This is a genomic window from Azospirillum oryzae, assembly GCF_008364795.1.
GTDB lineage: Bacteria > Pseudomonadota > Alphaproteobacteria > Azospirillales > Azospirillaceae > Azospirillum > Azospirillum oryzae.
This window is the reverse complement of record NZ_VTTM01000013.1, coordinates 113,720-171,390: the sequence shown is the minus strand read 5'-3', so window position 1 is coordinate 171,390 and position 57,671 is coordinate 113,720. Positions and strand designations below refer to the sequence as shown.

Annotated in this window: 48 protein-coding genes and 5 pseudogenes (2 of these 53 running past the window's edge); 31 read left to right on the top strand and 22 right to left on the bottom strand. The window is 61.0% G+C overall.

What is annotated here, in order from left to right:
* The 13 genes from FZ938_RS26195 to FZ938_RS26135 form a co-directional block, all read left to right on the top strand.
* A protein-coding gene (locus tag FZ938_RS26195; protein WP_109154426.1) for a 3'-5' exonuclease crosses the window boundary here: on the top strand, positions 1-215 show its 3' portion. It extends 631 nt beyond the left edge of the window; only the last 215 of its 846 coding nucleotides appear in the window; its start codon lies beyond the left edge, outside the window; the stop codon is at positions 213-215.
* 355 nt (positions 216-570) lie between these two features.
* On the top strand, positions 571-1,713 hold the full coding sequence (locus FZ938_RS26190; protein WP_109154427.1) for a deazapurine DNA modification protein DpdA family protein: 1,143 nt from the start codon (positions 571-573) through the stop codon (positions 1,711-1,713).
* 172 nt (positions 1,714-1,885) lie between these two features.
* Positions 1,886-2,359 (top strand): DUF411 domain-containing protein, encoded by a 474-nt coding sequence (locus FZ938_RS26185; protein ID WP_109154428.1) that lies wholly within the window; start codon positions 1,886-1,888, stop codon positions 2,357-2,359.
* Positions 2,360-2,382: 23 nt separating this feature from the next.
* Complete coding sequence (locus FZ938_RS26180) at positions 2,383-3,012, top strand: hypothetical protein (RefSeq protein WP_109154429.1); 630 nt, start codon at positions 2,383-2,385, stop codon at positions 3,010-3,012.
* Between the two features lie 410 nt (positions 3,013-3,422).
* Positions 3,423-5,534: a ParB/RepB/Spo0J family partition protein gene (locus tag FZ938_RS26175; protein ID WP_158282486.1), complete on the top strand. Its 2,112-nt coding sequence runs from the start codon at positions 3,423-3,425 to the stop codon at positions 5,532-5,534.
* Between the two features lie 67 nt (positions 5,535-5,601).
* Complete coding sequence (locus tag FZ938_RS26170; RefSeq protein WP_109154431.1) at positions 5,602-6,054, top strand: hypothetical protein; 453 nt, start codon at positions 5,602-5,604, stop codon at positions 6,052-6,054.
* Between the two features lie 109 nt (positions 6,055-6,163).
* Entirely contained in the window at positions 6,164-6,649 is a 486-nt protein-coding gene (locus FZ938_RS26165; protein ID WP_136705929.1) for an NrdR family transcriptional regulator, read from the top strand.
* Positions 6,650-6,821: 172 nt separating this feature from the next.
* Entirely contained in the window at positions 6,822-7,001 is a 180-nt protein-coding gene (locus FZ938_RS26160) for a hypothetical protein (protein WP_109154433.1), read from the top strand.
* A gap of 27 nt (positions 7,002-7,028) precedes the next feature.
* Entirely contained in the window at positions 7,029-8,432 is a 1,404-nt protein-coding gene (locus FZ938_RS26155; RefSeq protein ID WP_109154434.1) for a DEAD/DEAH box helicase family protein, read from the top strand.
* A 68-nt stretch (positions 8,433-8,500) separates the two neighbouring features.
* Positions 8,501-8,971 (top strand): hypothetical protein, encoded by a 471-nt coding sequence (locus FZ938_RS26150; RefSeq protein ID WP_146203841.1) that lies wholly within the window; start codon positions 8,501-8,503, stop codon positions 8,969-8,971.
* Positions 8,972-9,129: 158 nt separating this feature from the next.
* Positions 9,130-9,405 carry a hypothetical protein gene (locus FZ938_RS26145; protein WP_109154436.1) on the top strand — a complete coding sequence of 92 codons (276 nt, stop codon included), beginning with the start codon at positions 9,130-9,132 and terminating at the stop codon, positions 9,403-9,405.
* Between the two features lie 41 nt (positions 9,406-9,446).
* Positions 9,447-10,088: an HNH endonuclease family protein gene (locus tag FZ938_RS26140; protein WP_109154437.1), complete on the top strand. Its 642-nt coding sequence runs from the start codon at positions 9,447-9,449 to the stop codon at positions 10,086-10,088.
* Between the two features lie 173 nt (positions 10,089-10,261).
* The gene (locus tag FZ938_RS26135; protein ID WP_109154438.1) at positions 10,262-10,771 is read left to right on the top strand and encodes a hypothetical protein; all 510 of its coding nucleotides are present in this window, start codon (positions 10,262-10,264) and stop codon (positions 10,769-10,771) included.
* Positions 10,772-10,972: 201 nt separating this feature from the next.
* Here FZ938_RS26135 and FZ938_RS26130 read toward each other — a convergent pair whose 3' ends face one another.
* Positions 10,973-11,446 carry a helix-turn-helix domain-containing protein gene (locus FZ938_RS26130; protein WP_109154439.1) on the bottom strand — a complete coding sequence of 158 codons (474 nt, stop codon included), beginning with the start codon at positions 11,444-11,446 and terminating at the stop codon, positions 10,973-10,975.
* A gap of 573 nt (positions 11,447-12,019) precedes the next feature.
* Between FZ938_RS26130 and FZ938_RS26125 the strand changes: the two genes are divergently transcribed.
* Positions 12,020-12,388: a DUF4167 domain-containing protein gene (locus FZ938_RS26125; protein WP_246458211.1), complete on the top strand. Its 369-nt coding sequence runs from the start codon at positions 12,020-12,022 to the stop codon at positions 12,386-12,388.
* 883 nt (positions 12,389-13,271) lie between these two features.
* Here the strand turns inward: FZ938_RS26125 and FZ938_RS31595 are convergent.
* From FZ938_RS31595 to FZ938_RS26095, 6 genes are all read right to left on the bottom strand, one after another.
* Complete coding sequence (locus tag FZ938_RS31595; protein WP_109154441.1) at positions 13,272-13,580, bottom strand: DUF1643 domain-containing protein; 309 nt, start codon at positions 13,578-13,580, stop codon at positions 13,272-13,274.
* Between the two features lie 110 nt (positions 13,581-13,690).
* The gene (locus tag FZ938_RS26115) at positions 13,691-14,989 is read right to left on the bottom strand and encodes an ATP-binding protein (RefSeq protein WP_136705928.1); all 1,299 of its coding nucleotides are present in this window, start codon (positions 14,987-14,989) and stop codon (positions 13,691-13,693) included.
* Between the two features lie 326 nt (positions 14,990-15,315).
* Complete coding sequence (locus tag FZ938_RS26110; RefSeq protein WP_109153177.1) at positions 15,316-16,200, bottom strand: ParB/RepB/Spo0J family partition protein; 885 nt, start codon at positions 16,198-16,200, stop codon at positions 15,316-15,318.
* On the bottom strand, positions 16,193-17,275 hold the full coding sequence (locus FZ938_RS26105; RefSeq protein WP_109153176.1) for an AAA family ATPase: 1,083 nt from the start codon (positions 17,273-17,275) through the stop codon (positions 16,193-16,195). The genes FZ938_RS26110 and FZ938_RS26105 overlap by 8 nt, the downstream gene beginning before the upstream one ends.
* Before the next feature lie 737 nt (positions 17,276-18,012).
* A complete protein-coding gene (locus tag FZ938_RS26100; RefSeq protein ID WP_109153175.1) occupies positions 18,013-18,861 on the bottom strand; it encodes a hypothetical protein in 849 nt (282 codons plus the stop codon).
* Positions 18,862-18,866: 5 nt separating this feature from the next.
* Positions 18,867-19,091 carry a hypothetical protein gene (locus FZ938_RS26095; protein ID WP_109153174.1) on the bottom strand — a complete coding sequence of 75 codons (225 nt, stop codon included), beginning with the start codon at positions 19,089-19,091 and terminating at the stop codon, positions 18,867-18,869.
* Positions 19,092-19,737: 646 nt separating this feature from the next.
* Between FZ938_RS26095 and tnpA (FZ938_RS26090) the strand changes: the two genes are divergently transcribed.
* The 3 genes from tnpA (FZ938_RS26090) (at position 19,738) to tnpC (ending at position 22,215) form a co-directional block, all read left to right on the top strand.
* Positions 19,738-20,148 carry an IS66-like element accessory protein TnpA gene (tnpA, locus tag FZ938_RS26090; protein ID WP_109153172.1) on the top strand — a complete coding sequence of 137 codons (411 nt, stop codon included), beginning with the start codon at positions 19,738-19,740 and terminating at the stop codon, positions 20,146-20,148.
* Positions 20,145-20,492, top strand: a complete 348-nt coding sequence (gene tnpB, locus FZ938_RS26085; protein ID WP_109153171.1) for an IS66 family insertion sequence element accessory protein TnpB — start codon at positions 20,145-20,147, stop codon at positions 20,490-20,492. The genes tnpA (FZ938_RS26090) and tnpB overlap by 4 nt, the downstream gene beginning before the upstream one ends.
* Positions 20,493-20,571: 79 nt before the next feature.
* Positions 20,572-22,215: an IS66 family transposase gene (gene tnpC / locus FZ938_RS26080; protein WP_109153170.1), complete on the top strand. Its 1,644-nt coding sequence runs from the start codon at positions 20,572-20,574 to the stop codon at positions 22,213-22,215.
* Between the two features lie 219 nt (positions 22,216-22,434).
* On the opposite strand, the gene FZ938_RS26075 is transcribed toward tnpC, so the two are convergent.
* Together FZ938_RS26075 and FZ938_RS31590 are read right to left on the bottom strand one after the other, a co-directional pair.
* Positions 22,435-22,692: a ribbon-helix-helix domain-containing protein gene (locus FZ938_RS26075; RefSeq protein ID WP_109153169.1), complete on the bottom strand. Its 258-nt coding sequence runs from the start codon at positions 22,690-22,692 to the stop codon at positions 22,435-22,437.
* Positions 22,693-22,746: 54 nt separating this feature from the next.
* Positions 22,747-23,322 carry a FlhC family transcriptional regulator gene (locus tag FZ938_RS31590; protein ID WP_109153168.1) on the bottom strand — a complete coding sequence of 192 codons (576 nt, stop codon included), beginning with the start codon at positions 23,320-23,322 and terminating at the stop codon, positions 22,747-22,749.
* A 406-nt stretch (positions 23,323-23,728) separates the two neighbouring features.
* On the opposite strand from FZ938_RS31590, the gene FZ938_RS26065 reads away from it, so the two are divergent.
* Genes FZ938_RS26065 through FZ938_RS26050 form a run of 4 tightly spaced genes read left to right on the top strand, consistent with a single transcriptional unit; the run spans position 23,729 to position 28,179 of the window.
* Positions 23,729-24,379 carry a response regulator gene (locus tag FZ938_RS26065; RefSeq protein ID WP_109153167.1) on the top strand — a complete coding sequence of 217 codons (651 nt, stop codon included), beginning with the start codon at positions 23,729-23,731 and terminating at the stop codon, positions 24,377-24,379.
* A gap of 54 nt (positions 24,380-24,433) precedes the next feature.
* Positions 24,434-24,964 carry a putative pterin-binding protein gene (locus tag FZ938_RS26060; RefSeq protein WP_109153166.1) on the top strand — a complete coding sequence of 177 codons (531 nt, stop codon included), beginning with the start codon at positions 24,434-24,436 and terminating at the stop codon, positions 24,962-24,964.
* 29 nt (positions 24,965-24,993) lie between these two features.
* Positions 24,994-27,177, top strand: coding sequence for an ATP-binding protein (locus tag FZ938_RS26055; RefSeq protein WP_174757564.1), 2,184 nt, complete (start codon positions 24,994-24,996; stop codon positions 27,175-27,177).
* Between the two features lie 51 nt (positions 27,178-27,228).
* Complete coding sequence (locus FZ938_RS26050) at positions 27,229-28,179, top strand: glycosyltransferase family 2 protein (RefSeq protein WP_109153164.1); 951 nt, start codon at positions 27,229-27,231, stop codon at positions 28,177-28,179.
* 138 nt (positions 28,180-28,317) lie between these two features.
* Here FZ938_RS26050 and FZ938_RS26045 read toward each other — a convergent pair whose 3' ends face one another.
* Positions 28,318-29,436 (bottom strand): Hpt domain-containing response regulator, encoded by a 1,119-nt coding sequence (locus FZ938_RS26045; protein ID WP_136705919.1) that lies wholly within the window; start codon positions 29,434-29,436, stop codon positions 28,318-28,320.
* Between the two features lie 278 nt (positions 29,437-29,714).
* Positions 29,715-30,785: a hypothetical protein gene (locus tag FZ938_RS26040; protein WP_109153162.1), complete on the bottom strand. Its 1,071-nt coding sequence runs from the start codon at positions 30,783-30,785 to the stop codon at positions 29,715-29,717.
* A gap of 574 nt (positions 30,786-31,359) precedes the next feature.
* Between FZ938_RS26040 and FZ938_RS26035 the strand changes: the two genes are divergently transcribed.
* Positions 31,360-32,298: a recombinase family protein gene (locus FZ938_RS26035; RefSeq protein ID WP_149201231.1), complete on the top strand. Its 939-nt coding sequence runs from the start codon at positions 31,360-31,362 to the stop codon at positions 32,296-32,298.
* A gap of 512 nt (positions 32,299-32,810) precedes the next feature.
* On the opposite strand, the gene FZ938_RS30865 is transcribed toward FZ938_RS26035, so the two are convergent.
* The 4 genes from FZ938_RS30865 to FZ938_RS26020 form a co-directional block, all read right to left on the bottom strand.
* Positions 32,811-33,686, bottom strand: a complete 876-nt coding sequence (locus FZ938_RS30865) for a hypothetical protein (RefSeq protein ID WP_211101168.1) — start codon at positions 33,684-33,686, stop codon at positions 32,811-32,813.
* A 320-nt stretch (positions 33,687-34,006) separates the two neighbouring features.
* Positions 34,007-35,503, bottom strand: coding sequence for a TniQ family protein (locus FZ938_RS26030; protein ID WP_149201230.1), 1,497 nt, complete (start codon positions 35,501-35,503; stop codon positions 34,007-34,009).
* Between the two features lie 5 nt (positions 35,504-35,508).
* On the bottom strand, positions 35,509-36,384 hold the full coding sequence (locus FZ938_RS26025) for a TniB family NTP-binding protein (protein ID WP_149201229.1): 876 nt from the start codon (positions 36,382-36,384) through the stop codon (positions 35,509-35,511).
* The gene (locus tag FZ938_RS26020) at positions 36,377-38,059 is read right to left on the bottom strand and encodes a Mu transposase C-terminal domain-containing protein (RefSeq protein WP_149201228.1); all 1,683 of its coding nucleotides are present in this window, start codon (positions 38,057-38,059) and stop codon (positions 36,377-36,379) included. The genes FZ938_RS26025 and FZ938_RS26020 overlap by 8 nt, the downstream gene beginning before the upstream one ends.
* A gap of 562 nt (positions 38,060-38,621) precedes the next feature.
* On the opposite strand from FZ938_RS26020, the pseudogene FZ938_RS26015 reads away from it, so the two are divergent.
* From FZ938_RS26015 to FZ938_RS26005, 3 genes and pseudogenes are all read left to right on the top strand, one after another.
* A pseudogene (locus tag FZ938_RS26015) lies at positions 38,622-39,191 on the top strand (ISL3 family transposase); the annotation flags it as partial.
* A gap of 606 nt (positions 39,192-39,797) precedes the next feature.
* Positions 39,798-41,465: a group II intron reverse transcriptase/maturase gene (ltrA, locus tag FZ938_RS26010; protein WP_149201221.1), complete on the top strand. Its 1,668-nt coding sequence runs from the start codon at positions 39,798-39,800 to the stop codon at positions 41,463-41,465.
* Between the two features lie 39 nt (positions 41,466-41,504).
* Positions 41,505-42,455 (top strand): annotated as a pseudogene (locus FZ938_RS26005) (transposase); the annotation flags it as partial.
* Between the two features lie 67 nt (positions 42,456-42,522).
* On the opposite strand, the pseudogene FZ938_RS31210 reads toward FZ938_RS26005, so the two are convergent.
* The 6 genes and pseudogenes from FZ938_RS31210 to FZ938_RS25975 form a co-directional block, all read right to left on the bottom strand.
* Positions 42,523-42,801: pseudogene (locus FZ938_RS31210) on the bottom strand (IS6 family transposase); the annotation flags it as partial.
* A 100-nt stretch (positions 42,802-42,901) separates the two neighbouring features.
* The gene (locus FZ938_RS25995) at positions 42,902-44,323 is read right to left on the bottom strand and encodes an IS4 family transposase (protein WP_149201227.1); all 1,422 of its coding nucleotides are present in this window, start codon (positions 44,321-44,323) and stop codon (positions 42,902-42,904) included.
* A gap of 127 nt (positions 44,324-44,450) precedes the next feature.
* The gene (gene pcaF, locus FZ938_RS25990; RefSeq protein ID WP_149201226.1) at positions 44,451-45,659 is read right to left on the bottom strand and encodes a 3-oxoadipyl-CoA thiolase; all 1,209 of its coding nucleotides are present in this window, start codon (positions 45,657-45,659) and stop codon (positions 44,451-44,453) included.
* A 13-nt stretch (positions 45,660-45,672) separates the two neighbouring features.
* Positions 45,673-46,311: a 3-oxoacid CoA-transferase subunit B gene (locus FZ938_RS25985; RefSeq protein ID WP_149201225.1), complete on the bottom strand. Its 639-nt coding sequence runs from the start codon at positions 46,309-46,311 to the stop codon at positions 45,673-45,675.
* Positions 46,312-46,324: 13 nt separating this feature from the next.
* The gene (locus FZ938_RS25980; RefSeq protein WP_425529381.1) at positions 46,325-47,008 is read right to left on the bottom strand and encodes a 3-oxoacid CoA-transferase subunit A; all 684 of its coding nucleotides are present in this window, start codon (positions 47,006-47,008) and stop codon (positions 46,325-46,327) included.
* 342 nt (positions 47,009-47,350) lie between these two features.
* Complete coding sequence (locus FZ938_RS25975; RefSeq protein ID WP_149201224.1) at positions 47,351-49,501, bottom strand: methyl-accepting chemotaxis protein; 2,151 nt, start codon at positions 49,499-49,501, stop codon at positions 47,351-47,353.
* 591 nt (positions 49,502-50,092) lie between these two features.
* Between FZ938_RS25975 and FZ938_RS25970 the strand changes: the two genes are divergently transcribed.
* From FZ938_RS25970 to FZ938_RS25950, 5 genes and pseudogenes are all read left to right on the top strand, one after another.
* On the top strand, positions 50,093-51,007 hold the full coding sequence (locus FZ938_RS25970; RefSeq protein ID WP_149201223.1) for a LysR family transcriptional regulator: 915 nt from the start codon (positions 50,093-50,095) through the stop codon (positions 51,005-51,007).
* A gap of 794 nt (positions 51,008-51,801) precedes the next feature.
* Entirely contained in the window at positions 51,802-52,035 is a 234-nt protein-coding gene (locus FZ938_RS25965; protein ID WP_149201222.1) for a hypothetical protein, read from the top strand.
* 109 nt (positions 52,036-52,144) lie between these two features.
* A pseudogene (locus FZ938_RS25960) lies at positions 52,145-52,843 on the top strand (ISL3 family transposase); the annotation flags it as partial.
* A 606-nt stretch (positions 52,844-53,449) separates the two neighbouring features.
* On the top strand, positions 53,450-55,117 hold the full coding sequence (gene ltrA, locus FZ938_RS25955; RefSeq protein ID WP_149201221.1) for a group II intron reverse transcriptase/maturase: 1,668 nt from the start codon (positions 53,450-53,452) through the stop codon (positions 55,115-55,117).
* 39 nt (positions 55,118-55,156) lie between these two features.
* Positions 55,157-56,107 (top strand): annotated as a pseudogene (locus FZ938_RS25950) (transposase); the annotation flags it as partial.
* Here the strand turns inward: FZ938_RS25950 and tnpA (FZ938_RS25945) are convergent.
* Entirely contained in the window at positions 56,083-56,580 is a 498-nt protein-coding gene (gene tnpA / locus FZ938_RS25945; protein WP_149201220.1) for an IS66-like element accessory protein TnpA, read from the bottom strand. The pseudogene FZ938_RS25950 and the gene tnpA (FZ938_RS25945) overlap by 25 nt on opposite strands.
* 569 nt (positions 56,581-57,149) lie before the next feature.
* Between tnpA (FZ938_RS25945) and FZ938_RS25940 the strand changes: the two genes are divergently transcribed.
* Positions 57,150-57,671, top strand: the 5' portion of a protein-coding gene (locus FZ938_RS25940; RefSeq protein WP_149201219.1) for an intradiol ring-cleavage dioxygenase. The gene runs 393 nt beyond the window's last position; the window shows 522 of its 915 coding nt (coding positions 1-522); its start codon is at positions 57,150-57,152; the stop codon falls past the right edge of the window.

The window sequence follows — 57,671 nt, the reverse complement described above, 5'->3', positions numbered from 1 at the left end:
ACCCGGCGGGCCACAACGCGAGCATCGACAGCTTGGTGGACTGCCTTTCGCGAGAGAGAAGCACGCGGCCACACCTTGGCGAATTTCTGGACCGCTGGCAGGCCTCGAAGCGACCCTATCCGATGCATGTCCCGGTGCCACGTCAGGCCTTCGTTGACCGGCCTCACCTCGAAAGCAGCGACGTTCTCACCACCACTTCTACTGAAGTGATCTGATTAGAGCTTGCTTGTGCTATCCGAACGCGGCGCGTTCGCCATCTGCCTCATATCTCGGGAGTACGGTGAAAGTGCCGGCTTGGTCGAGCTGTGGCAGCGGTTCCCGTTACTGTCAGAACCGAAGAGGCACGGCGGGCGGTTTGCCTGAACGCGTTGAGCATACCGGTCGCCGATGCAAAGCTGGTGTCAATGTACTATTCGGACTTTGGAATAGTGCCGGCCACTGTCAGAGTTGAACAATAATCTGCCCCGTAAATTTCAATGAACGGGTGGCTAACGAGCCACGTTTTTATTGTGAGCGCGCGCTCTGTACGATATTCTTAGTGCGTTCCCCCAATGCACTGAGTCACCAATCATGGTCGAGATGATCTTAGGCTTGCCTCATCTTCGCAAAGGGCCGCTCCTTTCCCGCGCTCGTGAACTTGGCGTTCCGGTGCTTGTCAGCGCTAACGCATTTGCGGTGTACCGAAAGGACGATCTGGGCATTCCATACTTCGACGGCTTCGACGGAAGCACCTTCGCCAATGCAAGCGGGATGAACCTTCAGCTTGACAGTGGCGGTTACTCGGCCATGAAGCAATACTCGGGCTGGCCTTGGGGGCCGCAGGAGTACATCACCTTCGCCAGCTCCCTGCCGGTAGTGCGCTTCTATAGCATGGACTATTGCGTCGAGCCGGAAGTGGCCGGCTCGACTACTGAGGTTCATGACCGGATCTCCCGCACAGTGCGCCTCAACGTGCTCTGCCGAAACCTAGCCATCGAGGCGGGCTCCATCGCCCGCTTTGCTCCTGTGGTGCAGGGCTGGCACGCCGCGGACTACGGGCGCTGCATCGAGCGCATGCCGTGGCTCTCGGAGCACTCGGTCGTCGGAATCGGCTCCTTTTGCCGACGGCAGCCGCACGGCCCGAATGGCGTTCTCCAAATCCTCTCGCATCTGGATCGTTGGTTACCGGCCAACTGTCGGGTTCACCTCTTCGGATTGCACGGAGAGGCCATGGAGCTGTGCCGTGAGCACCCGAGGGTCATCTCGGTCGATAGCCAAGCTTGGGGTAAGACGGCGCGTTGGGAGGCCTTCCATCGCCGGCGTGGCACTCATGGCGGGCGCAAGACCGATAAGGCTCAGATCGCTCTTCCGTTGCCCGGCCTGGAGCCGCAAGCACCTATAGCGGATCCCGATTTCAAGAAAACGGACGCATACTGCGCCGAGGTGATGACCGGTTGGATGAACCGCCAGACCCGACGGCTGAAGAAGGGCGGGTTCGTGTTCCAGGAGGCCCTTCCACTCCTTGCTTCCGTCGCCGCGGCGCCAAAGAACGATTTCGAGGCCTGCATCGAGCGGGCGAAGGAGGAAATCCGTCAGCTCATCGAGGACGGAGAAATGGAACACGACCAGATCACCGAAAACCTGATTCTGGGGTGGGCAACCGACCTCCTGGACGATACGGACGCTGCAGACCAGGGCCTGGATGCGGCCTGCGCCCTCCCCTTGGCTGCCTGACCGTGCCCGCAAAAAAGCCGCGGCCGCACCCCCGTTCGGGCATTTCGCCGGCTGTCCAAGTCCGACGACACAGCGGAAAGGCGACGATAATCAGCGTCTCTCTAAGGCGAGAGCGTCACCCTTGCCGGTTTAATCTCCCGGCAACGGAAACGGCCCATTCAACAGGTGCACCATGATCCATGTCGAACGCCGCAGCTTCCTTCGTGGAGCCCTCGCTCTCGCCGCTACCGGCGTCGTCGTACCAGTCGCCATACAGCCGCTCGCCGCCGCCAGCGTCCCTGAGCTGCGGGTCTATCGGGACGCGTCCTGCGGATGCTGCGGCGCCTGGGTGAAGCGGATGGAGGCCGAGGGGTTCCATCCGACTGTCGTCATGGTCGACGATCTCGCGCGCAAGAAGGCTGAACTTGGCCTGCCTGACTCCCTCTGGTCGTGCCATTCCGCCACGATTGACGGTTATGTGCTTGAGGGGCACGTCCCGCCCAGTTCCGTGAAGCGCTTGCTGACCGAGCGACCCGATGCCCGAGGCATCGCGGTGCCCAACATGCCCATGGGGGCGCCGGGTATGGAAATGGGCGGGAGGAAGGAAACCTATGCGGTCGTGATCTTTGCCGATGGCGCCGATCCTGCCGTGTGGGAATGGCATTGATCCGTACGGGAGGCGCTGTTCTCATGAGGCTGATCCAGCTCGTTGCCGTTCCCTTCGCCCTCCTGGGGGTGGCGGCGTGCGCTCGGTATCCGTTGGGCATGTCGGAGTCCGAGTTCAAGGCGTTGTCGGCCGAACAGCAGCTTGAGGCGCGCAGCAAACAGGCGGAACTGGATACGGCCGAGGAGCGCCGCCGTGCAGAGGAGCTTGCCGCCCGGCGCCAGGAGCGGGCGGCTTACATGGCGCGGCTCAATGCTGGCGGAGTGTTCGCGGGGCCGATGCTGGGGCCTTGGGGTGGTGCGGTCCCCTACCCCGTTCCGGTGCCGGTTCCCAGCAACCCGATCGCAAGCGCCTACTCGCGCATCCTAATCGTGGGCGGCGTGGTGAACGTGCCGGTCGGGGACGGTCTTGTCAGGACGAGGCGCGACTGGCGACCGGCGCTCCCAGTACCCGTTGTTCTGGCCGAGGGTGAAACCGCACTCATTGAGATTGAGCGCGCCGACCGGAAACCCGGTTCGAACACGCTGCGCGTCGCACGTCTGAGCGGGACAATAGTCGTCGGATACGATCAGGAGATCTATCCTCTGGCGGGAACCTATCCGTTCGAAATCAGCGGAGTGATCCGTGGCGCGGTGATCTCAATTGCACCGGGGTGATCCCATCCAGGGGGGCGCAGTGTTGAAGTCGCAAAACGGGAAGAGGACGGCGCGGGAGGCTTCGCCGTCCTCACTCCTTTTGCGGCGCGCTTACCCGGAGCAGACGAGGGCGTTCATTGCCCATTGTTTTGGCTGTGTGCTGGCCGCCAGAAACGGTATTTAATTTCAATACCCGGCACCGCATGAGCCGACACTCACTGAATATTTTTTGGGGAACGCCATTTTCTAAAAGAGACGGTGAGGATCTCTGTCGTCTGCTTCTGACGTCGGGGCGTTGACAAATATTCGACCTAGACGATAGAAAAAAGATTTGAGTATCGCATTTTTGCGCTTGCTCTTATGCGCTCTGTACGATGTATTTGTCCCTGTGCATCGCGTTTCCCCAACGCACTACAGCAGGAACACATACCATGATAAAGTCGATTGCCCTTTCAAATCTCCGCCGGTCGGACCGTAACGTTCGGAAGACCTATCCGTTTGCTGATGTCCAGTCTATGGCGGCTGATATCAAGGCGCGGGGTTTGCTCCAGAACCTGATCGTCATTCCGACCGAGGCCGACGACGACACCTTTGAAGTCGTTGGCGGCGGGCGGCGTCTGGCCGCTCTGGAACTCCTGCGGACCAAAGGCGAGATCGACGGGACTTACGCCGTCGATTGCGCGGTTCGGGAGGCTGACGAGGCCGAAGAGGTGTCGCTTGCGGAGAATGTCCAGCGAGTGAATATGACGCCTGTGGACGAGTACCGTGCGTTTGCCGCGCTTTTGGAGCAGGGCAAGACAGCTGAGAACATTGCCATCCGCTTCGGACTCCCGGTGCGTGCGGTCCAACAGCGTCTGAAACTGGGGCGGCTTAGCCCACGTTTGCTGGACCTGTTCCGTGACGGCAAGATCGACAAGGACGTGTGCGAGGCGTTCACGTTGTCGGACGATCATGCCATCCAGGAGCGTGTTTACGACGCGCTCAAGCAGTCTCATTCGCTGCACCCGTACCATATCCGGAAAGAGTTGGCGCAAGAGCGGGTGCCGGTGACATCCAAGCTCGGGACCTTTGTTCGCGCGGACTACGTGGCGAAGGGCCTGCCCGTCACCGAGGACCTGTTCAAGGAGGATGGGACTTATCTGGACGACCGCACCGCCGCCTTGGAGATTGCCACCGAAAAACTGCGGCGGGAGTGCGACCGGCTGGTCGCCGAAGGCTGGGCATGGGCGAAGCCGATGCTGGAATACGATCATGCGGTGTTCGCGTCGATGCGGAGCACTCGACCGGACCAGGAACGTCAACTCACGGCCGATCAGGAAGACGAGCGCTTGGCTCTGGTCGTTGCGCACAACGAGATCCTCTCCCGCTATCACCCGGAACTCACGGTCGGCAGGCCCGGCGGCGCTGCATCCGTGGAGGATGATGCAGAGTTGGAGGACGACGAAGATGAGGGGGACTACGAGGACGGTTTCGATGAGGGCGACGAGGACGCTCCCGAGATTCCGCAGGAAGACCTCGACCGCATGGCCGAACTCAAGCGCCTGATTGCCAGGATCGATGCGTCGAAGGGGCGGTTCTACAGCGCCGAACTGAGAGCCAAGGCTGGGGTCTTCGTGCTGATCGGCAGCGACGGCGACTTCGATCTGCGCGAGGGCTACATCGCTCCGGACGCGGCTGGTGAAGGCGAGGCCGCGAAAGCGGCGTCCGCTGGCACGCTCATGCAGACCTGTTCCGATAGATGCGCGAGCAAGCCTGCGCGAGGGCCGTATACGGCGGCTCTGGTCACAGACCTGGAGGCTCACCGAACTCAAGCCTTCCAGCTGGCTCTTGCGCAGGAACCGCAGTACGCGAAGAGCTATCTGATCTATACGCTATGGGTGAAGCTCTCCATGCGCTGCAACATGGCGGCGGCATCGAACCTGTCGGGGCATTTTGAGCGGCTCTCGGGGAGCGTGGTGAAGATGGGCGAGACGCCCGCTGGTGCTGCCCTCGCCAAAATGCTTAACGCCTTCAAGAGCATGATCGAACCGGAGGACGGCTACAGCGGGCGTGAAGCGTTGCCGCTGTTTCAGACGATCCACAGCCTGTCCGATGCGGACAAGGATGCGGTCCTGGCCGTGCTGTTCGCGCAGACGATCAGCGTCAGCTTGTCCGAGCATGGCGGAAAGCGGGATGACGTGGTTGAGCATATCGGCACCGAGATCGGATGCGATCCGGCTCGCACATGGAGGCCAACCGCGCCGGAGTTCTGGTCGCGCGTGTCGAAGGGGTTCGTGCTGGACGAAGTGGCCGTGGTCGGCAAGGGGGTGCAGACACTCGCCCCCGCCAAGAAGGCCCAGATGGTCAGCACGCTCGACCGTTGGTTTGGATCGCCCGACGCCATCATGCTCTCGGAACTTGGTCCTGTCGCCGCCGCCGCCGATGCTCCGATCCCGCAGGATATGGTGGCTGGCATCCAGCAGTGGCTGCCGCCCGGAATGGCGTTCGCTGCCGCGGAGGAAGAAGGCAGCTTGGTGACCGGCGCGAACGAGGAAGCCGCCTGATCTGAGTGGCGCGCGTGACCACGCGTCGCGCGCCCTCCCCCGCCAGCCCGAAAGCGAGAATGCCGACATGGACACCCAGATCACGATCTCCGACAAGGAAGCGGCCAGCCTTCTGGTCCTGCTGCAATTCCTCAAGACCAGCTCGGCAGTGCCCGACGAAAGCGAGTTCGACCATCCGGAGGGCTCCCTCGACGATACCGAGATCGAACGCCTATGCCAGCGTCTGGCAGGGTACCGGCAAGCCATCGCCGCAGATGTTCAGCACGTCGGTGTTCCATTGTCCGACACCGACTCCGGCATGGAGAAGATTGAAGCAGAAGGTAATCCGGTGCCCTATATCGTCCGGGTTCGCGCCAGCATCGGCGCGGATTATTGCGTGCACGCGTGCAGTGCTGCGGAGGCCGAGCGAAAGGCTGAACGGATTGCCCGCATGGACGACTGGTCTACTCGCATCTCCGACAACGACAGCAGCATGGACAGCTTTGCCGTGATTGACAGCCAGCGGGAGGGTGAGGGCTGACTTCGCGATGTGCGCGCGAAAGGCGACGGAAACCGACGTCTTTCGAGTGGGACGGGTCGGCGGATGAATCGCTACACTTCCAGCCCGTGACTTCACACGGGAGCCGACCATGGCCGCTGGCAGCAACACAACCATCGCCAAGATAAGCGGACGAGCAAAGCCTAGCGCGATGGCTTGCCCACGCTGCGGCAGCACGCTCAACGGTGTCACCGAGACCCGCACCCAGTCCGACAACAGCATCCGCCGCAAGCGTACCTGTGCCAGTTGCCGGGGAACCTGGATGACGGCCGAACGTGCGCTGAGCCCCGGTCCGGGGGACGAGCGCACTCAGCTTGGGTTGCGGACCTTCACAGGCCATGACCCTTGCCCAGCTCCCGATCCGCATACTGGTCCTGTGGCTCCATTGGCGCTGTTTCTGCCTTGGCTGGAAGACCATGAACGCGAGCTTCTGCTTCTCTCCCGCCAGCTCCGGCCTGAGGACCGCCGCGTCCTCAGGGAGCTGACCCGTTCGCTCGGGGCCGGGACAGCTGCCGAGGCACTGCCGGATGGGGGCGGCACCCAAATCGACCAATGTGTGGAAGACGTGGGTGTGTAAGAAGTGACTGCCGCCACTTCGTGATTGTTAGAGTCGGACGCCGCAGATAATTGTCGGGGTGCGACAATAAAGAAAGATTAGTATTTTGCCCTGGTGAGTCATCATCTCTTGAATGATGCGCTCTGTACGATTAACGTGGTCGTCAAGAGACCTAAGTCGCACAGGGTGGGCCATGATCCCTATCGTCATTCAGACCGACCGCTTCCCGGTGGGGAACATCGAGGTCTATGGGCGCAAAAGCAACGCCGATCTGATCTGCACAATGGGCGGTGATGCGACCATGAACGCGATCAACTGCATCACCCAGGCCCACGCTACCGGTAAGCGTGGCCGCCACCTTGCTGCGGCCTGATCGCCGCGATGCGCGTCTGAGGCAAACATGAGCCGTCGTCAACTTCGTCCCTACCAGGTCGAGGATCGCGAGAAGATCCTGCGTGTCCTCCGGCAGCGCCGCCACCCGCTTTACGTCTTGCCGACGGGCGGTGGCAAGACCACCACATTTGTGGAGGTCGCGGAGATCGTGTCGGGGGCTGGCTGGCCGACCTTGATCCTGACCCACCGGTGGGAACTTCTGAGCCAGGCGTCTCAGACGCTGCATCGCCTGCGGCTGCCGCACGGGCTGATCTATCCCGGCCGCATGCTGGCGCAGGAGGATGTCTATGTCGCTTCCATCGACACGCTGGCGTCGCGTCTGGACAACTATGCGCCGTTCCTGACGAAGATTAGGCTCGTTATCGTCGATGAAGCGCATCACGCCGTCTGCGGAAAGTACATGCGGGTCTTCGATGCCTTGGATCGAGCCCTGCGTCTCGGTGTGACAGCGACGCCGTTTCGGGCAGACGGCACCGGGCTTGGACTCGTGTTCGATACGGCGGTCGAGGGGCCGAGCATGTCCTGGCTTACCGAGCAGGCATACCTCGTCCCTGTCGACATCTATGCCCCGCCCCTTCACCTGGATCTCCGCAGCGTCCGGATCAGCTGTGGCGACTATTCGACGTCGGAATTGGAACGCATTCTGAACAACCCGGACGTCACCGAGCCTGCTGTGCAACAGTACGCTCGCCTCGCCTCCGGTCGCCCCACGATCTTCTTCTGCGTCAGCCGCGCCCATTGCGTCCACGTTGCGGAGCAACTCACGAAGGCTGGGTACGCGGCGGCGCCGGTGGACGGAAAGATGCCGGAGGAAGTGCGCATCGCCCGGCTTAAGGGGCTTGCCGACGGAACGTTGCAGGCGCTGACCAGCTGCGAGCTCGTTTCCGAGGGCACCGATGTACCAAATGTCGAAGTTGGGGTCATGCTCCGCCCAACCAAGAGCACTGGACTCTTCCAGCAGCAGGGCGGCCGGTTCACGCGGCCATCCGTTGGAAAGGTCAGGGGCATTCTAATCGACATGGTGGGCAACACCCTGGAGCACGGCATGCTCGACGAGGAGCGGGCATGGTCTCTTGACGGCGGCCACGAGCACCGTGACGTCACACCCGTTCACCGCTGTCGCAGCTGCTTTCGGGTTACGCGTGTCGACGATCGTCGACAGCACTGTCAGGAGTGCGGGGAGGCCTTGCCAGCGCGCAAACTGGCGGCCCTCTCCGTGCCCGGTGACGGCAAGGTGAATCGGCGCAGGGTGATCGCGTCGATGTCGGACGATCAGCTCAAGACCGGCGGCTATCGCACGTTGATGCGGCTCGCCAGCTCCGTCGATGACCTCGAACGGATCGCCCGAGCCAAGAACTACCACCGCGGCTGGGTGCGCCACCAAGCGAAGGAGAAGGGGCTCGCGGCCTAGAGCCGTCGGGAAAGACGGTCAAAACCGACGTCTTTCGCCGACGCGCCGCCGGCGCCCAGTCCGTCATAATGGATGCCATGACCATGAGAAATTCGAAAGTGCCCTTCCCCAGCCTCGCCGAGATCGAACAGAATGTGATCCATTGCCCCGCCGAATGGGTTCGCGATCACACCCCGGTGACCGTCGCCACCATCGATGGTCCCGCCCATCCGCGCGTCGTGTTTGGACACGGCCCGATGGGTGTGTGCCTGCATGAGATCGCAGGTGAAACGTGGTGGCTTGTGTTCTGGCGCGACAACGGACGTCTGCTGTCCTGCTGGGAGGATATCCACCAGGCGCAGACCTTTGCCGATACGCTGATGCGGGTTCCCTACATCGACGAGATGCTGGCCGGCATCGACAGCCCGTCCGGCAATCTGCACCCCTGGCTGATCGGCCTGAAGACTGCGGTGATCCAGTTGTCGCTCAACGGCGCGGCCGCCCTCGATCCAACCACCAATCGGCCGGCGCAGCACTTCGAGAACCGTCACTGCACATAACGCCCTCTGGAGACACCTCATGCCGCCCGCCAACGACAACAAGCCGAACACCCGGACCAAGATGCTCTTCGGCGTTCTGTTCGGGTTCTGGCTGGGGGTTATCGTCTCGTACGTTCCGCGCCTCATTTGACCGACCCGATGAAGGAAGCCATCACACCATGAGCACGCTGTCCAGAGACGCCCAAGTCGTCGCTTACCGCCTATTCGGAATGGGCGCCGTGACGACCATAACCTTCGAGCCCCCGCACTTCATCAGCTCACGTGCCCTAGCGGCTTTCGATGAACTGGCCAGAGCCGGGATGATTCAGCCGTTCGACCCTAAGAAGCTCCCGGATGGCAGCAAAGGTTGGCAGGCGACGCCTCGGATCGGACGGCCGTGGAGCGAAATCCCGGAGCCTACCGAAGCCGAGCTCTTCCCAATCCTCTCCGCGTGATTACCGCCCCGCCTCTCGTCCCATCGACACGGACACGCTCGATGCCCCGCTTCGCCATCCTCATCGCCGCCGCAATGGTGGCCTCCGCCGCTGCCCAGCCGGTAGCGGCCCAGCAACTGCCGCCGGCGGCCGCCGAAATGCGCAAGGGCTATGACCGCAAGGCTTGGGGCGATTGGGAGCCTGTAGAAGGGTGCCTGACAACGCGGCACGCGGTGCTGGCTGCCACCTCGCTCGTTCAGCCGAGGCTCCGAAACTGCAAGGTCGTAGCGGGGCTCTGGCGGGATGCCTGGACCGGGGCTGAAATTACCGATCCCAAGAACACGGACATCGATCACGTCGTGCCAGTTCAGGAAGCGCACGACTCCGGAGGGTATCGGTGGGAGACCGCGGTCCGACATCGGTTCTTCAACGACATGGAGAACCTGGTTGTGACCGGTCGCGAGATAAATCAGCGAAAGGGCGCCTATGGTCCCGAGGCTTGGCTGCCTGAAGGGGAGGCCGAACGGTGCTTCTTTGTCCGGCGCTGGATCTACATCAAGCACAAGTGGCAGCTCACCGCCGATGAGCGGGAACTCCAGGCACTGCAGACAGTCCTCCATACGTGCCCGGTCGAACAGCCGGTCTCCCGAGGGGGCAGCCCAAACCCGACGGCTCCTATCACAGGATCAGAACTCTATCGCTGATCTTAGGGCATCCGGCCCGAGTGAGCGATTCAGCAGCGCGCGCCCAGACGGCCCCCGCCGGCCGCACCGCAGGATCGATGGGCGTCGCACAAGGACATCGAATGACCAGCATAATGCCGCCCGATCGCACCCGCACTGGGACTTCAGGCCCGTCCGTGGTAACGGTCGGAAACATGACCTCGACTTCGGACACGACGATGCCCAGAGCAGTTAATGCGGCGATTATGACCAGTGAAGCCTTCGTTTGGTGGCTGCACACGATGCAGTGGACCCACTCCAAGGCGGCGCAAGAACTGGGTCTCAGCATGAGCCGCATCGACGAGATGCTGCGAGGCGCAAAGCGTGGCACGAACACGCCCACGACCATCCCCGCCTACATGTCCTTGGCTTGTGCAGCGCTTGCGGAGGGACTGCCGCCGTTCGCGTGGGACGAGGAGAAAGGCGTGATGCCGCCCGAGGATTTTGAGCGGTGGCGGGCGGAAATGGGACAGGAGTTGGAATTGGGCAAGCCCGTTCCCTTCCGGCAAATCGCGGCCATGCTTGGATTGAGCAGCGTTGAAACGCCTGCGTACTGGGCGCGTGGCGTGCGCCGGGATGGGAAGCCCGCGCCAATCTATCGTGACCGTGCCCTGGCTCTTAATGCGCTCCTGCATGGCGTCATGCCATGGACCGCGGAGCGCTAAGCCTAGGAAGAGTGCCTTGATGCCGCTCGCACTTGGCCAGAGATGCTGTGCGTCGCCGACCCGCACCGGGAAGCTGCCCGTGCGCCGGTGCCGGTCGGGCGCCCTAGCAAAATCTTGAAATTCCCTTGAGCCCGGCGGTGATCGCCTGAAGGTCATCCGCGGCGGGCTCTTGGTCGTCGCTGCGTAGTTACGACATTGAGTTTAACCGGGATCGGAAGAGCTCAACCTCGTTAGGGCCTTCGCCAAGTCGATCAGGCTCCTGCGCACGGACAGGTCGCTGATGGTGTAGTAGGCACGGACCAGCTCCAGAGTTTCGCGCTTGACCATCGGATCCGGCTCGTAGGCGCTGCCGGAGTGCTCGCCGATCACTGCTGCGCCGTCTTCGTCGACCGGGGCCGCCGCAACATGAGACGGCATGTCATCGAAGAAGAAGGACAGGGGCACATCAAGCACGCGCGTTAGATAGAATAGGCGTGACGCGCTGATGCGGTTCGCCCCGCGCTCGTATTTTTGTACCTGCTGAAAGGTGAGACCAATGGCCTCCCCGAGTTTTTGCTGACTCATACCAAGAAGGGTTCGACGTAACCGGATGCGAGCCCCAACATGCGCGTCAATCGGGTTGGCTCCCTGCTTCTTGCGGCCGCGGGTCTGCTTCGGCTTGGTATTGTTGCTCATCGTAGGTGAACTCCTTATGCAGCGGCTGCAGTGGGCATTTGGAAAGGTGACACTGGGGCTGTGGTAAGGCATGCCGGATTCAGCAGAACGGCGCCGGGCGATGGACTACCTGGGATCATCGCCCACCCGGCCGGGAAGGCTACCTTCTGGCCGAAGTAATCTAGTCGGTTATGCGCCTCCAAAGCGGCCTTGAAGCCGCGCGCGGCGACACTGCCGAACTCACAGATGGGGCCGAGAGGGCTCAGCTTCACAGTGCTGTGCATACTCATTGCTTCTGACGGGGGAGGTCGCCAATGGCTTCACTCCACTGGTCGTCGAGGCCAAAATAAGAGATATCTGTTAACGGGTCAATGAGCGATATCGCTTTAGCGCGGCGATGGATAGAGCGCTTCGGAGCGGCCCAAAGCCCTTTCCAAGAAGTATGTTGAGGAAATGGGCCTCGGTTTCGCCATCGGCGCTTTGTGCCTGCATCGTCCCCAATGCTCAGCATTGAAGAGGATCGGGAAGGTGATGTCGGGCATGCGCTAGAGAAGGTGCTGGTCAGTCGCGGGGTCAAAGTCCACGAGGCTAGGAATGACGGCGAATAGCGGCTGGATGGCTCTTTGGCAGTTGATTGCCCAGGTCAGCGGAAGCGGTGGTATGCTGTCGGCACCTTCAAAACGCTCAAGCGCACCTGATCAGAAAGACGCAAACAGAATGTCAGTCTCAAAGCCCATGGGAAAGCAGTTTTCGAGGCCTGCATTCGGCAAGGCACGGTCACAGAGCAGCCTCTCTCAGGGCGGCGTGCGGCCGGCGAGCCGAGTGAATGGAACGGCACAGCAGAAACAAGCTCAATGGCTTGCCCGTGCAGCTGACGCGGAGCGTAGTGGCGATGCGGTCGAAGCAGAGTTGTGTCGGCAATACGCCGAGCATTTCTTTCGCGTGTCACGAGGACAGGAATGAGGGGCTCTGCGGAGAACGGGGGCAGCATAGCCCGGGTGTAGAGTGCAAAGCACGGCAGACGGCACTCGCCAAATGGACGACATGCTGTTCGACCGCGACGCAGTTGATTGTGCCAGGTGATCCAAGAGCATTGCGTTGCGTACTTCGAGCCGACAGGGGGGCCACCTGCTTTTGTCCGCCCTGCCCTTCAGTGCCGACAGTGTTCTCAAGGGCGTCGCCAAGCGGTGAGCCTGCGAGCGGACAGCCCTCATAGCTGAATAAGTCACGTTCGATTGCTACCGAAGCAGGATCAACGGCCTTGAAAATCGGTGCTGCCCGCCGGGAGCCATGGCCGAGCCGGCAGTACCCGCGCTCCAGGTCCTTTTGAGTGCTGAACCCGAAGCCAATGAGTTGCACCCGACAGTTCATAGGTCTTCATAGATCGTCGAAGCGGTGTTTTACCCGACGTCGGGTAAAAACCTGAGGTCTGGGAGGCGCGGTTTGCTCCCGGCACCGCCCTCTGCCTTAAGCCGCGCAGCATCGCACGCGCATAGGTGCGACCGGACAGGTTCAAAGTCGCACTGGCTCGTCGAAGCTGTGTTTTACCCGACGTCGGGTAAAAGCCGACCAGAAAGGGCGGTGCGGACGCTTGGCAGGCATGAGACATCTCGACTTTTCTCGGTTTCAAGGACGCGGCTGGATGTCGTCTGTCACTTAGCGGTTACCGCGGGCTTGCGGGTCAATCGGAACCTCGTTCGCGGTCGTACCAAGACCGGAAAGCTGCGGTGGCCTCTTCCCTTCCCTTCCCTTTCCTTCTGGCGAGGAAGAGGAGACGGCCCCAAAAACTCCCCGTGTTCCCTCGTGCCGCAATCACAAGGCCGTCGCTCAGGGAGATGGTGCCTAATTAGCAATTTTTGTCAGGTCGGATGGGGTCGGCCGCCTGGCGTATTACGCCTGCGCGCGCGGACTGGATAGCGGACAGCTTCGTCATGCAGAGCGCGCCAAAGCTCACCGCCCTGCCCCATTTCTCAGTATGCGTCACTGTTCGGTCGCGGGTGTCCTCGTTCGCCGTGGACGGTTCTGGGTCGATCATCTGCAAGAACGGCTTGGAGCCGCCCCAGACACGCCAAAGCGTGTAGCAGTGGCTGCAGTCGCGTCCGTCAGTTCCCGAACAAGTGTAGGGCCAGCCCGGATATCGGGATGTGTCTGCCATGGCTGAAGTTGAACGATAAAGTCATGCGGTCACCTGCAGCGTGGTCAATGGTACAAAACCATGGCGGCATTTTGGGGCCGCCGCAGTAACGCTCGCAGGGACTGCCGCTCTTAAACCAGCGTCATGTCCAGCCATCGGGTGCCGCTGTCACCCTTGTTCTTGATGGCTATGATGGAGCTTTTGTGCGTCTGAATGCCCTCTAAGCGTCGGGGTTCGACTTTCAGCTTTTTGGCGGCGCGATCCAGAAAGATCGGGTCGACGCCGAGGACGAACTTTGTTCCCATCTGTGCGAGGATCTCGTCGGGAAAGTCCGTCAGGTTCTGTGATGAGAGGATCAGGCCGAGCCCGAACTTACGTGCCTCTCGAGCCCATACGCTGATGATATGATCAGCCTCAGGCGACACAAATTTGTGGCTTTCGTCGAGAAGAACGAACATGACGGTCTCTGGTTTCTGACCCTCTCCTCGGGCCGCTGCAAAGATGTCATCCAGAATGAAATCGACCGCCATCCTCTGGCCGTCGGACGAAAGCGCTGACAGATCGTAGCGCCAGATCGCTGCTGCTGGATCGAACTCGTATGTATCGGCTCGAAACAGTCCGGAGCGCTCCAGATTGCAGATCCGCTCGTAACAGCTTTGGAGGACCTCCTTGTTCCCGTAGCGGAACAGTGCGCTGACCTCCTGGCCATCGGACATACCTTCAAGGAACCGCTCGAACAGCTCACGGCATCTGTCCTTGAGCTTGTCGATGTCCACGCTGGTCTCCTCGCCACGGATCTCCTTCTTGATTGCGCGATCCATCGAGCGCAGCTTGCGGCTGAGATCGTCGAGCGCGGCAACGGTTTCTGAACTGGTGCCCAGAAACACCTGGGTCATCTTGCGCTCCATGAACCACTTGAGCGTCTTCACGGTGGGGTGTCGCTTGGGCATCTCAGGATTACGCCGGTCATCATAGCGCAGGTTCCACGTTTCAGGCCGGTCAGCGTGGAAGCCGAGGTAGGCGTAGAGGTCGAGTAGGATGTTGTGGAGGGTGTGCTCCTGCTTCGAGCCGAGCGGCCGGCTGGTCCGGCTGATTGTCTTTAGGAAGGTTTCGATGGCCCGAGTGACGCCACCGTAGTCCGGGTCCTCGCGGACGGTGAGAGGGTTCAGTCCTAGGTCGGACGTGGCGCTGAACCGGAATGAATCCTCGCCCGAAACGCCCATGTCACCGTGGGGATCGAGGACCACGAACCTGATCCGCGAGTTGACCAAAGACATGCCGGCCATAAGCCGGCGCAGGCGGGTGGTCTTTCCCGACCCTGATGGGCCGATCACCGTGAAGTGGGAGTTCATGACCTTTTCGGAGTCCCAGAACACTGGAATCTCTTCCGGGCCTTCAGCCGGCTTATAGGTGCCGAATTTGATCCGCACTACGCCCACTCCCGCTACGTCCGTTCGCTGTACGGGGCGGATAATAGAGATTTCGCGTTGGGTCGCGCGGCTCCGAAAGACGCTGAAATCCGGCGTCTTTCTACGGACCAGCCGGCGTCAACTGTTCGCATACGACGGTGCGTGGGTTGGGGCAGGGGGAGCGTGCCCAGCTGTGAGCCGTGCACCCTGTAGCTCAGACTTTACCCGACGTCGGGTAAAAGGAGAGGAGCGGGCGCACCGCCCTTGTCCACCCGTTTTTACCCGACGTCGGGTAAATGGTCGCCTCTACGAGCTATGGACAGATCCCGCGCGCCCAACGAGCGCAGTCACTCCCCGATGATTCCGGTGATCACATCTCGCAACCGCCGAAGATCGTCCACATCATCAGTGGACAGGTCCTCGGATCGAATTTCCTGCTTGGACAAGCTGGTCGCCATGGTGCGCCACTGCTTTCGGGCTCTCTCAATGGGCGCAGCCCTAGGCGCCGTCGCGGCTTCGGGAGCAGGGTTGTCGTCGCCCCGGGAAGCGGCCTTTGCTTTGCGAAGCTCTGCAACGCTCGCGCCGTTCTTGACCATGTCCCAAAGGCGCATCGTCACGGCCTCGTCGTCGATACCAAGAAGCTCCGACAACGCCGACTTCGAAACCTCCTTTTGAATGGCCTCGTACTCGACCAGGACGGCCGCGGGGAGCTTGACGATGTTCAGCAGGCGGGTGACCTCAGACTGGCTTTTACCTATAAAGCGCGCGAGGTCCTCTTGGGTTAGCTTCTCTCCCTTAGCCAATGCGCGCTCTTGCAGTCGCACGAGACCGCGACCGCTCTCGACGGGCGTGAGGTCGACACGTTGAAGGTTCTCGACAAGAGCGGTAACCTCCACATCCTCCCGGTCCGACACGATGATCGCGAGGATGTTATCTCGCCCGAGCAGTTGGTGGGCTCGGAACCGGCGTTCGCCGGCCACCAGCATGTAGCCACCTTCAGCACGCCGGCGGATCAAAACTGGCTGCTTCAGACCATGCCCGTCGATGCTGGCTGCTAGGCCAGCGAGCTCGGCTTCATCGAAGGTCTTCCGCGGCTGGTTCGGATTTGGGTGTATGTCCGCGAGCGGGACCTTGTTGATCTCCGGAAAATCGGGATTTGTAACCCGGTCAAGGTCGATCGATGCCGCTGCGAGACCGAATGCCGGGTTGGTGTTAGCGAACTTCTTAGCCATTCGTCGTCTCCAGGGCAGGGGCCTTAGCGAGCAGGGCGTGTGCGATGGAGCGGTAAGTCTCGATACCGTCGGCTTTCGGCACGATGGCAAACAAGGGCTTGCCGGTCTGAACCGCCTTGGCGAAGTCTTTGCGCTTCGGGATCGGGTCCCACACCTTGATGTGCGCGCCGAACGCAGCCTGCAGATCGCCCAGGGTTTGCACGTCGATAGTTGAGCGGCGCTCGAAAATGGCTGGCAGGATCCCTAGGATCTCTATCTTCGGGTTGCCGCGCCGTTTCACGTCTTGGATGGTCTTGATGAGGTGAGGGACACCGAGCACTGCCATCGGTTCGCAGATCGTCGGGATCAGGACCTGATCGGCGGAAATAAGCGCGCTCTCCGTGAGCCCCCCCAGATGCGGTGGGCAGTCGATGATGATAACGTCATACGACGGCTTCAAAGGGGCAAGGCGTTCGCCGAGAACCTTATCGCCTTGCGTCTGGCCGAATTTCAGCTGGCCCTCGGCCTGCGCCAAGGTGATCGAGCAGCCGATAAGGTCGAAGGCGCCATCGCAAACCTTCACCGGGAAGTGCACTGGATCAGCGCCTTCGTTGAGCAAGAAGTGGGTGAGGGAGCGCTGTTCGGCCTCCAACTGCATCGGGTTAACCGCGAGGCTCTGGGTCGAGCTCGCTTGCGGGTCGGCGTCAATCAGCAGAACGCGCTTCCCCATTTCGGCCAAAAGGAAGGCGAGGTTGCAGGAGCTGGTAGATTTGGTTACGCCGCCCTTTTGGTTGGCAAGCGCAAGAACCACGCATGCAGTCTGGTGAGCCGGCGGATTGGACGTGACACCAAATAGCTTGTCGCTGCTGGCCAGGAGGGCTTCGCGCAAACCGGGCACGAGCTTTCCCTCAGCTGCATTCGAGTTGGCTCGAACGAAGTTGGCGACGGCCGCTGGGATCTTCTCGCCCCCCGACTCCCAACGACTGATGCGGGCCCGGTCATAGCTTCGGCCGATGCCGTCGTTCAGCCAGTCCGCAAATTCGGCCTGAGATGCGCCGCGTTGCTCACGCACCGCCTTCAGCGTCAATCCTTCCATCACGCGGCCTCATTCTTCTCATAGGGTGGTGGTCTGGTCGGAGCATCGCAGGTGGCGGGATGTGCGTCAACAGCGTGCCGCTTATGCGTCACGCGTACAAGCGAAGTGCGGCAAAACGGTCACGATCACGTTTACCCTGCGGGATTCGTTTTACCCGACGTCGGGTAAACACCAAGGGCAGCGGACATTGGCGTCCAGCCGCATCCGTGGAAGCTCAAACAGGCATCGAGCAATGAGCGATGCCACTACAGGTGCTCTGGCGGGTCACATAACGCGTTAGTAGGTTTGCGCTGCGCGTTTGTATTCTTGAAAAGTGCTCTGGCGGTTCACAGGAATGCAGTTCAGTGCGGGCACGGGAGGTACAGCGCGAAACCGGACCCTGCCGTAGGGGCCAAGGAAGAAGGGGAAGGGAAGGGCGTGACCCGGTCAGCGCACGGCGCCAGTGGGGCGATTAAGGTCCTCGCGAAGAAGCCGGCGTAACCTCCCGCCCGGCGCGGCGCGCTCAATCTGGCCTAAAGGACAAAGCCGTGCAGATTGCCCGGCTGCGCATCCACCGTCAGGTAGAAATTACGACGTTTATCGACCCCGGCCACACATTTGCTAAGCTGCGCCGCTACGACCTCGCGCGGAGCCGGTTTTGAAGGCCAGGAGAGAGCCCACGGCGCAGCTGCTCTTGCGCGCGTCCGCGGCGAATGAGTCAGTTGTCCGCTTCAACCTCACTCCATGAGGCAAGACGATCAGAACGGCTTTACTGTAGCAGTCGATACGATCCGCCATGCCGGATCAGCGGCTATCAGGTGAGATGAGATCGCATTGATGTGGAGCTGACCATAGAGCACCAGGATACTGCGGTCGCGCGCGTCCTCAATCTCGCGAGCGACGCGCTGTTCACGCAACGTCGTGATCGCCGGCGGGAGCACCGCGTGTGCGTATCGACCTGATGTCGTGGTGGAGAGCAGGATCTGGAAGGCGGCGCGCACGCGGTTCTGAACCCAGCCGGGGAGGGTGTCGAATACTTCCCGCGCTTCTGCCAAGGTGAATGGCGCGTCAGGTTGGCGGTCGTGGGCGGACGGTGGGGTAGGGGGGAGTTCCGCGAGCAGCTCAGATAGCGTCACATCCACGTTGCGCACACCCGGCCCAGGCCGGCCAACAATGGCATCGTTGTCTTGGAGAACCAGTCCTTCGCCGAGTGCCGGCGCGAGCGTTTCGTACGGATGTGCCTCAGTATCCTCTAGGAGGTTTGGCGCACCTCCCAAACTGTTTAGGACATCGGAGAAAGCACCGTTGCCGCGGCCGACGTCGTCGCGGACGCCTTCGTAGAAAACGAGCCAACCTTCGCCCCGGCGGCGAGCGACTAGATCGGCTACGTCGCGGTAGAACTCCGGCGAAGCGATGTGGATCATGCCCTGCATCTCAACCTGGCGTGTGCCGTCCGTCAGCATTATGCGGGACAACTCCAGCGGCAGCGCGGAGGCAATCAAGGGGAGGGCAGTGAAGGTGGCAACGCCCACTCCGGCCACTGCTACAGGCACCGCGAGGATAACGGCACCGGTGATGCAAAGGACCTTGCGAAGGCGGCTTTTCATGGCAGTTACTCGCTGCTCCGGGCCGGTTCGGAGCCGAAGTAAGCTCCGGCTGCCTGCTGATCGATGATGTGACTGCCGCCCTTGCCGGCGACAGCGGCCGGGTGATGGCGAAGAGCAAGGAGGAGGGTGGCGAGGCTAATTCGGTCGGTGAACCACAGGTGCAGGGCCGTCAAGGCATATTGGATTGTCAGGCGGGGCGGGCGGAAATCGTGATCGGAGATGGTCTGCATGCAGCCTTACTCACCAGCCGAGTTGCGCTCGCGAAAGTACCAATAGGTGCCCATGACCAGGGTCACATAAGCGATAATTACGGTAGGAGACCACATGATTGCCACTTCAAGAGACCGGAACAGAGGTGTGTCGATGTAATCGGCAAGAAAGGCGAATTCGCTAGCATTAGCCTTTAGAAATTCATGATATCTCTCACGGTTCATATGGTAATAGATTGCACTAATTGGATGGTAGATAACTACCAGAGCCGCGACCAGTGTACCCTTATTCCGTAGCACCCACGCGATCATCTTGCGTCCTCCAGTTCTGGCGCAGCATCCTAGCAGCGGGGTTTGGTCGCCGCGCCGGAGAAAGACGGCGCTTTTCGAAGCCTTTCAGGCATACCGCCATGTTCTGGCGTCGGGGATGGACGCTTGTAGCTGGGCAGCGGCGTATAGTGGCCCCCGCGAAATGGGCAGTTACGCTCCATGAAGGCTGCTGGCAGGCTGCGGGGCGTGAATGCCTCGCAGTGCACCATTGTGACCTGAAGCGCGATCCGGCGGACTGGGGTACGCCTCCGGTGAGTGCCGCCTTGGCAAAATAGGGTCCGACGTCTGAGTTTTGCGTAGCGCGTCATCGCGCGGACGCAAACGAGTTGCAAACGTCATGGCTTATCAGCGGGTCGAGGTTCTGACGGGGACGGAGCGGCGGCGAAATTACACGCTGGCGGAGAAGGTCCGAATGGTCGAGGAGGCATTCCGCCCCGGCGTGGTGGTGACGGAAGCGGCCCGCCGGCTGGGCGTGCACGAAAGTCTGCTGTACCGCTGGCGAGGGCTGATGAAGGCGAGCGGGACCGCCGTGGCCGAACCGTCCAGCTTCGTCGCAGTGACCATCACGCCGGAGCCGACCGTAACCGAACCGCTGGTCGGAGAGCCCCCTGGAGCGTTGCCGCCACCGGCAAGGCCTGCGATAAGCCCGGCAGTCCTCGAGGTCATCCTGCCCAGCGGGGCACGCCTGCGTCTGGAAGGACCGGTCGATCCGGCTCTGGCGGCGGCCGTCGTCGGTGCCCTGGCATGATCCCGATGCCGAGTGGCGTGCGGGTATGGCTGGCCACCGGGCACACCGACATGCGCAAGGGCTGGGCGAGCTTGGCGTTGCTGGTCCAGGAACGCTTCGCCCAAGACCCGCACAGCGGCCATCTCTTCATCTTCCGCGGGCGCCGCGGCGATCTGGTGAAGATCATCTGGTATGACGGCCAGGGCAGTTGCCTGTTCATGAAGAGGCTGGAGCGGGGCCGGTTCATCTGGCCCACGCCGGCGGACGGCGCAGTGTCGATCTCGGTTGGGCAGATGGGCTATCTGCTCGAAGGCATCGACTGGCGCAACCCGCAGAAGACCTGGCGGCCCGAGGCCGCAGGGTGACTGCGACACGGTGAATCGACGGGCCGGTTCAGGGGGGATTGCGGCGGCTCGACGGTGCGATCCCGGGTAAACTGGCGCCATGACCGCCGCTTCGCCCCCTGCCGCCTTGACCGACGACATCGCCAGCCTGCGCGCCGCCTTGGCGCAGGCCGAAGCGCGGGCGGACGCCGCGGAAGCCGAAGCGGCGCGGGCCAGGGCGATGGCTTCGAACACCGAGGCGCTGATCGCCAGCCTGAAGCTGGAAATCGAGAAGCTCCGGCGCGAGCTCTACGGCACGCGCTCCGAGCGCAAGGCGCGCCTGCTGGACCAGCTGGAGTTCCAGCTCGAAGAGCTGGAAGCGACGGCCAGCGAGGACGAGTTGGCGGCCGAGCAGGCCGCGGCCAAGACCACCGCGGTGGCGGCCTTCACCCGCAAGCGGCCCTCGCGCCAGCCCTTTCCCGACCACCTGCCGCGCGAGCGCGTCGTTGTGCCGGCCCCGGCGAGCTGCCCGTGCTGCGGCTCGGACAAGCTGTGCAAGCTGGGCGAGACGATCACCGAGACGCTGGAGGTGATCCCGCGCCAATGGAAAGTGATCCAGACGGTGCGCGAGCGGTTCTCCTGCCGGGCCTGCGAGACGATCAGCCAGCCGCCGGCGCCGTTCCATGCCACTCCGCGGGGCTGGGCCGGTCCCAACCTGCTGGCGACCCTTCTGTTCGAGAAGTTCGGCCAGCATCAGCCGCTGAACCGGCAGGCCGAGCGCTTCGCGCGGGAGGGCGTGCCGCTCAGCCTGTCCACCCTGGCCGACCAGGTGGGCACCGCCGCGGCGGTGCTGAAGCCGCTGCACGACCTGATCGCGGCGCATGTGATGGCGGCCGGGCGGCTGCATAGCGATGACACGCCGGTGCCCGTGTTGGCCAAGGGCAAGACCGACACCGGGCGGCTGTGGGTGTATGTGCGCGACGACCGGCCGTTCGCCGGCCAAGCCCCACCGGCGGCGCTGTTCCACTATTCGCGCGACCGCAGGGGCGAACACCCCGAACGGCATCTGGCCGGCTTCTCCGGCTGGCTGCAAGCCGATGCGTTCGCCGGCTACAACCGGCTGTACGAACCCGACCGCCAGCCGGGGCCGATCCATGCCGCGCTATGTTGGGCGCATGCACGGCGCGGCTTCTTCAAGTTGGCCGACATCGCCGCGAACACCAAGCGCGGCAAGGATGCTCCGCCGATCTCACCACTGGCGCTGGAGGCCGTAAGGCGCATCGACGCAATCTTCGAACTCGAGCGCGCCCTGAACGGCAAGCCGACGGCCGAGCGGCTGGCGGCACGCCAGGAGCGTGGCGTCGCCCTGGTAGCCGCGCTGGAAGCTTGGATGCGGACGGAGCGCGCCCGGCTCTCCCGCCATGCCCCCGTGGCCAAGGCGATGGACTACATGCTGACACGCTGGGACGGCTTCACCCGCTTCCTCGGCGATGGCCGGCTGTGTCTCACGAACAACGCCGCCGAACGCGGCCTGCGCGGGATCGCCCTCGGGAGGAAAGCGTGGCTGTTCTGCGGCTCCGATCGCGGCGGGCAGCGAGCGGCGATCATGTACGGCCTGATCATCACGGCGAAGCTCAACGACGTCGATCCCCAGGCGTGGCTCGCCGACGTACTGGCCCGCATCAACGACATCCCGCAAACCCGCCTGCATGAACTACTGCCCTGGAACTGGAAAGCAATCCGCGAGCAGACGAAAGCTGCCTGACCGCGGCACTCACCGGATGCGTACGGACTGGGGATCGCGCGGGTGTACTTATCCGCGCGCGGCAGCATGCGGCAGAGGCTTGCGCCAAGCACTTGGATCACTCTGCCCAGCGACAGCAGGTGCCCTTTAGCATGAGCGACGTCACCGGAGCGGCCCCAACCTCATCCATCGCTTTGGATCGCAAGCAAAGCGATGGGCGTCCGGACCTCGGGCAGGGGTTCAGTTCGCGCGGAGAAGAATCGCTCCGGCTTCTTGCGCTTCGACAGCTGACCGGTAATAGGCGATTGCGAACATGCGCAGCGCCGTAGTCAGGCTGTCAGCCCCACGGCGGCGGTTGAGCTGCTCGACAAGGGTGGCCAGGTCAGTGTTCTGCCGGGCCGCGACATCCCGTAGCGCCTCCCAGAACTCTTCTTCAAGCTCGACGGTGATCCGCCGCCCGTCGAGGGCAAATACAACGGCGCTCGTATTCGTCTTCATAGCAGCCTGCCGCCATCCTTCTTGGAACGTAGTAGCGCCGGTCGACGGCGCACACTAGCTGACGCGGACGGCCCTATCCACGGCGGTGTTATCCCGCCAGGTATGGTCATGTACGGAGGAGCGGCCTTTTGCCAGGGATGCACCACAGTGAGGACACGACGATGCCGCTGCCACTTCTTTGTGGACCACGTGGTCGCGCCCACACTCGCAAGACACGAACGAAATGGCCCGGGAGCGTAGCTCCCGAGCAAGGACCCAAGCTGCAGCGATGGTAGTCGGCTCAGTGGTATGCGGGTCTCGTGATGCGAGGTGCAAATCATGAGAAACGATGAGCGCATTCACGTCGACACGGCGGTAGGCGGTGCTTTGCGTCAAACGGACGTAATGGCTCAGGAAGTTAGAAGCCTGACGTGCTGTGGCTGTTGTCCCTAAGAGATCGGCGACATCGGGGAGCGCCGACGCCGGTGGCGGCACATCGTGATGCTGACGATAAAGTTCTCGGATAGCCTCATCGGAAAGGCCGGTGTGCAGCCGAATGATCGGCAAGGGAAACCACCGCAGAATCATGCGGGCAGCCAGATCCGTATCCAAGGGCGCAGCGGCAGGTCGTTGCAGTGAGGCGGCCGACATTCAGAGACGCTCCTGTGGTGTACCGGATAAGTTGCTCGGGAAGGCTGGCGGAGCGCGTCCGTACCAACCCAACCATATGGGGAGCCCCCTACCAAAGAAGGGGTAGGGCGACCCTACCTGCGAGGCAGCCGAAGCGGCAACAGAAAAATGCTCAACTTTGTCACAGTTGGTGAAGATCGCGCCTAAGCCATTGACAAAGAAGCAAAAAAACGACGGGGTGTGCTAACCCTCGATGTAATTTCTGTAACAGGGGAATGCGGCTCCCATGGGAAGCGCGGAACGCGACCAGTCGTCCGGAGAGATCCCTACCCCACCGGAAGGAGTAGGGCGTTGTACCAAACGGGGAGCCTGTATATAGTGCCCCCAGTTTTGGGGGGTATTCGCATATCCATAGGTGGACTAAATAATGAGAATACTACTGGCCGACGATCATTGGTTTTTGTACGAGTCTATGGCCCGCTTGCTCAATGAGGAAATTCCCGGAAGTGAAGTAGTGGGAGTGGCGACTCTCGACGATGCTTTCAAGGAAGTCGATCGGGACAAGGCGTTCGATCTTATTTTATTGGATTTGAACATGCCGGGTATGGCCCCAGGTGGACAGGACCGGTTTTCTTGCATCGACCGGATAAAAGAGATGAGGCCAGATACACCAGTTGCGATCATCTCTGCCGAGGAGGACGAAGATATCGTTCAGGAGGCACTATCAAGAGGCGCTGCTGGTTATATTCCGAAGTCTCTGGCTCGAAACTCGCTCGTGGCGGCTATGCAGCTACTTGTCTCTGGAATGACGTTTTCCCCTCGCCCTGCCATCCAAAGAATTAGCAGCAACGCCGATAGCCGTGGTGAGCGAGGCCCTCAGAGAGGTGGCCAGAAGGGCGCAAGCCTTAGTGCCCGCGAGAGCGAGGTGCTTTCCTTGATGGTGCAGGGCCTTAGCAATAAAGCGATCGCTGAGCGGCTCGGAGTTAAGGAAGTAACGGTTAAAGAGCATGTAAGTGCGATACTAAAGAAGAGGGGAGCGAAAAGCCGCTTGGAGATCATCGCCGCAGCCGTTAGGTAAAACGCAGCAGACGCAGTTTCGACGTCGTTAGCAAACTAGGGGATAAGGGGTATCATGATCAGGACTGTGTACCGCTCTTTCTTTGTATTTCTATCGGTGGGGTGCGCTGTTGTTGCTTTCGACAGTGAACGACTCAGTGCCCCAGCTCAAGCAGCTGAGAGCTCATCACAGGATGCCGGCGCACCGATCCTAGTCGTTAGCGGCTCGACCGCCGGCGGTCAGGAGCGCAGCTATAGTAGGGAGGAGTTCGAGGCTATGGGGTTGGCAACCCTGACTACCCGGACGCCCTGGAACCAAGACCCAGTCGAGTTCTCAGGTGTCAAGCTGTCAACTTTCCTACGACAGATCGGCGCCAGTGGCCGGACGCTACGTGTGACCGCACTGAACGACTACGTTACGACTATACCTATTGAAGACGTTAAATATGATCCAATTCTCGCGACGCGGCGTGACGGGAAGCCGATGTCAATCCGTGATAAGGGGCCGATCTTCATCATCTACCCATTCGACGATGATAAGTCGCTGAATAGCGAGCTGTTCTTTTCTCGCTGCGCATGGCAGGTGAAATCCATACAGGTTGAGTGAAGATTTTCATGTTGCGGCCATGGACATTGTTGAACGCTATCAAGCTGCCTTGCAAGCCACGCCGATCCACGAACAGGATTGCCTTCCAGGCACTCGCTGCGACCGGTACGCTTATGGTGCTCCTGTGGTCCTACTTAGACGTCCAGATATCGAAGGAACTGGATGCGCAGACAAACCAGAGGATCGAATCTTCTCAATGGTCTCTGCACCAGTTTGAGGTGGAGTTCTACCGCTTCTCCGCTTTGGTCCGGGACTTTGAGCGAAGAGCTGAGAACATAAAAGACATTGAGGTCCGGTACGATATTCTGCTTAGCCGCTTCAGCGTTCTCAAGAACGACCATTGGTTCATTTTGGAGCGAAACCCCTCTCTGACCAAGCGGATCAATTTACTTGAGCAAATGGTGTTAAGCTGGGAGCCATTGCTCGAGGCGCCATCCGGCAGCGAACGGCGAGCAGCGCTGTCGTCAATGATTCAAGAGGCTGAGAACACACTCAAGCCGCTCGTAGCAGAAATCCATGGAACTGCTAGCGCGTCAAAGGCAGAGGCGAGGAGTCTGCTCGTTGAGAAGCTGACTCACGTAAATTGGGCGATTGCTGCATTGGCAATTACTGCCTTCGGATTGGTTACATCGCTCTACGTCCAGATCAAACGCGAGGAAAGAGCTCGTCGGGCAGCAGAGACGCTTGCTGATGAGAAGACAGCTCTTGTCGCTGAGCTCGAAGACGCTCGAAATCAGGCCGTGGCGGCCGGTAAGGCAAAATCCGCCTTTCTCGGTGCCATGAGCCATGAGATCCGGACGCCAATGAGCGGCATAATCGGCATGGCCGACCTGCTTCACCGGAATTCAACGGGCCCTGAGCAGCGCCGGTGGGCCTTGGCGGTCAAAAGCTCCGCGACAGCACTTCTCACCGTGGTCAGCGACGTTCTCGAATTCTCGCGAATTGAGGGAGCAACGGTTCAACTCGTCCACGAGGCTTATGACATCGAGGAACTGGTTGACGGGGCCCTTGAGTTGCACGCGCTGCCGGCTGCAGAAAAGGGACTGTGGCTTGAGTCATTCGTCGAGCCTGACGTGCCTCGAGAACTACTGGGCGATCCGGGCCGTATTCGGCAGATCGTCGTCAATCTCGTCAACAACGCGGTGAAGTTTACCCAGGCCGGCGGCGTAAAGGTATCGGTTTCGGCATCTGAGAGCAGCGGTGGTGGGAGGGACCTGCGGGTCTCCGTAGAGGACACGGGCCCAGGGATCCGCGACGAGGATATTCCCCGCCTATTCAAGCCCTTTAGTCAACTTGATGCCGGCGCGTCAAGACGGTTTGGTGGGACCGGTCTCGGGCTCGCAATCTGCCATGGACTGGCGGACCAGATGGGAGGGAAGGTCACTGTCAAAAGCGCTGCCGGCAGTGGGGCAACATTCAGCCTCTCCTTGCCGATGTGTGCAACAGACAAACAGGAGACGATCGCACGTCTCAACGGACTTCCTCCAATTCTGTCTTTCATGCGTTCGTCAGAAGAACATAACGCGGTTTTGAACAAACTGCGCATGATTGGCTGCGAAGTGTTCAACGCGAACGAACAAATCGCTACGGACGATAACCCGAACCGGGCAGTGGTCGTTCTAGATATGGACCACCCTGCCGCGGCCCAGATCGAAAGCAGCATACCGCCCGACTGGCCGCTGGTCCGCGTGGTTTCCGCCAGGAGCCATGGTTTGATCGGCGAAACCGGCACTGTTCTCCTGAAGCCTATACGGCGGTCTGCTTTGGCTGCGGCGCTTGCGGAGGCGGCGGGGCAAGGGACTGGCGGGACTGCTTCGGATCGAGTGTCGGCAAATTTGTCTATCATGGTCGCGGAAGACAATGGTTTGATAGCCGACATTATTTCATTCTATCTTCGCAAGGAAGGGCACGAAGTAACTGTCGTCGGGAATGGTGCTGAAGCAGTTACGGCGCTAGAGAAGCGATCCTTTGATGTGGTGTTGATGGACGTCCAGATGCCTATCATGGACGGTATTACTGCCGCGCGAGCCATACGTGCACGGCAAGACGAACGAGGGCGAATCCCAATCATTGCAGTTACAGCGAACGCTCACGACGACGCGGCTGAGTTATGCAAGAGCTCGGGGTTTAACGGATTCATAACTAAGCCAGTAGATAAAAGAACTGTCGGTCATGTCATAGCGTCCGTGCTGGCCGGAACATCAGCTGTGTAGACCGAAGACTGGTAGCCGGCGCTATATAACCATAGGCGGATCGTTCAGGAAATGGACTATAAATTGCCTGCGGAAGCCCCACGTTGGCAGCTTCCACTGACATTGCCTCCCAGCTATTCGATTGAGCAGCATCTGTACTCCGCCCTCGAGATCACCGTCATCATTCCCGTGAAGGACGATCCGGACGGTTTGAGCGAGACGCTATATGCGTTGAATGAACTCCATGCTGGTGTGCGTCCGGCCAGGGTGATCGTCGTCGATGATGGGTCGCGCGACGCAGGGGCGGCCACGAGTGCTGAAGTCCGCAAAGCGTGCGAGGGCGGTCTGGTGGTTGAAGCGTGCGTTCAGGCTGTAAACCGTGGACCAGCCGCAGCACGTAACCGTGGAGCCCAATTGGCGTCTACGCAATGGCTCTGGTTCCTCGATGCTGGTGTGCGGCCGGATACGGATTATCTGGAGGCCCTTACGGACCATGGCCATATCTGCCCGGTGGTGGCGTGGACCGGCCCGATCGCTTCGGATCCGACTGGGCTGTTCGCCTCCTACTACACCGCCCAATCGACTCTGAGCCCACCCGCTCAGCCAGACGGGCAACTGGATGGCTTTGTGACCGCGTCCGTTGTCATTAATCGCGCAGCATTTGAAGCCGTTGGTGGGTTCGATGAGCGCTTCCGGAGGGCGGCTTGCGAGGACCTCGATCTCGGCCTACGTCTCCGCCCTCACGGCCTGATCGGATACGCGGCTGATCTGTTGGTGCGGCACCGGTTTCGCGAAGACGAGGAGGATTTCCGCCGGCGATTCAGGCGCTACGGATTTGGCTTCTTCCAGTTCGGCGCTAAGTGGAAGCGGAACATGGAGCCTTGGCCGGTGATCGCGAAAACAGACGATCCTGTGCACCGCCAGCTCGCCGGAATCCAATACGAGGCACTCTGGCAAGGCTGGAAGGAAGCCCAGGCCATGGTTGAAGAGGCAAAGTCACAGGGGGCAGGCTTGCTCTCCTAAGGGCATTTCGTATACCTGCGCAACGTCCTGGAGCGCATGGTGAACGGCTACCCCGCCGCACGCCCCGCCGATCAGCTCCCCTGGAATTGGAAGGCCGCCATCAACGCCTGATCGGGTGCAATCACGCCCCGCTTACATTCAAAGAAGCTGGTAGTTAGCGTAAGCCGCCTCAGCATCTGTGAGCGACTGTTCAGCTGCATCGAGGAGAGCGTTGATCGTCGTCCACGGCGCTCCGGTACGGCTTGCTTGTTCAAGCTGGCTGGCTTGTAACGAGACCTGAAATGCTCCGAAGGAGCGTGATGTACCTTTGAGCGTGTGCGCTTCAGCTTGCATCGTGTCGTGGTCGCGGATCGAGCGCATCGTGGCAAGCTTGCCTCGTGTCTCGGAAACGAACCTGGCGACGAACGAGGGCACATGCTCCTGGCCTAGGTCCCGTAGCATTGCGGATAGCGTATGCCCGCAGATCCTCTCGTCGTTGACCGGGAGCGACGGAAAGGACCGGTTCAGGACCCTAACGAGATCATCCAGGCGCACGGGACCGTCAAGAACCTCTTGCGCCCCATGAGCCAGAATTGCGAGCCGGTAGGCAGGGTTCGCGTCCCCGATCAGCGCCACTATCGGTGTGCTGCAGAACGGAAGGGGGAGGCGCCGCAGTGACGCAATTACATCGAGGCCCTCCATATCCTGAAGCTCGGTGCTTATCAGCATAGCATCGTAGCAGTTCCGACCAGCGGCATCGATGGCATCGCTGCCGTTGGTCTCCACCTCGAGCGCAATATTGGGCAGGGACTGGAGAAGAGCTTTGATCAGATCGGATACGGCCGGGCGATCTTCGACTAGGAGCACTCTGCGCTCGGGGTGATGGTGGCGGACGATCTCCCGCACGGTACCGCTCTCTCTCTCGTCGGGTGTGGACACTGAACAGGGAGCATTATCAGAAGAGAGCCGCGACGCTCCGGCAATCCGTCCACCTGCTTCGTGCACAGCATTCAGAACGCGCTGGGCTGCGGCCAAAGATGAGAGTGGGCGATTTACACTGGCTGTGTTGCCGTTGCTCTCGTCATAGTTCTGCCAAGCGTCAGGGTCGATCGCTCTGGCAATAAACTCAATGTCAGCTTCGGTTTTCATCTCGGTCGTACAGCTCGAAAATTCATCAACTGATAGGGTTGAGTTAATCCAACGGCTCTGCTCATTCCCAAGGTGATCGTAACCCTTTAAAAAGCCGGTTGTTGGGCGGCTTGAAGCGAGTAGCGACAACCACAATGTTCCTGCTGATATAATATCTGAGAACTTAACAAGTAGTTTACTGATAGTTTAGACGATATTTTAATAAAAAGCGTCAATCAGTTGGAGCCAATCTGCGATGTGACTTCTAGGTGGCATCGGCATGTTGAGCGATCATGGAGTTGTGCTGACAAGCGTGGGTTGTGGTTTGCCGAGGTGCGTTGTCTATTTCGACTTCATCTGTACATGTAGTCGGATTTGAAGGCCGTGGTTAACTGACTCCTCTGATGTGAGCCGGGATCAGATGGGATCTAGCCACACGATAGAAGTCTGCCGTTGGCGCTACCATAACGAGCCAGCAGTGGGTCCTGTCTTTTGAGGATCCGCTCTAAGTGAGCGAGTGCGTCGTCCACTCCTTCGGCCGGCTCCACCCAGCGATCGGGTTCGGTAGCCACCGCGGGCGGGGGAAGGAGCGGGGACGCAGCAACATCTCTGACCGCCGCTTCTGAACGCGGCGCCACCTCGCCCAGCATCGGTGCCAGATCCTCGGACACGAACACCCGATGGCTGCGCCGGCGGGTGATCTCCACGGCGATCTCCAGCCGCTGCAGGTCCTCCAGTAGGTCGGTCGCCGCGCTGGTAGCGCAGCGCAGCCGCGCTGCCAGCCGGGCCGGGCTCATCACTCCTTCCGCCGCCATGGCGTCGACGGCGCGGCGGATGCGGGCGTCGCTGCGCCGGTCGCCGACACGCCGGCGCCAGCTGCGCCAGCGGTGGTGCAAGGCGCCGAGACGATCCTCTCCCTCCTCCGCCTGCCGAGCCATGCCGTCTAGGAAGGCAACTAGCCAGACCCCGCGGGGCTCGGCGCGGCGTATTGCTTCCACCCCGTTCAAGCAGGGAAGCGGCAGCGGCGTCAGTCCCTGAGCAGCGAGGAAGCGGGAAACTGCAAGGCAGGCGCCGCTGCGGTCGCCGCCAGCTTCTAGGTGGGCAAGGAAGCCAATGCCGCAAGCGATCAGCGCCGCCGACCCGACTGCGGCATGGGCCTCGTCCATCTGGGCAAGCGCGTCATCCGTGCCGGTCGGGGCGAGAGCAGTCGTGCCAGGTTCGGTGAGCATCTGCCGCATCATATCGAGGGCAAGCATGGTGGCGCCCCAATCGCGCTGAGCCCGGGTCGGCACCTGCGCCAGCAAGGTGCGCAGACGGTTGGGATCGACCCGGCGACCCTGGGTCTCTGAAATCTCGGCCACGGCCTCGACCCGCGACCGGTGCATCCACGCGGCCAACACCGGGGTGCCGGCGGCTGCCTGGGCCAGCCGGCCGACGGCCGCGGCGGCGCGCTCCAGGGGGGCGAGAAGGGGGAACGGGTCCAAAGAACGAAGACGCATGTATTGTTCTATATCAGATGGTTATAGGATTTTGATATCGAAAAAACGCTGACCAGTCCACTACTGCGGATGGCTGAGATCACATGTTGGTGATAATTTCCGCTATCGCCAGCAGGGGAGGGCGGCTATGGTCGCTGGTGTCGTTGTCAGGCAGTTGATGCAAAAAGCCGGATCCTGAGGGGGTGGGGGCTTCCGGTGCCTCCGTTTTGCAAACTGGTTCATGCAAAATGTAAGCGGTTCATGCAAAAAGCTGAGCGAAGCCCCTCCGCATTCGGCTCAACTCATTGAAAAGCAATAGCTTCGCCTAAACGTTCGAGACGTGCCCAGCAAGGTGGTGCGCGTACGACCATCTCGGCCGGCGCTTACCGGGCGACCGTCTGGTTTGGCATCTTGTCTCGCTGCCTGCGGAGAGGAGTAGGGCAGGCGTGGCGGTCAAAATCTTTTCCGCTAATTTCCAACCGGCCGGTTATGGGCAAGTGATTGTCCTGAAAATTGGGTATGCTGGGGCAGTTCGCCTGCCGGGGTACCTTGCCCTGCCAATCGGAAAGCCATCGTTCACAGGAAACAGTCGCCCATGGCCCTCATCGGCTACGCACGAGTCTCCACCGAGGATCAGTCGACCCAAGCGCAGTTCCTCGACCTGAAGGCATTCGGCTGCACCGAGATCTTTCGGGAGAACGCCTCAGGCGCTGACCGCGAGCGGCCGCAGCTCAAGGCGGTGTTGAGCCGGGTGCGGAGGGGCGACACGCTGGTGGTGGTGCGCATTGACCGCTTGGCACGGTCGCTCGCTCATCTGCTCGATGTGATCGACGGTCTGGAACGTAAGGGAGCGGCTTTCAAGTCGCTTGGTGACCCGATCGACACCGGCAGCCCGCAGGGCAAGTTCACCCTACAGATCCTGGGAGCTGTGGCCGAGTTCGAACGCTCCTTGATCCGCGAGCGGACGAAAGCCGGTGTGCGGGCCGCCAAGGCGATCGGCAAGCAGCCAGGCAATCCGGGACTGATTGCCAAGGACCCGCTCGTTCGGCGCCGTGTGGCCCGTGCCCGGAACGACCGGCTCAGCGAGCGGGTCGCCGAGGGTGCCGGGGAATTTCTCCCCGTCGTCCAGCGGCTGCGGCCGGCACACCCGTGGGATCGCGTTGTCGACGTGTTGAACACAGCGGTGAAGAAGCGCCCAGGCGACAACCCGTCACCCTGGACGCGCGACGCGCTGATCCGGGCCGTCCGTCGCCTGGTCGGCGACGGCTTGGCCGATCCCGGCCTGTTGAAGCCCGCACCACGGCGCTCCAAGAAGGCGGTGGCGCAGGACAGGCGGCTCGTGGAACTGGTTGCGACCATCCACAACGCCGCCGATGGTGAGAAGCCGACGCTCGCCCGCATCGGCCGCCAGCTGGAGCGTCAGGGCATCCCGACCAAAACCGGCGCCCGGACGTGGGCGCCATCGAGCGTCAAAGCCCTCCTCGACCGAGCCCGAGAGCAGGGTTTGCTTCACCCTACCGAGGACAAGACCTGAAACCAGTCTGCCTTATAGTCTCATGTAACAGAGCGATAGTAACATATCTAAATCGCAGTTGGGTTAGACGATCTTGTCTTTACCGAGTTACATACGACATGATCTGTTTGGTTCCGCCTGCTCGCTGGTTCTTTGCCGCATGACCCTGCATAGACTAACGCTCGATAACGTTAGGTTCGGAAACCACACTTGACGAACCTAACCGCAAAGGCGCCAAAAGCCGCCGGTTTGGCGTTGCAGACCGACCACGGGTTGCAGGGTTCCCAGGCCGAGGATACCTCGCCCCAACCGCAGCGCCCAGCATCCAAGCCGAAAGCAGTCTGAGTGAGTATTGCTGGTCCCGGCTCCATAAGCGTTTTAGAACGGCTTTTCGAAGGCACGTCGATGGGTGGCGCCATGCTAAATGTCGAGCACCCATCGCAGCGCCATCTAATAACCTTTCAGGGAGTACTCCCTAGGCCGAGCCTGTTCTTTCCGGCGGTACTCTCTTAAACTCGTCACCCAGTTTGCATTTACTTTGGGAAATCATGGCCGCCAATCCGGGTTTTGCCTATTTTGTCAAATAGACAGTGATACTTATCTTTCCCATAATCTTTCTCATCCGGATACCAACCATATTCGCACGCATAGATCTTATTGTGCGTTACTGTAAACCCACCCCCAAAACTTCCGCCAGTTGGTAGATTTCTTTCGCTTCCCGCAAGGTATAGGTGACCCTCTGTAACTTGGGGCCTGCTCCCATTAGTAAGCATCGACGACCCACTGTACGGCAGCATCTCAGCATAAACGTTAAAATTGCAGATGTTGGTGATTGTACTCCATGAGTCTGATCCTGCATAAGGTCTCAAGCTAAGGCATGCAGTTGCATCTCTACTTCCTCTCCCAGCAGGATTTAGAGATAGGTCGTTGGAGGCGACCTTTGACGAATTAGCCGTTGATGTGTATCGGGACTTGTTAGGAAATGGATTGCTCCTGTCAACGAGCTTAGCTGCCTCGTAGTCAATGCGAGGATTGACAACAAGAGTTGAAGTAAACGGTCTGCTATCCTTCTTCTTTGATTTTTCGCAACCTTCGGCGCCGCCTCTCTTTATGCTTACGGGCCGCGTACCGACCTCACAATTAATCCAATAAAGCGTATTACCGAAATTCCAAGTAAAGACTAATGCGCTCATGGGTGGTAGATTTCGAGAAACCAATAAAGTTTCATCGTTCCTATAAGTCTCAATATAAATAGGCCTATTACACATATTTCCAATAGTAAGCTTATCATCTATCAGGGAACCAAAAGCGCATTCATTGGGACTCTTGATCGGCTCTGCATTGGCATCATGATCAAATGTGAATGCAGCTATAAAAACACCGATTAACAGAAATGACTTATGTCTCATCTTGCGCTCCGTCTTTCAATTGCCATGCGCCTAGAATGAGTGTTCAACTGCAATGCCGAAGTCAATCAGAAATCCGTATAAATCCTACGCCCCGTTGATTGCAGAAAGCGGAGGCCGACGATCCACGACCTTCTCGCCCGGCCGGCGGTCCAGCAGGGGTGGCAATGCCCCTGCTGCGGCCGATGCTACATGTAGCGGCCTATCTCCAGCGCGTGGTCTGGCACACACCGTCCATACCGTTGCAGGCTGTCTTGATGGTAAAATTTGCTCTGAGTGCCGAGCTTGGGGGAAGCTCTGGTCGCGCCTCCGTGCTGGAATAACTATTCCGTGGTTGCTTGCCTCATGGTCAAGCCGCCCTCTGCCTGGGAGGCCAGAAGTTTTGTGGCGGCGGCTGAAAGCTTCCGCATGAGCGCACGGCGCTCACGGGCGCGGAGTTTCTTCGGTAACGGTCCATGAGCCTCCAGAACTTGCCGGACTGCATCCACGATGTGTGGGCTGATCGTCAGGCAAGGGGCCGGCTGGTGCGGGGGCGCCGTGGAGGGGCGTCGGGCGCGCCGGATCACCGTCTCAGAAAACCGCGGCAAACCCGGCCGCTTACTAAGACCGAGGTTGCGCTTGTTCCGAGCCGCTTGGCGCGCGGCGTCGATCCGCGACGCAGACCGGGTGTTTGACGCCACCGGCCGGTAATGGAAAGGGCCAACCCATGGGAAGTGCGAAACATGATGGGGCCCCGTGACCAGGGATCGGTCAGCCAGCAGCGCCCTGACCCAGGCTGTGTGATTCCAATGGGCTTCGGCCAAGCGCTCCGCGTAACTGGCATGGTTGCTCCACGGCTTGGCGAGGGCCTGGGCGGTGCGCGTGGCGACCGTTTCCTTCGGCGGCCACCTAACGGACAGAGCACCGCCCGTCATCGGTATCGCCAGAATCTCGCCCGGCCAGAACTCCAGGAGCATCCGGATCACGGCCATGAACTGCCCCTCATCGCGCCTGGTCTTGCGGCCGGCCTGGTTGGTCGTGCGCAGGCCGGCAAACAGGGTGGTGAAGGGTGCTGCGAGAAGCTGCCAAGCCAGGACCAGCGATACGGCCAACCCATTGCGCTCCTCCGCGGGCAGCGGCACCGGCTGGAGGTCAGCGTTCGTGTCGTAGGCGTCCAGGATGCGGAACTCGCAGCACTCACGCATCGTGTCGATATCGGAGACCTCGACCCTGAGGAAGCTGTTGAGCAGGTAGACGAACCACAGGAAGACGTCGACGGAGTAGGCAGGCGCCAGGCGGGTCCCAACCACTTCCTGGAACAGGGTTCGGTCGAAGGCCGCCCGATCGAGGAATCCGATGACGTGCCGAACTTGGTCATAGAAGGCCGGCAGCGGGACCCCGGCCACCACATCCCCTGGGTCCAAGTCCGGGGGATGAAGGGGACACACCACGCGCCAAGCAGCTCGCGCGAACAACAGCTCGACAGGCCGATCCGCCTGACGCTCCGCCTCATAGGCACACTCCGGACAGGGAACGTAGTGGTTTCGGCAGACCTCCTCCAGCGGGCGGTCGAGCCCCGTGAAAGTCATTCCCCGCAGCACCTCCTCGGCAATCCCCGTGTCGACCTGCAGCCGCGCCATCACGCTGGGCAGCGGCCGAAACACGAGGTCCCGGTTTATCGCTTCGGTCACCCAGCGGCGTGGTACACCGAGCCGCTTCAGATAATCGGCCCGGCTCAGGCCGTAGAGGTCGGCGATCGCCTCCACCCAACCGCCCAGCGCCTCGCCTGGAGCCGGCGGTGGAACGACGGGCAAATCTGGGATGGACGCGAACAGCCGCATGCCGGTCACCCCGTCCCTGGCCGGCCGATGAACTCGTTGACCATGTCGGCGGTGATCCGCTCTTCGCCGACCTGAATTGCGTCGATGCCGAGGTCGATGAGCGTCTCGAAGAGCTTGGCGGTGGTTCCCCCGCAGTGGGACAGCAGCGCTCGGATAGAGCGCGCGGTGAGGGTTGAGGGCCGGCGCAGCGGCAGGGTGCGCAGGACGCTGCCGACCATCGTCTGGAACTCCTCCCCCGCCTCCCACACCGGCAGCTCGACGAAACGGAAGCGGCGGGTGAGCTGATGGTCGTGCATCAGCGCCTCGCGGGCATCCTGGGTGCCGAAGAGGACAAGCGGGATGCCCAGCACGTTGCTCAGATGGCGGATCACCGTCAGCATGATCCGCTGCTGGCGCAGCGTGCCCATCAGCATGTTGTGCGCCTCATCGATCAGGATCTGGCGGACCCCGGTCAGGCGGTAGAGGGTGACGACGCGATCTGCCAGAAGCGGGATGTTGGCACGAGACTCGTTGACCGGGGCATCGATGGCCCGAAGCAGTTGAGTGTAGAACCATTTGACATCGCACATCGGCGGCATCTCAAGACCGACAGTTGCGGTGCGTCGCACCCCGGTCTTCTTATCGAACACCGCCGGGTGGTCGCGCAGGTGCTTGGCCATGATCGTGGATTTGCCCTGGCCGGATTCTCCCCAGATCAGCAGGTTGGGTTTGATCGTGCCGGCCGGTTGCTCGAGCTGTTCGAGCATGAGGTCGAGGACGAACCGGCAGCGCGGGTATTCGGTGAAGCGGCGGCCCTGCATACGCACGATGCGCTCCTCCGGGGACAGGGCAATCACCTCCAGCGCCGACGGTCCGAGATGCCGGTAGGCGTCGTCAGTCATCCCAGCTCTCCGTGTCGTAATAGGGCAGCTCGAGAGGGGCGTCGTCCGCACCGTCGGGCATGACCCGATACGCCGCGTCGATGGCCGGTGGGGTCGATGCCGCCGGCAGGGCAGGGACCGACCGTGGCCCTGCGCCCCTGGCCCGCTCCATGCGGGCCCGTCGGCTGCGGTTGCTGGCCTCCTCCACCAGCTTGCGCCGGGCCAGCACCATGTCGAAGATCATCGCCTCGTCGACGCCGGCGCGCCCCTGGCGGCGCAGTACCCGTCTTGCGGCCTTGTGCTCCCACAGGGAAATGGCCGGACGTCGCAGGTTGCGGTAAGGAACCTCCAGGTACTCGCCCGACACACCGCGGATGAAGACCTTGGAGAGGTCGGCGGGATTATAGTGGGCCGTGACCTTACGCTTGTCGTGGAGGAAGGGCGTCAGCGCGTCGTGCCAGTAGGAGATGTTGAACAGGTGGACGCCGTCGCGCTGCACCGTCCGCTCCTCAAACGGCAGGAAATCGCGGTGGAAGGTCCGCAAGTCGGCCGGCATCCGGAAGACCTTGCCCTCGGTGTCAGCCGCCCACTTGGCGTTGGGCGACGTGCCGATGCCTTCGTGGAAGGAGGCGTGGTGCTCCAGGATGATGCTGGCCACCAGCCACTCGATCTCAGCGATGGTGAGGCAGGCGTTGCCGGCAGCGTCGTAGACGCCACGTTCCTTAATATTGGAAAAGGTGGTGCCGGGCAGCAGATGCAACTCTTGGCTCAGATGGCCGATGCGGCGCTCGACATGGCCACCCATGTGCGGTGTGCCGGGCGGGCGGTAGCGCAATTCGATGCCGTAATCCTCGCAGGCCCGGGTGAAGGCCTTGGAGTGAAACTCCTTGCCGTTATCGGTATGGACGGCCTCGCACAGGCCCATGACCGGCCAGCGAGCCGGCAACCCCCGAGCCGCCAGCCACTCGCTCTTGTCCATCACCGCATGAGCAACGCAGGCGGCGACGCTGGTCGCCGAGGGCGGATCGAAGGTCAGGTAGAAGCCGCAGTACATGCGGGTCCGGATATCGACGGCCAAGGTGATGAAGGGCCGCCCGATCACCTCCAGGCTGTCGGGTTCAACGGCTTGGAGGTCGGCCGGAGTGTGGTCGATCTGGACGACCTCCAGCGCGCGCTCAGCCACGAGCGATCCCCGGATTGGGTTGAACTCGTCACGCGCCTTCTTCCGGCCGTGGCGGCGCTTGGTCTGTTCCCGCTTGCTGATCGCCGCCAGCCGGGCGTCCACGGTCTGGCGAGCCGGCTTGGTCAGGTCCTCCGCCGCGCATCGGGCCTGAATTCCCTTCATCAGCAGCGATTTCTTGGGGCGAAGGAGGGTCAGGTAGTTGCCTTTGATCTCCTCCTCGATGATCGCCTCGACCCGGTGATCCAGGCGCTGGGCGCCACCGGCAGGTCCTGGTGTCTTCAGCAGCAGAGAGCGTGTTCGAGGATCGGCTTCGTAGGCCTTGAGCAAACGGTAGAGATAGTTGGGAGTGACATTGAGTTCGCCGGCCGCCGCCGCCATCGCTTCCGCCCGAGCGCCATAGGGGGGAGGGTTATGCATCAAGTCACGAACAATGGGTTCGCGCTCACGGGCAAGGGCCCAGTCCTCTTCGGAGACGGTCGTCAGCGCCTGGGTAGTGTGCGGATGCCGCGGCACTTTTCACCCGATCCACATTCTGCTTTTTGCAGCATCCTCCTTACTTTTTGCATCAATTGGATGACGAAGAGACGAAAAATCCCTTACATTTGCTGAGTGACAATTTGCATGAACTACTTTACGGCGACAAAAGGCGCCATCCTGGCGCCCGATCTTGTCGGCTGGCGAAATAACCTTTACTGAAGCGGCTTCAGCCGGAATCCTGGTCGCAAAAACGTGAACTGGCGCGGGTCGCCGATGCCCGTTCAACCTCAATAACCTTTACTGGTTATCTCAATAACCTTGACTGGAACCCGGCCGCAGGGCCGCCTTCGGGACGCACGCGCCGCCGCTTGGCCATGCCGCCGCCCGCCTGAGCGTCGGCTTGACCGCTGTCGGACCTATTCTCTCCGACAAGCGATGTGGTCCCCCAGAGCGGTCAGCCGACATCGGGGCGATCCGGTTAACCTTATTGAGGTCAGGCTCGTGCTTCAGTTTGCGTTATTGGTATCCAGTTAACAATATTGCTGCCAAGCTAAGTATTTGGATATGAACGTTTCACGAGTTAAGGTTATTGAGATGACCGACAGCACGCGTCCACAGTCGGTACTCCCGACATCTGGGCGACCTGCCGTGGCAGGGCCGAGTTGGCGAACTCCACCTGCAGGTTCGCCGCTTCCGGTGTGTGGTGGCGGACTGTCCCCGCAGCATCTTCGCTGAGCCGCTGCCCACGGTGGCAGCCCCTCGGGTCCGGCGCACCCGGCGGCTTGCCGAGGCGCAGCGCGCCATTGCACTGAGTGCCGGCGGAAATCCCGGCGCCCGGCTGTCCACCCGGCTCGCCATGCCGGTCAGTGGTGACACGCTGCTGCGCCTGATCCGCGCGGTGCCCGTGGTGCCGGCCCCGGCGCCTCAAATCATCGGTATTGATGATTGGGCGTGGCGCCGCGGCAAGCGCTACGGCATCATCGTCGTCGATCTCGAGCGCAACCGCCCCATCGACCTCCTGCCCGACCGTCAGGCCGACACCGTTGCCGCATGGCTGAAAGCCCATCCTGGTGTCGAGATCGTCGCCCGTGACCGTGCTGGCGCCTACGCCGATGGCGTCCGTCAGGGCGCACCCACCGCCATCCAGGTTGCGGATCGCTGGCGTGTGACCTGAGGGTTGTCGGGAAACACACCTTCCCGACGATCCGTAAGGTTTGATGTTGGAGTGTCCTATGAAGGAACCTTGTCCACCCAAGTGCTGCTACCCGGACATGCGAAGGAGTAATCCGACGTCTGAAGCTCTGGGGACAACGGCCACAATCTGGGAGCACCAATCCGGAGGCGGCCCAGCAGAGGATGGAAGGCTGAACGCAAGTGAATGCCCGTTGTCAAGGTCCGTCATCCGCAACCGGCCAAAGGTGCTGACAGGCCGGCGCCAAAATGGCACGTGGGTCGGATCGTCGGTTGCCATCACCGACGACGGTGGCACGAAGACCCGCCGGACTATAGGGCGCAGCCTCCCCATCCGCTTCTCCACATCAGACAACAGGGTAAGCCCCATTCATCCCGTCTGCCGCGAGGCGACGGTATGCCAACCGCAAGGAAGGAGATGGTGAAGGGGGTAGAGGAAGGCGGAGAAAGCGAAGGCCATCCTGTAATGGGATGGATAGGGCCTCGATGATGAGGAAATACCCAGCCCGAAAGGGCGCAGACTTCCGCCATGGTCTCAACGGTCGAGCCCCCTTGGGGTGCTTGGAATTGCCGGAGACGTTAGATGGTGAAAACCGAACATTCCGGTGAACGTCCGCCGACGATGGCGTGGTCCGAGATCGATTGGACCACGACGGAAGCGGTCGTGAAGCGCCTTCAAGGACGCATCTACCGTGCCGCGGCGGCTGGGAACGGGCGGCAGGTGAAGAACCTGCAGAAGCTCCTGGTCCGCTCTACATCCGCAAAACGGCTGGCGGTCCGCCGGGTTACCCAGCAGAACACTGGCCGCAACACTCCCGGCATCGATGGCGTGGTGTGCAAAACGCCCGAGGGCCGGATGAGGTTGAGCACTGATCTGAGCCTCAAGGACTACCGCCCACAACCGGTCCGCCGGGTGTACATCCCGAAGGCGGACGGCCGGAAGCGGCCCTTGGGCATTCCGACGATCCGGGATCGAGCCTTGCAGATGCTCGTCAAGATGGCGCTGGAACCCGAATGGGAGACACGCTTCGAGGCGAACAGCTACGGGTTCCGGCCTGGACGGTGCACGATGGATGCGATCGTCGCCCTGCACGCGATGCTGGCTCCCGCCGGCGCGAGTGAATGGGTGCTCAACGCGGACATTTCCGGCTGCTTTGACAACATCGGACATGATCCGCTGCTGGCGAGGCTGCCGACGTTCACCACCACCATCCATCGCTGGCTCAAGGCCGGTACGGTGGAACTGGGCACATGGACGCCAACGACGGCCGGCACACCGCAAGGTGGTATTGCATCGCCCCTGTTGGCCAACATTGCCCTCGACGGCACGGAGCGGCTCTTCGGAGCCGAAGACACACGGGGTCGCCCCGTTCGTCCAAGCCGGCGTCACGGCCTCAACCGTGGCCTCGGTTTGGTGCGCTATGCCGACGATCTGGTGGTGACGGCACCGACACGTGAAGTCTTGGAGACGTATGTTGTCCCCACGCTGACGCGATTTCTCCGTGAGCGTGGGTTGACGCTGAGCGAGAAGAAGACCCGGATCGTTCATATCGACCAGGGCTTTGACTTCCTCGGCTTCACCGTGCGGAGGTATCGTGGCGTGATCCTGACGACCCCTCAGAAGGCGAAGGTGGTACAGCATCTGCGCGCCATCCATGACTATCTGAGCGGCCATCGTCAGGCAACCGCCAGCCAAGTCATCGGCGAGCTCAACCCGCTGATCCGGGGATGGGCGAACTACTATCGGCATGGCGCCTCGAAGCGGACGTTCCATTCCATGGACCATCATGTCCACGCGAAGCTGTGGCACTGGGCCAAGCGCCGCCACCCGACCAAGTCGGCGGCCTGGGTCCGGTCGCGCTACTTCGACGCCAAATGGAATTTCGTGGATGGCCGTACCCGGCTCGCTCGGCACGACGACATTCCAATCACCCGGCACAGCAAGGTTCAAGGAAAGCGAAGCCCGCTCAATCCCGACGACCAGGCTTACTGGGAAGAGCGGCAGCAACGACGCATGAAGGTGACGATGCACTCTCCCATGCGATTGGCCTTGTTGCGGCGACAAGACTTTCAATGCGCGATGTGTCGTGTTGGATTCGATCCAGATGAGGACCTTCCTCTGATCGACGAGCATCACGACATCCCACGGTATCTCGGCGGATCTGACCAGATCGACAACCTGCAACTGGTACACCGGTGGTGCCACCATGGACACCACGCGCGGATCGGGTACCGGGCGGCGGAGGCTTGAGCCGGATGACGGGAGATCGTCACGTCCGGTTCTGAGGGGGCTGGGCTTCGGCAACGGAGCCCGGCTACCCGACACCTCCTGCACAATTTGACCGACACCTTGCGGGAGATCCTCACCGGCCATCACCGCAACCTTCGGGCCGCCGCCAAGCTGGCTGTCGCTCTGGTGGGCGAAACCGAGCAGGACCCGCACCTGCCGCCGTCGGATGAGGTTTCCAGTCCACCAACCCGGCGAGAGCAGCGGAGCGCTGCCCTTCATGCTGCCCGCCATGCCCGTTATGACGAGGTCGTCGCGCTGAAAGCCCGCGGGTGGTCGCAAACGCGCATCGCTGAAACGCTCCATCTCGATCGCAAGACGGTGCGGGTGTGGCTGCGATCCGGACAGCCGCCGGCATGGCGTCAGCCAGCCAAAGGGAGCCGGCTTGATCCGTTCCTCGATCACCTGCGGCAACGCTGGGATGACGGCTGCCACAACGCCGCTCTGCTCTGGCGGGAGATCAAGTCCCTCGGCTTCACCGGTCAGCGGACACTGGTTCGGGACTGGGCACGGCCTCTGCGACAGGCCACACGAAGCGCAGCGTCTATGACATCGGCATCATGGCCGGTGCCGTCGCGCCGACGGGCGGCATGGTTGGTAATCGCCGACGAGCAGGAGATCGACCCGACCGAACAGGCCTTCGTCTCAGCCCTGATCGCCTGTTCGCCGGAACTGGCACAAACCATTACCGTGGCCCGTGCCTTTCGGGCGATGGTCCGGGGACAACGAGCCGGAGAGTTGGACAACTGGCTGTCGACGGCGAACGGCACCCCCTTGACGGGCTTTGCCATTGGTTTGAAGCGCGATCTCGCCGCGGTCCGGGCGGCTCTGTCGCTGCCGTGGAGCACCGGACCGGTGGAGGGGCAGATCAGCAGGCTGAAGACGATCAAGCGCATGATGAACGGCCGCGGCAGCTTCGATCTGCTGCGTCATCGCGTGCTTGAGGCCGCCTGAATGCCCACGCCCAGGCTGCTACCCTGCACCGAAAATGCGGATGGGCCAGTATCCAATCGGCACTGACACGCCACAAGTACATCGGCTTTCCGCTGACCCTGATCACCATCTCGTCCAGATGCCAGCGCGGGCTGGGCTTGGGTCGGAGGCGCCGCAGGTTGCGTGCGATGGCCGGCCCAAACTTCAGGACCCAGCGGCGGACGCTCTCGTAGGACACCTCCACGCCACGTTCGGCCAGTAGCTCCTCGACATCCCGGTAGCTCAGCGTAAAGCGGAGATAGAGCCAGATTGCATGCTGGATGATCGCGGGCGGGAACTGATGGCGGGCAAACGAGAGCGGCGACATCCGAGAAGAATAATGTCACAACCGGCGAGCCGCCACCGTTCCCGTGACAATGCCCTCAGCCCACTTCGTCCACTCCCCGCAAGGCGGTCATCGTCGGCTTTCAATTACCCACAAGCTGCGGCGCGATCTCTGAACCCAAGACAATATCGATCAGGCGAGACATACCCCGCCACATGACCATGTTACCCGGCGGTGGATCGGAGCCCCGGGCGAGATAGCCACCGAGCTTGGCAACTTTGGTGAGGTAGATGCCCAGGGTGTTGCTGCCGGGCAGGCTGGGAGCCTTGTTCGGGACCAGGAAATCCAGGATCTGTTGCTCGCGTTCTGTAAAGACGATCCCTGCATCGACATCCGGCGCCGATCGATTGATCATGGTCATCCAGAAAACTCGCCAGCTTACGAGGCAATAGACGGCGATCAATTTGACCAAACGGTCGGCACTTCGGAGCCTCGCCTCTTCTGCCTTGCACCCCGATTTCAAAATCTTGTGAAACACCTCGATTTTCCATCGAACCGCATACCAGCGGAGCTTTTCGATGGCCGCTTCCTGGGTGAGGACGGGCAGATCGGTGAGGAGCTTCCAGTCGATGCGCGGGCGATCGACGGGCGCCTCCCGTTCCTGGGCATGCAGGACCGTCAGGGTGAGTGCTGGATAGCGCTTCTGTTTCCCGATCGGCGGCAAGATCCGCAGGCTGCGATAGGTCAGCTCGACCTCCGCCGTGCCGACACGGCCCTGACCATCTCGAACGGTGACGGCATGCACGCCCTGAACGGCGACCTCGTCCATCACGGCGTCGACGGTCGTATCGCCGCCAAGGGCGAGCCGGTCGACGCAGGTCCGCACCAGGAAATGGGTGCCCAACTCCTGAGCCAAGCAGAACAGTTCGTAGATGTCGCTCTCGCGATCCCCGACATGGATGCAGCGCGCCGGATCGCCGAACCGCTCCGTGGTCCGGCGCAGGTTCTCCAACCAGCGGACACTCTCTTTCTGCTCGATGGGAACCCGCGTCGGGTTGATCTTCCTCTTCAATGCGGCGGTGCCCTTGAACTTGGTCCGGGTCCAGAACTTGACGGCACCGAGGCCGAGCGGCAGGCCCTCGGTCGTGACTGCCAGACTCGCGTGCATCAGCAGCCCACACACGGTGTGCATTCGAAACCGTCCCTCCTGGTCCTGACCGCTGTTCACCCGGACGGTCTGACCGATCTTCTCGGGATGCTCGCGCTGGAAGGAGAACTCCGTGGTGTCCTGAATGACCAGGAGGGGGCCGGTAGTCGCGGCGACCCGCTGGCGGGTCGCGTCGAAATGGCCGGCGAGAATGTCCGCTTCGCTTACCCGGTCGTTGGCGAAGAACCGGTAGGCCGCCTTGGTGTTGGCCCAGTCTTGGCATGCCAGGGGAATGCTGTCACCCATCGCCCCGGATATCTGATCGAGCAACGTGCTCAAGCGTCGCCCCAACCGCTCGTCGGCAAAGTGGCAGCCGGCGAGTTCATCCTCGATCCAGGCGTTGGGTCCCGTGGCCATCGGCACCTCCCGAGCATCGTTCGATGTCAACAGGCTGGAGATCGTCCTGGTTCGAGGCGGAGGCCACCATCACCGGCCGCCCGGCCGGATGTGGGTAATTGAAAGCATCGTCGGACGGTTACCACCACTACACACGCTCAATTGCGAGAGCGAGTCCCATGCCGACGCCAACGCACAGCATGGCCAAACCGCGTCTACCGCCGCTTTTCTCGAGCTGGTGCGTGAGTGTCAACGCTAGCCTGGCGCCACTCATCCCAAGCGGATGGCCAAGAGCAATCGCTCCACCATTGGGATTCACATGGGGAGCGTCATCTGGGAGGCCAAACTCCCGCAGAGCTGCGAGCGACTGGCTCGCAAAGGCTTCGTTGAGCTCGATTGCATCGAAGTGCTCGATTCTCAGACCAAGGTGTTCCATCAGCTTTCGTGCCGCTGGCACCGGGCCAATGCCCATGATTCGGGGTTCTACACCAGCGGAAGCCATCCCAAGAATGCGTGCACGCGGAGTCAATCCAAAGCGTTTGGCGGCCGACTCGCTGGCGACAATCATCGCGGCTGCGCCGTCATTGATACCTGAGGCGTTGCCGGCGGTAACTGTCCCGTCGGGACCAAACAGCGGTTTCAGCGTGCTGAGCGTCTCGATCGTCGTTCCGGCACGCGGATGCTCGTCGACGGAGACCTGATCCACTTCGCCCTTTTTGCGTCCCGGGACGGCGACCGGGATAATCTCCGCGTGGTGAAAGCCATTGGCTTGCGCGCTGACGGCGCGCTGCTGGCTGCGGGCGGCGAATGCATCTTGGTCAGCACGCGTCACACCATAGTCGACCGCCACGTTTTCTCCGGTGCGCGGCATGGTCTCGACACCGTAGAGCGCCTCTAGCCGTGGGTTGACGAAACGCCACCCCATCGTCGTGTCCTCAAGTGTCTGTGCACGTCCGAATGCCGTAGCCGACTTGCCCATCACGAATGGTGCCCGGGACATGGACTCCACGCCGCCGGCGATGGTCAATGCCATCTCGCCGGTCCGGATCGCACGCGCTGCAGCTCCGACGGCTTCGAGGCCGGAGGCACAGAGGCGATTTAGCGTAACGCCTGGTACGTTGTGAGGCAGGCCGGCGAGCAGCAAGCTCATGCGTGCGACGTTCCTGTTGTCCTCTCCCGACTGGTTGGCACAGCCGTAGAACACCTCTTCAATCGCCTTGGGATCAAGGCCAGGGTTGCGGGTCAACAGCGCCGCCAGTGGCAAAGCCCCAAGGTCATCGGCGCGCACGCCGGACAAGCTGCCGGCGTAACGGCCAATCGGGGTGCGTACCGCATCACAGATGAAGGCATTGGTCATCACGAATCCTCGTTCACGCCTGTTTAAGAGGAAGGCCAGTCAACTCTCGCAACGCTTCAAGACCAAGGCCGTCGACTGTCTCGATCACGCGGGCGCCGCCGGCGCCTACCTCGAAGATGGCAAGATCGGTGTAGACGCGTGACACGCAACCAAGCCCAGTCAGGGGATAATCGCATTGCTCGACCAGCTTGCTACCGCCAGCCTTGGTCAGCAGGTCCATCATGACGAAGACCTGCTTGGCCCCGATCGCCAAGTCCATCGCGCCGCCGACAGCTGGAATGGCATCGGCGGCCCCCGTGTGCCAATTGGCGAGGTCGCCTCGCACCGAGACCTGAAAGGCGCCGAGAACGCAGATGTCGAGATGGCCGCCACGCATCATCGCGAAAGAGTCGGCATGGTGAAAGAAGCAGCCTCCGGGGAGAAGTGTCACCGGTTGCTTGCCCGCATTGATCAGTTCGGGGTCCTCATCGCCTGGAGCCGGCGCGGGCCCCATTCCCAGCAGACCGTTTTCGCTCTGCAGGAAAATCTCTTTGTCAGGCGGCAGGAAGTCGGCAACGCGGGTCGGCAAACCAATGCCAAGATTGACGTAGGCGCCCTCCGGAATGTCCTGGGCAACACGACGGGCCATAGCATCGCGGTCCATGCGCTTCATGGTCATTCTCCTGTCAGGCGGCAGCAGCCGAGGCCATTGTCATCACCACACGCTGGACGAAAATGCCCGGCGTCACGACCGTCTCTGGATCGAGCGCGCCCAATGGGACAATCTCGTTCACCTGAGCAATCGTGCAAGCCGCAGCCATCGCCATGATGGGACCGAAGTTGCGAGCGGTCTTGCGGTAGACGAGATTGCCCCAGCGGTCGCCGGATTGCGCCTTGATCAGCGCGAAATCAGCGTGGATTGGGTATTCGAGGACATGGTTGCGCCCATCGATCTCACGTATTTCCTTGCCTTCGGCCAGAAGCGTGCCATAGCCGGTTGGCGTGAAGATTGCGCCGAGACCGGCGCCGGCAGCATGTATGCGTGCGGCAAGATTGCCCTGCGGCACCAGTTCCAGCTCTATTTCACCTGCCCGATAGAGTGCATCGAAGTGATGCGAGTCTGATTGGCGCGGAAACGAGCATATGATCTTGCGTACGCGCTTTTCCCTCAGTAGAGCCGCAAGACCGGCGTCACCATTTCCTGCATTGTTGTTGATGACGGTGAGATCACGCGCACCTTGCGCGATCAGCGCTTCGATCAGGCGATCCGGCATTCCGGCCGCACCAAAGCCGCCGATCATCACCGACGCTCCGTCAAAAATGTCGGCAACCGCCGCTTCGGGCGATGACATACTTTTGTCGATCACCATTTCCTCCCACACAATTGTCCGGTAATCGAACGCCTATTTGGCGTCTTCACTGTGATGCGGTCCGACGCTGGATGTCGTCAAGAGCGATTACAGCACGAATGTCCGATAATCGCACAACGCTTTCTAATGAGACTTGGCAGCACCTCCGATTCGGCTTTTTACGTTCCATTAAAATCAGGCACTTAGCGCCTATGGACGCGCAAATGGAGGTTGCCCGGTTGCGGCCTTTTTGAACTTTCCCAGAAAGCGCAAATATGATTTTCCTAAAGTGACAAGCATCTTGTTACGCGGATGATTTGTATGTCTCATAGTAGCTCAACTCATTGATGCGGGTCCGAGCGCCTATCCCGCTCTCACGCTGGACAAGAATTGCTCGATTTCCTCGCGCAGGTAGCGCGCTTGCCGTGTCAGATTTTGCGAGGATGCCAGGACCTCGTTGGCCACCGTTTTGGTGGTTTCGGCCGAACACGCCACCCCTTCAATGACGCAGTTGACTGATTGAGTTGCCTTGGCCGCCTGATTGGCGTTGGCGGCGATGTCCTTGGTCGCGGTCCCCTGCTCCTCGACAGCCTCGGCGACGATGCCGGAGATGCGGCCCATGTCTTCGATCACCGAGACGATTTGGCCGATGGCCACCGCCGCTCCATCGGTAACCGATTGCATGGTGCCGATTTGCCCACGAATCTCGTCCGTCGCCTTGGCGGTCTGAGCAGCCAGATGCTTTACTTCATTAGCCACCACGGCAAAGCCCTTTCCTGTCTCCCCCGCGCGGGCCGCTTCGATGGTGGCGTTGAGCGCCAGCAGGTTAGTCTGGGCGGCGATCTCGTGGATCAGTTGAACGACAGCGCCGATGCGTTTCGCCGTGTCGACGACCGCTTCCATTGTATCGCCAGCCTGGCTCGCAGCCGAGATGGCGGCCCGAGTGATACGTCCCGACTCCCCGATGTGGTGGCCAATGTCATTGATCGAGGCGCGCAGTTGCTCCGCAGCGATAGCAACGGTCCCAACGTTTGCTGCGGTCTGCTCGGCAGCGGTGGCAACCTCGGTTGCGATATTTAGCGTTTTGTCTGCGTCGGTGCTCATTGACTTGGCTGATGTTTCCAGACCGTCGGCGGCGCCAGCCACAGCATGGACAATGCTGCCTATCCGTTTGTCAAAGCTATCCGTCAACTGCTCGAGTTGACGGGTTCGCTCGCCGACCAATTCGCGTGCGCGTTCCTGCTCGGTGTGAAGCGCATCAGCTTCGATCAACGCATCCTTGAACACCTGCATGGCATCGGCCATTCGCCCGATCTCGTCACCCCGATCCCGCGCCGGAACCGGGAGCTGCCGGTCGCCGGCCGCCAGGCGCTGCATCGCTTCGCACAAGGCCGACAGCGGACGTGTGATGCCTCGGGCGAAGGCGATACCGCCAAGGCATACCAACAGCACCATGCCCGCACCAGCGACGACCATCTGGTTTCGCATGATGCGGACGGGTGTGAGAACCTCTTCGACTGCTGCTTCCGCCAGCACCATCCACGTCAAGGTGGGGTGAATTAGCGGGCGGTAAGCGATGAGCGCCTGACCGGTGGCACCGACGTTACGCGCCTCGACAATACCGGTACGATCGCGGCTGGCAGAGATCGTTTCCTTGGCGCCACCCTCATAACGTTTCAATGTGGCCGCTTCTGTTGAGAAACGCGGCGTGCTGCGCATTAGGCCATCGTCCCCCAACAGGAAAGTGTCACCGGTATCACCCATTCCATCTTTGGCGCGCATGATCCGGTCCAGGCCATCGGACTGGAGGCGGAAAACTAGCGTCGCGAGCGCTTGAACACCGCCATCCGCCTGCTGAAGGACGACCGGAGTAGCAAGGAAGGCCGAGGGAACCCCGCCGGCTGGCGCATAGGCAGAAAAATCGGCTACCCTTGTGGTGCCAAGCCTTGTATCGAGCTTTATGTCTTCCAGCAGCACATGCAGTGGACCGGAGGTGACCGTAGCCCCAAAGTCACTGCCTTTCGCTGTACTATATACAATCCTGCCGTCCAGCATCACCACCAGCACATCGGCAAGCTTGCGGCGATGCATCAAATCCGTCATCCACGAATGCAGCCTAAGGTGTGCCATATCGTAGATGGTTATTCCGTCTGGCTTCTCCAGTCGGTAACGCTCGTCGGCCGGATAGGGGTTGTCATCGATGTAGCGCTTGCGCAACGAGGCCGCAGGATCACCACGTTGGCTTTCAGTCCGCCAGCCATCGTGCAGCGCCATGACAGCATCACGCATTGAACGGGTGTTGGCCGTCAAGACGATGTCACCCTCCAACCCCTCGATGTAGGATTGGACGCTATGAGCCCGGGCATCAGCGAGCGCCACCAGCTTGTCCTGTGCGGCTGTTCTCAACCGTTCCATCGCCGTCACATAGGCGAATCCGCCAAGCAGCAAGCCGGTAAGGACTGCAGATGCCACCACAGCACAGGGGATTTTGTGTCGCAGAAGCAGGCTGTTCAAGCTGGAACCCTCCCAAAGATCAAACGGTTTGTTGCTGCCACCACAGGCCTAGAGCTGCTGAACGTGGACTTAGCGCCACCTTCCTCATTGACTCTGTAACAATCAAGACTGACAAGAAGGCGGCATTTACATGAGACGTTAATAAAAAATCCTATCTCATTTAAATAAATGTCCAGACAAAGGAAAAAATACGCCTCATCATCTGCTGATGATGCTTCGTGTTGATCATATACGAACTTACAACGAAGCAACCCTTCGTCTAGATATAGAGCTGAATCCGGCGGACATTTATTTGACACTGCCACGTTAGTATAGGCAAGAAACCGTGGATGATAAGGATTGTTTGAGCAAATAACATTTGCTAAATCTGGGAAAAAGCTTGGATAGTATCCTGGCCAATGCGTGTGTGGCTCGGCCGATGACGGGGCTTCCTCTGGCAAGAGTGACTGCAGCCTGTCGCTTTGACCAGTCTGCAAGCGATCGGTTGTGTCATGATCACTGGATCTGTTTCAGCAGCCGACCCGCAGCGGTTTTTAAAACAGCCGGCTTATGGATGTCGACGGAGACCAACGATGTTTGAGGGACGTTAACTTGGATCAGTTCCGTCAAATCGAACTTTTCGTTCAGATCGCTGACTCGGGCAGCATCAGCAAAGCGGCCGAAGCCCTTCAACTCTCGGTTTCTGCTGCAAGTCGTATATTGTTCCAACTTGAAAAACGTCTGGGCGTTAGGCTTGTCCAACGCACGACTCGTCAGTTGTTTCTGACGGAGGCCGGAAGCGAATATAGGCGCCGCTGCAAGTCCATCCTTGCAGATATGAGAGAAGCCGACGCATCGGTTCAGGACATCGTTGTCAAGCCTTCGGGACTGTTGCGGGTAACCGCTTCCCTGTCCTTTTGTCTTCTCCACATAGAACCGATGCTGTCATCATTCTCTGCTCGCTATCCTGATATCACGATAGATATCGTAGCCGCGAACCGCTATCTCGACATTATCGACAACAATGTCGACGTTGCCATAAGGACACGTCAGTTTGAAGCGGATAGAGCGCTGACCATCAGGAAGTTGGCGAAAACACGACGGGTGTTGGCAGCTTCCCCCCAGTACCTGGAAGCTTATGGCACACCCAAAGAGCCGGCTGATCTTGCCGGACATAAGATGCTAATCTATGATTATGCTTTGAATCCGAACGAATTGTCCTTCAAAAAGAATGAAGAGAGCGCAACGATACACGTAACTCCTTTTCTATCAACAAATGACGGACAGGTCGTTGTCAAAGCTGCGCTAGACCATATTGGTGTTTTGGTACAGCCCAAGTACATCATATACGATGATCTCGCCTCTGGAAAACTGGTCTCTGTCCTTGATGACTGGCACTTGCCTATGCTGACCATGAATATAGCTTTCCAAACGAGAGCCTTCATGCCTGCAAAGGTGCGGGTGTTTGTCGAGGCTCTCGTTGAGCGTTTTAAATCCAATGATTACAATAATCTTTGGTCAAGCTAAGTATTGCGTGGTTGAGGAGATTCCGTTTCGTCTATCAACGTTGCTTCGAGGGACGGCAGGAAGCTGACCGTCAGGTTCAGCATGTCAGGAACACGCCCTATTTCCTGATACTTGGCCTTTACCTCAGCTTAAACACCTTGAGGCAGGTACCATCGTTTATCGTGTTGGATCATTATAAGTGGTGCAGTGGAAGCCGCTCAGACCTTCTATGTCAGGCCTGCGCGAAACGGTCGAGACTCCGTTTCTGCGCCTGGTGCTCGATGCCTTTCGTATCAATCCGAGGTTCTGGCCACCGAGTGGAGCTATAGGGAACACCCATCGTGGTGATCGTGCCCCGAGGCGTGGTGTCTGAGGGGGTTCTGTGCTCTTCGGCGGGTGAGGCCGCCGGTCTGCTCCGCGGCAATGTGGAGCGGGTCAGGGGAGTCAGGTTGGCACAGCTCGTTTTAGGCTTTCCATGGTGATAGCGGTCGAGTAGCTCAGCCATTTGGCTTTCGCCCTCACAGATCCGGGCGTGCGGCTTTCCCGCACCCGGCTCCTCCCGAGGGTAACCCACGTCATGCTGGTCTCTCCGCCCAGGGTCGTGTGATCGTTGGTGTCGGCAAGGTGTAGCGCAGGACGAGGGCCTTGAAGCGGTCCCAGGTGAGGCATCGGGCCTTTTGGCTGCGATGTCGCAGTACGTGGTACCAGATTCGCCGGACTGCTTGCAGGAAAGCGCTCAGGGCAGGATAGTTGTGAGGCACACCGTAGTAGCCGTAGTAGCCGTAGTGGCCGCGCAACACTTGGCAGAGCCAGAGATGTTGCTCGGCGATGGGCTGGTGCATACGCCTCTTCATTTCCTGGCGGAGCGCTCCCAACTTGCGGGCCAGCCTTTTTGCCTGTGTCTTGCGTTTCACAATGAACCGGCCGTCCCGCGTCCACCCGCAGTAGTGGGTGAATCCCAGGAAGGCGAAAGTTCCCGGACGCCGTTCGCCGCGCTGTCGTCGAGCCAGAGCCGGCAGCCGGCCGAACTCGATCAGGCGCGTCTGTAAAGGCCGAATGAAGTTTGGTCCATCCGCATTCCCGGTGCAGGTCAGATGTCAGGCGGCAGCGGAGTGAGCACATAAAAGGAACGATCTATCCTCCTGAGCACCAGAATCCTTGTCCAAATCGCTGCTTTCCCTGCTGCCGCCCGGCCTCATTGTCGATCAGGTCACACTCGACGCCGATCGTGTCATGGTGGCAGCCCATGTCCGTGCTGCCACGGCGGCCTGTCCTTTGTGCGGCCGACCATCGCGTCGCGTCCATAGCCGTTACGACCGTCGCCTGGGTGACCTGCCCTGGCAGGGTCGGGTCGGTGAACTGCGTCTGCAGGTCCGCCGCTTCCGCTGCCCTACAACGGATTGCCCGCGCCGCGTCTTCGCCGAACGCCTGCCCACCATTACGGCGCCGCGGGTCAGGCGCACCCGCCGGCTTGCCGAGGCGCAGCGCACCATCGCCTTGAGTGCCGGCGGGGATCCCGGCGCCCGGTTGGCCACCCGGCTCGCCATGCCGGTCAGCGGCGACACGCTGCTGCGTCTAATCCGGGCGGAGACGATGGCGCCGATCCCAACACCGCGCATCATCGGCATCGACGACTGGGCGTGGCGCCGCGGCAAGAGTTACGGCACCATTCTGGTCGATCTTGAGCGCAATTGTCCGATCGACCTGCTGCCTGACCGCCAAGCTGACACCGTTGCCGCATGGCTGAAAGCTCATCCTGGCGTCGAGATTGTCGCTCGTGATCGTGCTGGCGCCTACGCTGATGGCGTCCGCCAAGGTGCGCCCACCGCCGTTCAGGTCGCGGACCGGTGGCGTGTGACCTGAGGGTTGTCGGGAAACACACCTTCCCGACGATCCGCAAGGTTTGATGTTGGAGTGTCCTATGAAGGAACCTTGTCCACCCAAGTGCTGCTACCCGGACATGCGAAGGAGTAATCCGACGTCTGAAGCTCTGGGGACAACGGCCACAATCTGGGAGCACCAATCCGGAGGCGGCCCAGCAGAGGATGGAAGGCTGAACGCAAGTGAATGCCCGTTGTCAAGGTCCGTCATCCGCAACCGGCCAAAGGTGCTGACAGGCCGGCGCCAAAATGGCACGTGGGTCGGATCGTCGGTTGCCATCACCGACGACGGTGGCACGAAGACCCGCCGGACTATAGGGCGCAGCCTCCCCATCCGCTTCTCCACATCAGACAACAGGGTAAGCCCCATTCATCCCGTCTGCCGCGAGGCGACGGTATGCCAACCGCAAGGAAGGAGATGGTGAAGGGGGTAGAGGAAGGCGGAGAAAGCGAAGGCCATCCTGTAATGGGATGGATAGGGCCTCGATGATGAGGAAATACCCAGCCCGAAAGGGCGCAGACTTCCGCCATGGTCTCAACGGTCGAGCCCCCTTGGGGTGCTTGGAATTGCCGGAGACGTTAGATGGTGAAAACCGAACATTCCGGTGAACGTCCGCCGACGATGGCGTGGTCCGAGATCGATTGGACCACGACGGAAGCGGTCGTGAAGCGCCTTCAAGGACGCATCTACCGTGCCGCGGCGGCTGGGAACGGGCGGCAGGTGAAGAACCTGCAGAAGCTCCTGGTCCGCTCTACATCCGCAAAACGGCTGGCGGTCCGCCGGGTTACCCAGCAGAACACTGGCCGCAACACTCCCGGCATCGATGGCGTGGTGTGCAAAACGCCCGAGGGCCGGATGAGGTTGAGCACTGATCTGAGCCTCAAGGACTACCGCCCACAACCGGTCCGCCGGGTGTACATCCCGAAGGCGGACGGCCGGAAGCGGCCCTTGGGCATTCCGACGATCCGGGATCGAGCCTTGCAGATGCTCGTCAAGATGGCGCTGGAACCCGAATGGGAGACACGCTTCGAGGCGAACAGCTACGGGTTCCGGCCTGGACGGTGCACGATGGATGCGATCGTCGCCCTGCACGCGATGCTGGCTCCCGCCGGCGCGAGTGAATGGGTGCTCAACGCGGACATTTCCGGCTGCTTTGACAACATCGGACATGATCCGCTGCTGGCGAGGCTGCCGACGTTCACCACCACCATCCATCGCTGGCTCAAGGCCGGTACGGTGGAACTGGGCACATGGACGCCAACGACGGCCGGCACACCGCAAGGTGGTATTGCATCGCCCCTGTTGGCCAACATTGCCCTCGACGGCACGGAGCGGCTCTTCGGAGCCGAAGACACACGGGGTCGCCCCGTTCGTCCAAGCCGGCGTCACGGCCTCAACCGTGGCCTCGGTTTGGTGCGCTATGCCGACGATCTGGTGGTGACGGCACCGACACGTGAAGTCTTGGAGACGTATGTTGTCCCCACGCTGACGCGATTTCTCCGTGAGCGTGGGTTGACGCTGAGCGAGAAGAAGACCCGGATCGTTCATATCGACCAGGGCTTTGACTTCCTCGGCTTCACCGTGCGGAGGTATCGTGGCGTGATCCTGACGACCCCTCAGAAGGCGAAGGTGGTACAGCATCTGCGCGCCATCCATGACTATCTGAGCGGCCATCGTCAGGCAACCGCCAGCCAAGTCATCGGCGAGCTCAACCCGCTGATCCGGGGATGGGCGAACTACTATCGGCATGGCGCCTCGAAGCGGACGTTCCATTCCATGGACCATCATGTCCACGCGAAGCTGTGGCACTGGGCCAAGCGCCGCCACCCGACCAAGTCGGCGGCCTGGGTCCGGTCGCGCTACTTCGACGCCAAATGGAATTTCGTGGATGGCCGTACCCGGCTCGCTCGGCACGACGACATTCCAATCACCCGGCACAGCAAGGTTCAAGGAAAGCGAAGCCCGCTCAATCCCGACGACCAGGCTTACTGGGAAGAGCGGCAGCAACGACGCATGAAGGTGACGATGCACTCTCCCATGCGATTGGCCTTGTTGCGGCGACAAGACTTTCAATGCGCGATGTGTCGTGTTGGATTCGATCCAGATGAGGACCTTCCTCTGATCGACGAGCATCACGACATCCCACGGTATCTCGGCGGATCTGACCAGATCGACAACCTGCAACTGGTACACCGGTGGTGCCACCATGGACACCACGCGCGGATCGGGTACCGGGCGGCGGAGGCTTGAGCCGGATGACGGGAGATCGTCACGTCCGGTTCTGAGGGGGCTGGGCTTCGGCAACGGAGCCCGGCTACCCGACATCTCCTGCACAATCTGACCGATGCCCTGCGCGAGATCCTCACCCGCCATCACCGCGACCTTCGAGCAGCCGCCAAGCTGGCTGTCGCTCCGGCGGGAGAAACCGAAAGGGAATTGAACGTGCCGCAGGCGAACGAGGTTTCCAGGCCACCAACCCGGCGAGAGCAGCGAAGCGCTGCCCTTCATGCCGCTCGCCATGCCCGCTATGAAGAGGTCGTCGCGCTGAAGGCCCGCGGGTGGTCGCAAACGCGCATCGCGGAAACGCTCCACCTCGACCGCAAGACGGTGCGGGTGTGGCTGCGATCTGGACAGCCGCCGGCATGGCGTCAGCCGGCCAAGGGGAGCCGCCTTGATCCGTTCCTCGACCACCTGCAGCAGCGCCGGGATGACGGCTGCCACAACGCCGCTCAGCTCTGGCGGGAGATCAAGTCCCGCGGCTTCATCGGTCAGCGGACACTGGTTCGGGACTGGGCACGGCCTCTGCGACAGGCTGTACGAAGCGCAGCGTTCATGGCATCGGCATCATGGCCGGCACCGTCGCGCCGACGGGCGGCATGGTTGGTGATTGCCAACGAGCATGAGATCGACACGACCGAGCAGGCCTTCGTCTCAGCCCTGATCGCCCGTTCGTCGGAACTGGCACACGTCATCACCGTGGCCCGCGCCTTTCGGGCAATGGTCCGGGGGCAAAGGGCTGGAGAACTGGATGGATGGCTGTCGACGGCGGACGGTACCGGCTTGGCGGGCTTCGCCTATGGTCTGAAGCGCGATCTCGCCGCGGTACGGGCGGCTCTGTCGCTGCCGTGGAGCACCGGACCGGTGGAGGGGCAGGTCAGTAAGTTGAAGACGATCAAGCGCATGATGAACGGCCGTGGCGGCTTCGACTTGCTGCGTCATCGCGTTCTCGCGGCCGCATGAATGGCCACGCTCAGGCTCTTCTGCTGCACCGGGAATGCGGATGGACCAGTATCCAATCGGCACTGACAGCTGGAATCAACCGCGCCATGGAACACGAGCCGCCCGCTTCGCAAATCCATCTCGATCCGGTCCGGCACCGGCTCCCGGGCTGTCAGACGTCGATCTTCTGAATGAGGAGGATCCTCGGCGACCGTGACGGGGACGAACAGCGGCATCTCAACCGGAGCCACTTGCGGGACGATGCCCGCCTGCCGGCGCCAAACCGTAAGCAGACCGCGGTTCACCCCGTTACGCCGCGCCACCTCGGAGATGTTGGCATCCGGCGCCGCGCTCTCAGCCACGATGCGCGCCTTCTCCTCCGCCGTATACGAGCGCCGCTGCCGCCGCCGCCCCGTGATCACCTCAATCCGCCGATACGGCCTGCCTTCATCCATGGCTTCAAGTCTGGGATGAAGCCTGACGCCTTCTCCCATCGTGCCCTCCGTCTCCCGTGAACCCGCGCGCAATCTCGGCTACGGAAGACACTTCGGGAAGAAGGGTGCGTTCGTAGCGCTTACGATCAAGCGACTGGGTACCACATTGAGAGTTCCGTCGCCTTTTGGCCCCACTTCACCTCCATCGAGACAATCCTACTCAGAACCTACGCGAGCTTCAGAGAAGCCGCCGCAAGATCTCTCCCGAAGCTGTGGGATGCGATCCGCGACGCATCCGACGTTGCGATGCCAAGCGATCGCCCGGGGCTGCTTCGCCACCACCGATTACGAACCGGATCGGTCGAAATCGGCTATCAACGTGCGCCAAAGCTCGGACATTCGAAAAATCTGTGTTGTTTCAATATCTTGGCATATAACCGCGGGCTCTCTTACTCGGCAAATGGCATCAAGGTTGATGGCGTTCTGGCCCTATTTTCCCATTTTCTGCAAATGTCATTCTCGCAAACAATCCTTCTATTCGATAATCGGTAAGATAAGATGGGACCAAGTTATTCAGAGGCGTTCCCGTCAGAAGGACGCACGCGAAACAACCAATGGAGAGCCTGAGGATGACGTCCAACAAGTCGGCAATTCACGAACAGGGCAACGGCTACTTTGACGAAGAAACGTCAGCTGATGTCGTTAACGCGCGGATGGGCGATGCAGCGGACCCTCGGCTCAAGCAAATTCTTGCCGTTCTGACGAAGCACCTGCACGCGGCGATCAAAGAAATCGAGCCGACCCAAGATGAATGGTTCGCCGCCATCAAGTTCCTGACAGACACCGGGCACATGTGCAACAGCTGGCGCCAGGAATTTATCCTGCTGTCTGATGTTCTCGGTGTCACCATGCTGGTAGACTCGATCAACCATCGTCGACCCAGCGGCGCGACGCCGAACACGATCCTTGGGCCGTTTTACGTGGAAGGAAGCCCCCACTACCGGAACGGAGAGAACATTTGCCTTGATGGCAAGGGCGAGCCGGCACTCGTGCGGGGGCGCGTTGTGGATGTTCAAGGCCGACCTGTGGCGGGAGCGACCGTCGAGGTGTGGCAGACCAACAATGACGGCTTCTACGACGTGCAGCAGAAG

Excerpts from the sequence above, each read along its gene's own strand:
- tnpA (WP_109153172.1), top strand. The coding sequence starts at position 19,738 with ATGGCTTATCAGCGGGTCGAGGTTCTGACGGGGACGGAGCGGCGGCGA.
- FZ938_RS26125 (WP_246458211.1), top strand. The coding sequence starts at position 12,020 with ATGACGGCGAATAGCGGCTGGATGGCTCTTTGGCAGTTGATTGCCCAG.
- FZ938_RS26065 (WP_109153167.1), top strand. The coding sequence starts at position 23,729 with ATGAGAATACTACTGGCCGACGATCATTGGTTTTTGTACGAGTCTATG.
- ltrA (WP_149201221.1), top strand. The coding sequence starts at position 53,450 with ATGGTGAAAACCGAACATTCCGGTGAACGTCCGCCGACGATGGCGTGG.
- pcaF (WP_149201226.1), bottom strand. The coding sequence starts at position 45,659 with ATGACCAATGCCTTCATCTGTGATGCGGTACGCACCCCGATTGGCCGT.
- FZ938_RS26060 (WP_109153166.1), top strand. The coding sequence starts at position 24,434 with ATGATCAGGACTGTGTACCGCTCTTTCTTTGTATTTCTATCGGTGGGG.
- FZ938_RS26030 (WP_149201230.1), bottom strand. The coding sequence starts at position 35,503 with ATGCGGCTGTTCGCGTCCATCCCAGATTTGCCCGTCGTTCCACCGCCG.
- FZ938_RS26165 (WP_136705929.1), top strand. The coding sequence starts at position 6,164 with ATGGCCGCTGGCAGCAACACAACCATCGCCAAGATAAGCGGACGAGCA.
- FZ938_RS26110 (WP_109153177.1), bottom strand. The coding sequence starts at position 16,200 with ATGGCTAAGAAGTTCGCTAACACCAACCCGGCATTCGGTCTCGCAGCG.
- FZ938_RS30865 (WP_211101168.1), bottom strand. The coding sequence starts at position 33,686 with ATGAGACATAAGTCATTTCTGTTAATCGGTGTTTTTATAGCTGCATTC.
- FZ938_RS31590 (WP_109153168.1), bottom strand. The coding sequence starts at position 23,322 with ATGTCGGCCGCCTCACTGCAACGACCTGCCGCTGCGCCCTTGGATACG.
- FZ938_RS26130 (WP_109154439.1), bottom strand. The coding sequence starts at position 11,446 with ATGAGCAACAATACCAAGCCGAAGCAGACCCGCGGCCGCAAGAAGCAG.
- FZ938_RS26190 (WP_109154427.1), top strand. The coding sequence starts at position 571 with ATGGTCGAGATGATCTTAGGCTTGCCTCATCTTCGCAAAGGGCCGCTC.
- tnpB (WP_109153171.1), top strand. The coding sequence starts at position 20,145 with ATGATCCCGATGCCGAGTGGCGTGCGGGTATGGCTGGCCACCGGGCAC.
- FZ938_RS26040 (WP_109153162.1), bottom strand. The coding sequence starts at position 30,785 with ATGCGTCTTCGTTCTTTGGACCCGTTCCCCCTTCTCGCCCCCCTGGAG.
- FZ938_RS25980 (WP_425529381.1), bottom strand. The coding sequence starts at position 47,008 with ATGGTGATCGACAAAAGTATGTCATCGCCCGAAGCGGCGGTTGCCGAC.
- FZ938_RS25965 (WP_149201222.1), top strand. The coding sequence starts at position 51,802 with ATGTTGCTCGGCGATGGGCTGGTGCATACGCCTCTTCATTTCCTGGCG.
- tnpA (WP_149201220.1), bottom strand. The coding sequence starts at position 56,580 with ATGGGAGAAGGCGTCAGGCTTCATCCCAGACTTGAAGCCATGGATGAA.
- tnpC (WP_109153170.1), top strand. The coding sequence starts at position 20,572 with ATGACCGCCGCTTCGCCCCCTGCCGCCTTGACCGACGACATCGCCAGC.
- FZ938_RS26145 (WP_109154436.1), top strand. The coding sequence starts at position 9,130 with ATGAGCACGCTGTCCAGAGACGCCCAAGTCGTCGCTTACCGCCTATTC.
- FZ938_RS26035 (WP_149201231.1), top strand. The coding sequence starts at position 31,360 with ATGGCCCTCATCGGCTACGCACGAGTCTCCACCGAGGATCAGTCGACC.
- FZ938_RS26105 (WP_109153176.1), bottom strand. The coding sequence starts at position 17,275 with ATGGAAGGATTGACGCTGAAGGCGGTGCGTGAGCAACGCGGCGCATCT.
- FZ938_RS26170 (WP_109154431.1), top strand. The coding sequence starts at position 5,602 with ATGGACACCCAGATCACGATCTCCGACAAGGAAGCGGCCAGCCTTCTG.
- FZ938_RS26155 (WP_109154434.1), top strand. The coding sequence starts at position 7,029 with ATGAGCCGTCGTCAACTTCGTCCCTACCAGGTCGAGGATCGCGAGAAG.
- FZ938_RS26050 (WP_109153164.1), top strand. The coding sequence starts at position 27,229 with ATGGACTATAAATTGCCTGCGGAAGCCCCACGTTGGCAGCTTCCACTG.
- FZ938_RS25995 (WP_149201227.1), bottom strand. The coding sequence starts at position 44,323 with ATGGCCACGGGACCCAACGCCTGGATCGAGGATGAACTCGCCGGCTGC.
- FZ938_RS26095 (WP_109153174.1), bottom strand. The coding sequence starts at position 19,091 with ATGCAGACCATCTCCGATCACGATTTCCGCCCGCCCCGCCTGACAATC.
- FZ938_RS26135 (WP_109154438.1), top strand. The coding sequence starts at position 10,262 with ATGACCTCGACTTCGGACACGACGATGCCCAGAGCAGTTAATGCGGCG.
- FZ938_RS26175 (WP_158282486.1), top strand. The coding sequence starts at position 3,423 with ATGATAAAGTCGATTGCCCTTTCAAATCTCCGCCGGTCGGACCGTAAC.
- ltrA (WP_149201221.1), top strand. The coding sequence starts at position 39,798 with ATGGTGAAAACCGAACATTCCGGTGAACGTCCGCCGACGATGGCGTGG.
- FZ938_RS26140 (WP_109154437.1), top strand. The coding sequence starts at position 9,447 with ATGCCCCGCTTCGCCATCCTCATCGCCGCCGCAATGGTGGCCTCCGCC.
- FZ938_RS26160 (WP_109154433.1), top strand. The coding sequence starts at position 6,822 with ATGATCCCTATCGTCATTCAGACCGACCGCTTCCCGGTGGGGAACATC.
- FZ938_RS26180 (WP_109154429.1), top strand. The coding sequence starts at position 2,383 with ATGAGGCTGATCCAGCTCGTTGCCGTTCCCTTCGCCCTCCTGGGGGTG.
- FZ938_RS26100 (WP_109153175.1), bottom strand. The coding sequence starts at position 18,861 with ATGAAAAGCCGCCTTCGCAAGGTCCTTTGCATCACCGGTGCCGTTATC.
- FZ938_RS26025 (WP_149201229.1), bottom strand. The coding sequence starts at position 36,384 with ATGACTGACGACGCCTACCGGCATCTCGGACCGTCGGCGCTGGAGGTG.
- FZ938_RS25985 (WP_149201225.1), bottom strand. The coding sequence starts at position 46,311 with ATGAAGCGCATGGACCGCGATGCTATGGCCCGTCGTGTTGCCCAGGAC.
- FZ938_RS31595 (WP_109154441.1), bottom strand. The coding sequence starts at position 13,580 with ATGGCAGACACATCCCGATATCCGGGCTGGCCCTACACTTGTTCGGGA.
- FZ938_RS26185 (WP_109154428.1), top strand. The coding sequence starts at position 1,886 with ATGATCCATGTCGAACGCCGCAGCTTCCTTCGTGGAGCCCTCGCTCTC.
- FZ938_RS26075 (WP_109153169.1), bottom strand. The coding sequence starts at position 22,692 with ATGAAGACGAATACGAGCGCCGTTGTATTTGCCCTCGACGGGCGGCGG.
- FZ938_RS26150 (WP_146203841.1), top strand. The coding sequence starts at position 8,501 with ATGGATGCCATGACCATGAGAAATTCGAAAGTGCCCTTCCCCAGCCTC.